At 66.5% G+C, this 56,679-nt stretch carries 51 protein-coding genes, 1 tRNA gene and 1 pseudogene; 19 read left to right on the top strand and 34 right to left on the bottom strand.

The annotated features are described in order from the left end of the window. The 4 genes from QNO00_RS15085 to QNO00_RS15100 form a co-directional block, all read right to left on the bottom strand. The coding region (locus QNO00_RS15085; RefSeq protein ID WP_284025213.1) for a Na+/H+ antiporter subunit E at window positions 1–390 on the bottom strand (390 nt) is incomplete at its 3' end. A gap of 14 nt (window positions 391–404) precedes the next feature. Beyond that, a complete protein-coding gene (locus QNO00_RS15090; protein ID WP_284025099.1) occupies window positions 405–2,015 on the bottom strand; it encodes a Na+/H+ antiporter subunit D in 1,611 nt (536 codons plus the stop codon). Continuing rightward, complete coding sequence (locus QNO00_RS15095) at window positions 2,012–2,500, bottom strand: Na(+)/H(+) antiporter subunit C (protein WP_229966165.1); 489 nt, start codon at window positions 2,498–2,500, stop codon at window positions 2,012–2,014. The genes QNO00_RS15090 and QNO00_RS15095 overlap by 4 nt, the downstream gene beginning before the upstream one ends. Further along, entirely contained in the window at window positions 2,497–5,505 is a 3,009-nt protein-coding gene (locus QNO00_RS15100) for a Na+/H+ antiporter subunit A (RefSeq protein WP_284025100.1), read from the bottom strand. Before QNO00_RS15100 ends, QNO00_RS15095 begins: the two co-directional genes overlap by 4 nt. Before the next feature lie 201 nt (window positions 5,506–5,706). Here QNO00_RS15100 and QNO00_RS15105 point away from each other — a divergent pair, with 201 nt between their 5' ends. After that, window positions 5,707–7,077: an MFS transporter gene (locus QNO00_RS15105; protein ID WP_284025101.1), complete on the top strand. Its 1,371-nt coding sequence runs from the start codon at window positions 5,707–5,709 to the stop codon at window positions 7,075–7,077. A 52-nt stretch (window positions 7,078–7,129) separates the two neighbouring features. On the opposite strand, the gene dcd is transcribed toward QNO00_RS15105, so the two are convergent. Both dcd and QNO00_RS15115 read right to left on the bottom strand, forming a co-directional pair. Continuing rightward, on the bottom strand, window positions 7,130–7,705 hold the full coding sequence (dcd, locus tag QNO00_RS15110; protein WP_229966168.1) for a dCTP deaminase: 576 nt from the start codon (window positions 7,703–7,705) through the stop codon (window positions 7,130–7,132). 55 nt (window positions 7,706–7,760) lie between these two features. After that, a complete protein-coding gene (locus QNO00_RS15115; RefSeq protein ID WP_284025102.1) occupies window positions 7,761–8,615 on the bottom strand; it encodes a tryptophan 2,3-dioxygenase in 855 nt (284 codons plus the stop codon). Window positions 8,616–8,786: 171 nt separating this feature from the next. Here QNO00_RS15115 and QNO00_RS15120 point away from each other — a divergent pair, with 171 nt between their 5' ends. The 10 genes from QNO00_RS15120 to QNO00_RS15165 all read left to right on the top strand — a co-directional run bounded on the left by QNO00_RS15120 (window position 8,787) and on the right by QNO00_RS15165 (window position 17,610). After that, the gene (locus QNO00_RS15120; RefSeq protein WP_284025103.1) at window positions 8,787–9,308 is read left to right on the top strand and encodes an SseB family protein; all 522 of its coding nucleotides are present in this window, start codon (window positions 8,787–8,789) and stop codon (window positions 9,306–9,308) included. A 103-nt stretch (window positions 9,309–9,411) separates the two neighbouring features. Continuing rightward, window positions 9,412–10,455: a M4 family metallopeptidase gene (locus tag QNO00_RS15125; RefSeq protein ID WP_284025104.1), complete on the top strand. Its 1,044-nt coding sequence runs from the start codon at window positions 9,412–9,414 to the stop codon at window positions 10,453–10,455. Continuing rightward, the gene (locus tag QNO00_RS15130) at window positions 10,452–10,748 is read left to right on the top strand and encodes a protealysin inhibitor emfourin (RefSeq protein WP_229966172.1); all 297 of its coding nucleotides are present in this window, start codon (window positions 10,452–10,454) and stop codon (window positions 10,746–10,748) included. Before QNO00_RS15125 ends, QNO00_RS15130 begins: the two co-directional genes overlap by 4 nt. A gap of 66 nt (window positions 10,749–10,814) precedes the next feature. After that, window positions 10,815–10,888, top strand: a tRNA-Gly gene (locus QNO00_RS15135). Window positions 10,889–11,054: 166 nt separating this feature from the next. Further along, window positions 11,055–11,981, top strand: a complete 927-nt coding sequence (locus tag QNO00_RS15140) for an AEC family transporter (protein ID WP_284025105.1) — start codon at window positions 11,055–11,057, stop codon at window positions 11,979–11,981. A gap of 176 nt (window positions 11,982–12,157) precedes the next feature. Further along, a complete protein-coding gene (locus QNO00_RS15145; RefSeq protein WP_229966174.1) occupies window positions 12,158–13,441 on the top strand; it encodes a sugar ABC transporter substrate-binding protein in 1,284 nt (427 codons plus the stop codon). Next, the gene (locus tag QNO00_RS15150; RefSeq protein WP_229966175.1) at window positions 13,438–14,406 is read left to right on the top strand and encodes a carbohydrate ABC transporter permease; all 969 of its coding nucleotides are present in this window, start codon (window positions 13,438–13,440) and stop codon (window positions 14,404–14,406) included. The genes QNO00_RS15145 and QNO00_RS15150 overlap by 4 nt, the downstream gene beginning before the upstream one ends. Beyond that, window positions 14,406–15,248, top strand: a complete 843-nt coding sequence (locus tag QNO00_RS15155) for a carbohydrate ABC transporter permease (RefSeq protein WP_229966176.1) — start codon at window positions 14,406–14,408, stop codon at window positions 15,246–15,248. The genes QNO00_RS15150 and QNO00_RS15155 overlap by 1 nt, the downstream gene beginning before the upstream one ends. A gap of 37 nt (window positions 15,249–15,285) precedes the next feature. After that, on the top strand, window positions 15,286–16,554 hold the full coding sequence (locus QNO00_RS15160) for an ABC transporter ATP-binding protein (RefSeq protein ID WP_229966177.1): 1,269 nt from the start codon (window positions 15,286–15,288) through the stop codon (window positions 16,552–16,554). 75 nt (window positions 16,555–16,629) lie between these two features. Next, the gene (locus QNO00_RS15165; protein WP_284025106.1) at window positions 16,630–17,610 is read left to right on the top strand and encodes a hypothetical protein; all 981 of its coding nucleotides are present in this window, start codon (window positions 16,630–16,632) and stop codon (window positions 17,608–17,610) included. Between the two features lie 32 nt (window positions 17,611–17,642). On the opposite strand, the gene QNO00_RS15170 is transcribed toward QNO00_RS15165, so the two are convergent. The 10 genes from QNO00_RS15170 to QNO00_RS15215 form a co-directional block, all read right to left on the bottom strand. Beyond that, window positions 17,643–19,622, bottom strand: coding sequence for an NHL domain-containing thioredoxin family protein (locus tag QNO00_RS15170; protein WP_284025107.1), 1,980 nt, complete (start codon window positions 19,620–19,622; stop codon window positions 17,643–17,645). Next, window positions 19,622–21,649, bottom strand: a complete 2,028-nt coding sequence (locus QNO00_RS15175) for a bifunctional copper resistance protein CopD/cytochrome c oxidase assembly protein (RefSeq protein ID WP_284025214.1) — start codon at window positions 21,647–21,649, stop codon at window positions 19,622–19,624. Before QNO00_RS15175 ends, QNO00_RS15170 begins: the two co-directional genes overlap by 1 nt. A gap of 219 nt (window positions 21,650–21,868) precedes the next feature. After that, a complete protein-coding gene (locus tag QNO00_RS15180; protein WP_104053170.1) occupies window positions 21,869–22,156 on the bottom strand; it encodes an HU family DNA-binding protein in 288 nt (95 codons plus the stop codon). A gap of 480 nt (window positions 22,157–22,636) precedes the next feature. Further along, window positions 22,637–22,942, bottom strand: a complete 306-nt coding sequence (rpsN, locus tag QNO00_RS15185; protein WP_104053171.1) for a 30S ribosomal protein S14 — start codon at window positions 22,940–22,942, stop codon at window positions 22,637–22,639. 2 nt (window positions 22,943–22,944) lie between these two features. Then, on the bottom strand, window positions 22,945–23,112 hold the full coding sequence (gene rpmG, locus QNO00_RS15190) for a 50S ribosomal protein L33 (RefSeq protein WP_013602737.1): 168 nt from the start codon (window positions 23,110–23,112) through the stop codon (window positions 22,945–22,947). Further along, window positions 23,112–23,348 carry a 50S ribosomal protein L28 gene (rpmB, locus tag QNO00_RS15195; protein WP_284025108.1) on the bottom strand — a complete coding sequence of 79 codons (237 nt, stop codon included), beginning with the start codon at window positions 23,346–23,348 and terminating at the stop codon, window positions 23,112–23,114. The genes rpmG and rpmB overlap by 1 nt, the downstream gene beginning before the upstream one ends. 393 nt (window positions 23,349–23,741) lie before the next feature. Then, window positions 23,742–24,869, bottom strand: a complete 1,128-nt coding sequence (locus QNO00_RS15200) for a glucose-1-phosphate adenylyltransferase family protein (protein WP_284025109.1) — start codon at window positions 24,867–24,869, stop codon at window positions 23,742–23,744. Window positions 24,870–24,957: 88 nt separating this feature from the next. Beyond that, a complete protein-coding gene (locus QNO00_RS15205; protein ID WP_229966181.1) occupies window positions 24,958–25,458 on the bottom strand; it encodes a MarR family winged helix-turn-helix transcriptional regulator in 501 nt (166 codons plus the stop codon). 67 nt (window positions 25,459–25,525) lie between these two features. Then, a complete protein-coding gene (locus QNO00_RS15210) occupies window positions 25,526–27,037 on the bottom strand; it encodes an MFS transporter (protein ID WP_229966182.1) in 1,512 nt (503 codons plus the stop codon). Window positions 27,038–27,304: 267 nt separating this feature from the next. Further along, complete coding sequence (locus QNO00_RS15215; RefSeq protein WP_229966183.1) at window positions 27,305–28,084, bottom strand: SGNH/GDSL hydrolase family protein; 780 nt, start codon at window positions 28,082–28,084, stop codon at window positions 27,305–27,307. Between the two features lie 129 nt (window positions 28,085–28,213). Here QNO00_RS15215 and QNO00_RS15220 point away from each other — a divergent pair, with 129 nt between their 5' ends. Then, window positions 28,214–29,182 (top strand): diacylglycerol/lipid kinase family protein, encoded by a 969-nt coding sequence (locus QNO00_RS15220; protein WP_229966184.1) that lies wholly within the window; start codon window positions 28,214–28,216, stop codon window positions 29,180–29,182. Between the two features lie 30 nt (window positions 29,183–29,212). Here QNO00_RS15220 and QNO00_RS15225 read toward each other — a convergent pair whose 3' ends face one another. The 6 genes and pseudogenes from QNO00_RS15225 to QNO00_RS15250 all read right to left on the bottom strand — a co-directional run bounded on the left by QNO00_RS15225 (window position 29,213) and on the right by QNO00_RS15250 (window position 35,887). Continuing rightward, window positions 29,213–30,166, bottom strand: a complete 954-nt coding sequence (locus tag QNO00_RS15225; RefSeq protein WP_284025110.1) for a M23 family metallopeptidase — start codon at window positions 30,164–30,166, stop codon at window positions 29,213–29,215. A gap of 218 nt (window positions 30,167–30,384) precedes the next feature. Next, on the bottom strand, window positions 30,385–31,458 hold the full coding sequence (locus tag QNO00_RS15230) for a siderophore-interacting protein (protein ID WP_442860506.1): 1,074 nt from the start codon (window positions 31,456–31,458) through the stop codon (window positions 30,385–30,387). A 161-nt stretch (window positions 31,459–31,619) separates the two neighbouring features. Further along, window positions 31,620–32,471 (bottom strand): annotated as a pseudogene (locus QNO00_RS15235) (ABC transporter ATP-binding protein); the annotation flags it as partial. 1 nt (window position 32,472) lies between these two features. Further along, window positions 32,473–33,486 (bottom strand): FecCD family ABC transporter permease, encoded by a 1,014-nt coding sequence (locus QNO00_RS15240; protein ID WP_442860519.1) that lies wholly within the window; start codon window positions 33,484–33,486, stop codon window positions 32,473–32,475. A gap of 80 nt (window positions 33,487–33,566) precedes the next feature. Further along, a complete protein-coding gene (locus QNO00_RS15245) occupies window positions 33,567–34,691 on the bottom strand; it encodes a FecCD family ABC transporter permease (RefSeq protein ID WP_502863429.1) in 1,125 nt (374 codons plus the stop codon). Between the two features lie 122 nt (window positions 34,692–34,813). Then, complete coding sequence (locus QNO00_RS15250) at window positions 34,814–35,887, bottom strand: glutathione S-transferase family protein (RefSeq protein WP_284025111.1); 1,074 nt, start codon at window positions 35,885–35,887, stop codon at window positions 34,814–34,816. A gap of 244 nt (window positions 35,888–36,131) precedes the next feature. Between QNO00_RS15250 and QNO00_RS15255 the strand changes: the two genes are divergently transcribed. Then, window positions 36,132–37,169, top strand: a complete 1,038-nt coding sequence (locus QNO00_RS15255) for an NAD-dependent epimerase/dehydratase family protein (protein WP_229966188.1) — start codon at window positions 36,132–36,134, stop codon at window positions 37,167–37,169. Here QNO00_RS15255 and QNO00_RS15260 read toward each other — a convergent pair. Beyond that, entirely contained in the window at window positions 37,135–38,163 is a 1,029-nt protein-coding gene (locus tag QNO00_RS15260; RefSeq protein ID WP_229966189.1) for an NAD(P)/FAD-dependent oxidoreductase, read from the bottom strand. The two genes, QNO00_RS15255 and QNO00_RS15260, sit on opposite strands and share 35 nt — an antisense overlap. Window positions 38,164–38,227: 64 nt before the next feature. On the opposite strand from QNO00_RS15260, the gene QNO00_RS15265 reads away from it, so the two are divergent. After that, window positions 38,228–39,544 carry an APC family permease gene (locus QNO00_RS15265; RefSeq protein WP_284025112.1) on the top strand — a complete coding sequence of 439 codons (1,317 nt, stop codon included), beginning with the start codon at window positions 38,228–38,230 and terminating at the stop codon, window positions 39,542–39,544. 100 nt (window positions 39,545–39,644) lie between these two features. On the opposite strand, the gene QNO00_RS15270 is transcribed toward QNO00_RS15265, so the two are convergent. From QNO00_RS15270 to QNO00_RS15295, 6 genes are all read right to left on the bottom strand, one after another. Continuing rightward, window positions 39,645–40,727, bottom strand: coding sequence for a YihY/virulence factor BrkB family protein (locus tag QNO00_RS15270; RefSeq protein ID WP_229966191.1), 1,083 nt, complete (start codon window positions 40,725–40,727; stop codon window positions 39,645–39,647). Window positions 40,728–40,830: 103 nt separating this feature from the next. Then, the gene (locus QNO00_RS15275) at window positions 40,831–41,142 is read right to left on the bottom strand and encodes a PRC-barrel domain-containing protein (protein ID WP_229966192.1); all 312 of its coding nucleotides are present in this window, start codon (window positions 41,140–41,142) and stop codon (window positions 40,831–40,833) included. A 152-nt stretch (window positions 41,143–41,294) separates the two neighbouring features. Next, window positions 41,295–42,509 (bottom strand): mechanosensitive ion channel family protein, encoded by a 1,215-nt coding sequence (locus QNO00_RS15280; RefSeq protein ID WP_284025113.1) that lies wholly within the window; start codon window positions 42,507–42,509, stop codon window positions 41,295–41,297. A gap of 153 nt (window positions 42,510–42,662) precedes the next feature. Continuing rightward, window positions 42,663–43,715 carry an ABC transporter substrate-binding protein gene (locus QNO00_RS15285; RefSeq protein WP_229966194.1) on the bottom strand — a complete coding sequence of 351 codons (1,053 nt, stop codon included), beginning with the start codon at window positions 43,713–43,715 and terminating at the stop codon, window positions 42,663–42,665. A gap of 238 nt (window positions 43,716–43,953) precedes the next feature. Next, on the bottom strand, window positions 43,954–44,292 hold the full coding sequence (locus QNO00_RS15290) for a bifunctional 3-phenylpropionate/cinnamic acid dioxygenase ferredoxin subunit (protein WP_284025114.1): 339 nt from the start codon (window positions 44,290–44,292) through the stop codon (window positions 43,954–43,956). Between the two features lie 86 nt (window positions 44,293–44,378). Further along, complete coding sequence (locus QNO00_RS15295; protein ID WP_229966196.1) at window positions 44,379–44,813, bottom strand: MarR family winged helix-turn-helix transcriptional regulator; 435 nt, start codon at window positions 44,811–44,813, stop codon at window positions 44,379–44,381. 265 nt (window positions 44,814–45,078) lie between these two features. Between QNO00_RS15295 and QNO00_RS15300 the strand changes: the two genes are divergently transcribed. The 4 genes from QNO00_RS15300 (at window position 45,079) to QNO00_RS15315 (ending at window position 50,378) form a co-directional block, all read left to right on the top strand. Beyond that, window positions 45,079–47,052, top strand: coding sequence for an acyl-CoA dehydrogenase family protein (locus tag QNO00_RS15300; RefSeq protein ID WP_284025115.1), 1,974 nt, complete (start codon window positions 45,079–45,081; stop codon window positions 47,050–47,052). A gap of 152 nt (window positions 47,053–47,204) precedes the next feature. Then, entirely contained in the window at window positions 47,205–47,984 is a 780-nt protein-coding gene (locus QNO00_RS15305) for an SDR family oxidoreductase (RefSeq protein WP_229966198.1), read from the top strand. Between the two features lie 18 nt (window positions 47,985–48,002). Next, complete coding sequence (locus QNO00_RS15310) at window positions 48,003–49,256, top strand: acyl-CoA dehydrogenase family protein (protein WP_284025116.1); 1,254 nt, start codon at window positions 48,003–48,005, stop codon at window positions 49,254–49,256. 3 nt (window positions 49,257–49,259) lie between these two features. Beyond that, a complete protein-coding gene (locus QNO00_RS15315; RefSeq protein WP_284025117.1) occupies window positions 49,260–50,378 on the top strand; it encodes a phosphotransferase family protein in 1,119 nt (372 codons plus the stop codon). A gap of 30 nt (window positions 50,379–50,408) precedes the next feature. Here the strand turns inward: QNO00_RS15315 and QNO00_RS17420 are convergent, their stop codons facing one another. Both QNO00_RS17420 and QNO00_RS15320 read right to left on the bottom strand, forming a co-directional pair. Continuing rightward, window positions 50,409–50,519 (bottom strand): MFS transporter small subunit, encoded by a 111-nt coding sequence (locus QNO00_RS17420; protein ID WP_442860508.1) that lies wholly within the window; start codon window positions 50,517–50,519, stop codon window positions 50,409–50,411. After that, the gene (locus QNO00_RS15320; RefSeq protein ID WP_229966201.1) at window positions 50,516–51,919 is read right to left on the bottom strand and encodes an OFA family MFS transporter; all 1,404 of its coding nucleotides are present in this window, start codon (window positions 51,917–51,919) and stop codon (window positions 50,516–50,518) included. Before QNO00_RS15320 ends, QNO00_RS17420 begins: the two co-directional genes overlap by 4 nt. A 331-nt stretch (window positions 51,920–52,250) precedes the next feature. On the opposite strand from QNO00_RS15320, the gene QNO00_RS15325 reads away from it, so the two are divergent. Further along, window positions 52,251–54,347, top strand: a complete 2,097-nt coding sequence (locus tag QNO00_RS15325; RefSeq protein WP_284025118.1) for a hypothetical protein — start codon at window positions 52,251–52,253, stop codon at window positions 54,345–54,347. Between the two features lie 74 nt (window positions 54,348–54,421). On the opposite strand, the gene QNO00_RS15330 is transcribed toward QNO00_RS15325, so the two are convergent. From QNO00_RS15330 to QNO00_RS15340, 3 genes are all read right to left on the bottom strand, one after another. Beyond that, a complete protein-coding gene (locus tag QNO00_RS15330; protein WP_229966202.1) occupies window positions 54,422–55,039 on the bottom strand; it encodes a dihydrofolate reductase family protein in 618 nt (205 codons plus the stop codon). A gap of 76 nt (window positions 55,040–55,115) precedes the next feature. After that, a complete protein-coding gene (locus QNO00_RS15335; RefSeq protein WP_284025119.1) occupies window positions 55,116–55,664 on the bottom strand; it encodes an acyl-CoA thioesterase in 549 nt (182 codons plus the stop codon). Window positions 55,665–56,047: 383 nt separating this feature from the next. Then, window positions 56,048–56,638 (bottom strand): Rv1352/Rv1906c domain-containing protein, encoded by a 591-nt coding sequence (locus QNO00_RS15340; RefSeq protein ID WP_284025120.1) that lies wholly within the window; start codon window positions 56,636–56,638, stop codon window positions 56,048–56,050. Window positions 56,639–56,679 lie beyond the last annotated feature (41 nt).

The following is a 56,679-nucleotide window of genomic DNA, read 5'->3' on the forward strand; positions in this document are numbered from 1 at the left end:
CCCCCCCCCCACCACCAGGGAACCCGGAATCAGCGACAGCGCGTGCCCGGTGGCGGTGACCAGAAGGTCCGAGTGGCTGCGCAGCTTCACGCCCACCACTGCATTCTTGATGTGCGGACCCTTGGTGATGGACAGCCAGAGCACCTCGAAGCTGGCGTGGACCAGCTTGTAGAAGAACCGGACCGCGAAGCCCAGGGCGTAGATCGGATTGAACCGGCCGCTGAGCTCCACCGGCGGCAGGTAGAAGATGTTGGCCACGACGAAGGCAATCGCGGCGCCGAAGATCAGGTTGCCGGCACTGAAGTCCTGCCAGAGGGCGCCCCAGAGGAACACCAGCCAGATCAGCAGCGGGATTTCCTTGAGCAGCGGCACGCGCGGCCGGTTGCGCATTTGGGCCCTGCGGGTCACTGGCCTGCCCCCTCTCCCAGAACGGCTTCAATGTACGGTGTGCGGTCCAGCAGATCCTGCGCCGCGTCGTCGCTGAGCGAGAACAGCGGACCGGCCAGGACGGTCAGTGAGACGCCGAGCGCCACCAGGCCCACGGTGGGATACACCATGGTGCGCGGCAGCAGGTCGACGGCGCCGCGGCCGGAGAACTTGCCCGTTGACTTCTCGGTGACCTCGCCGGAGTGGCGCACTGCGGACCCGTCGTCGCCGGTCGCCAGCAGGATCGGGTCCGGATGAACGGCGTCTTCAGGTGTCCGCCAGAACGCACGGTTCCAGACCCGGGCCATCACCAGCAGCGTCAGCAGGCTGGTCAGCACGCTGGCCCCCACCAGGGTGTACGCCAGCGGAGTGCCCAGGTCGACGCCGGCCTCCAGGAGTCCGAGCTTGCCGAGGAAGCCCGAGAACGGCGGAATCCCGCCCAGGTTGATGGCCGGAATGAAGTACAGCACGGCCAGCAGCGGTGAGAGCTTCGCCAAACCGCCGAGCCGGTCCATGTTGGCGGTGCCGCCGCGGCGCTCGATCAGGCCGGTGACCAGGAACAGGGAGGTCTGGATCGTAATGTGGTGGACCACGTAGAACACCGCGGAGCCGATGCCGATCACCGATCCCACGGCCAGGCCGAACACCATGTAGCCGATGTGGCTGACCAATGTGAAGGAGAGCATTCGCTTGATGTCGGTCTGTGCCAGGGCACCCAGGATGCCGACCACCATGGTCAGTCCCGCCACCACCATCAGCAGGGTGTTGATGCGGTCGCCGGGGAAGAGCAGCGTCTCGGTGCGGACCATGGCGTAGACGCCCACCTTGGTCAGCAGCCCGGCGAACACCGCGGTGACCGGCGCCGGAGCCGTCGGATAGGAGTCCGGCAGCCAGAAGGACAGCGGAAAGACTGCGGCCTTGATTCCGAACGCGACCAGCAGCATCAGGTGCAGCATCAGCTGCGTGCCGGGGTCCAGGTCCTGCAGCTTCACCGCCAGGTCCGCCATGTTCACGGTGCCGGTGGCCGCGTAAATCATGGCGATGGTGATCAGGAACAGCAGCGAGGAGACCACGCTGACCACCACGTAGGTGATGCCGGCGCGGATGCGTGCAGTGGTTCCGCCCAGGGTCATCAGCACGTAGCTCGCGGTGAGCAGGATTTCGAAGCCCACGTACAGGTTGAAGAGGTCCCCGGCCAGGAAGGCGTTGGACACTCCGGCAACCAGGATGAGGTAGGTCGGATGGAAGATCGAGATCGGACCGTCTTCGTCACCGTCGGTCATGCCCTGCCCCGCTGCGTAGATCAGCACCGCCAGGCTGACGGCAGAGGAGACGACCAGCATCAGGGCGGAGAACTGGTCCACCACCATAGTGATGCCGACCGGCGGCAGCCAGCCGCCCAGGTTCACGGCCTGGGCTCCCGTCTCCCAGATGGAGAACAGCAGGATGACTTCCAGGAGCAGCGTCACGGACAGGATGGTGACGCTGATGATGCGCTGGGCGCGGGTGTGGCGGATCAGGATGAAGGCAAGGGCCGCGCCGAAGAACGGCAGGACCACGGCCAGCGGAGCCAGACTTACGGTGTTCATTCCTTGGCCTCCGGGCTGGTGCTCTGACCGGAGGCGCGCAGGGATCCGGGCGCCTCTTCAGCCTCTTCGGGCGGGGTGAATTCGGTGGTGTCCTCGGGGACGTCGGCGTCGTCCTCCGCGTCGAAGCTGCTCTGGCTTGCCACGCGGCGGTCCTCGAGGTCGTCCTGGACCTCGTCCTGGCGGCTCAGCACCCAGGACCGGTAGATGATGCCGAGCATGAACGCGGTCACGGAGAAGGAGATCACGATGGACGTCAGGATGAAGGCCTGCGGCAGCGGATCGTTGTAGTCTTCCGCTGCAATGTCGGCGCTGAACAGCGGAGCCAGGCCCTGGAAGCCGCCGGTGGAGAGCAGCAGGATGTTGGTGGCGTTGGTGAGCATGGTCAGTCCCAGCACCACGCGGGTCAGGCTGCGTTCCAGGAGCAGGTAGATCCCGCAGGCATACAGCGCTCCCATAATTACCATGAAGGTGATGTTCACGCTCATCGGGCCACCTCCTCCTCTTCTCGGCTGGGTATTTCGGGTTCGGGCTCGATCGTCTCCTCGTCGTCGGAGGAGCCGCCTTCGCTGCGTTCATCGATTTCGGAGCCCAGGCTGCGCAGGACATCCAGCACCAGCCCGACCACCACCAGGTACACGCCGATATCGAAGATCGTGGAGGTCACGAACTTGACCTCGCCGAAAATGGGCCAGGTGAACTTGATGATGGCGCTCTGCAGGACCTGTCCGCCGAAGACCAGCGGCGCGGCGGCCGACAGTCCGGCCAGGCCCAGCCCGCCGCCGAGCAGCAGGCCGGCGCTGACCGGGCTTGCTTCGGCCAGTTCGAACCGGCCGCCGGCCAGGTAGCGGATGGTCAGGGCGAGTCCGGCCATGAGTCCCCCGGCGAAGCCGCCGCCGGGCATGTTGTGCCCGGCCACCAGGAGATAGATGGAGAACAGGATCACCGAGTGGAACAGCAGGCGGGTAATTACCTCGAAGATGATGGAACGCCGTTCCGGAGCGAGGGTCCGCCCGGCGACGAGCCAGGCGTCGCGGCTGACGCTGGAGAACTTCCGTGCCATCGCGAGGGTGGCCTCCTGGCGGCCGGAGGACGCGAAGTGTTCGCGGCCGCGGTCCACGGATCCGGTGGCGACGCCCTCTGCCCGGCGGCGCTTGTCGCCGCGGCCGCGCACGAAGATCAGCGACGCAACGCCGGTGGCGGCCATGGCCAGCACCGAGATCTCCCCGAAGGTGTCCCAGGCGCGGATGTCGACGAGCGTGACGTTGACGATGTTGGCGCCGCCGCCCACCTCGTAGGCGAGGTCGGGGAAGGCCAGGGAAATGGGCTCCGCCACGCGGGACGCCATTGCCGTCATGGCCAGGACCACCATGGTCCCGCCGAAGGCAATGCCGAGCAGGGCGCGCAGCATGCGGTGTCCGGCCGGTTCGCGCTTCCAGAGCCGGGCCGGCAGGGAACGCAGCGCCAGGACAAAGGCAACCAGGACGATGGTTTCCACCAGCATCTGGGTCAGGGCCAGGTCCGGCGCGCCCTGCAGGGCGAAGATCAGGGCGATTCCGTAGCCGGTGACGCTGACCATGAGCACGGCCAGGAACCGCTTGTTGGCGCGGGCAGCGGCGAGGCCCCCCAGGATGATGCCGACGCCGATCACTGCCTGCAGCGGCGAATCAAACCAGTGGAACTGGTCCGGCAGCGGCGCGTCGCGGACAATGAGCGCGAAAAGCGGAGTCACGACCGCCACCGACAGGATGACGAAGAGGTAGAACATCAGCGAACCGCGCTGGGTGCGTCCGGTGACCCAGACCGCGACGTCGTCGAGCACGCCGATAATCCCGCGGTAGGAGCGTTCGGCGTCCAGCGGGGCGGTGAAGCGTCCCTGCAGCCGTTCCACCCGGATCCGCTGCCAGAACAGCAGCAGCCCGGCTCCGATGGTGATGACGGTCAGCAGCAGTGCGGTGGTGAAGCCGTGCCACAGGGCCAGATGAGTGGGGCTGCCGTCGGCCGGGTACAGGTCCGCGTAGGAGGCGATGGCTGCGTCCAGCGGTGCCGGCCACAGGCCGAAGACCACGGTTACGACGGTCAGGATGCCGGGCGCGGCGAGGAAGGTCCACGGCACCGGCTTGAAGGCGGTGGGCTTGGCGTTGGGCTTGGTGGCGAAACCGCCCCAGACGAAGCGGGCGCTGTAGGCAAAAGTCAGGATGGAGCCGATGACGACGCCGGCCAGCAGCACTGCCGCCCCGGCGGTTCCCTGCTTCTCGGCATAGTGGACGAAGGTCTCGTAGACCGATTCCTTGGCCACGAAGCCGAGCAGGGGCGCCACTCCGGCCATGGACGCGGCGCCGATGAGGGCCACGATGAACAGCTGCGGAGAGGAGCGGTGGATGCCGGAGAGCTTGCGGATGTCCCGGGTCCCCGACTGGTGGTCAACGATGCCCACCACCAGGAACAGGGTCGCTTTGAAGAAGCCGTGGGCCAGCAGCAGGCCGAGCCCGGCCACGGCGGCTTCCCGGTTGCCCAGTCCCACCACCAGGGTCAGGAAGCCGAGCTGGCTGACGGTTCCGTACGCGAGGATCAGCTTCAGGTCGTACTGGCGCAGTGCGCGCCAGCCGCCCAGCAACATGGTCGAGAGGCCCAGGACGAGCACGACGGCGTGCCAATAGGTGGATTCCGAGAATCCGGGAGCGAGCCGGGCCACCAGGTAGATGCCGGCCTTCACCATGGCCGCTGCGTGCAGGTAGGCGCTGACCGGCGTGGGGGCGGCCATCGCGGCAGGGAGCCAGAAGTGGAACGGGAGCAGCGCGGATTTGGACACCGCGCCGATGAGCATCAGCACAATGGCCACGTCCACGACGGCGCCGCGTTCGAGCAGCTGCGGGGCCATGGCGAGGATCTCGGAGATCCGCAGGGTGCCTGCGGCGTTGCCAATCAGCACCATGCCCACCAGCATCGCCAGGCCGCCGAAGGTGGTCACGATCAGCGCCTGCAGCGCCGCCCGGCGTGCGGACAGGCGGTGCGCGGAGTAGCCGATCAGCAGGTAGGACAAGACCGTGGTCAGTTCCCAGAAAACGAACAGCAGGATCAGGTCATCGGCTGTGACCAGGCCGAACATTGCCGCGGCAAAGGCCAGCAGCTGGGAGCCGAAGGCGCCCATCTGCGCGTCGCCCGGGCGGAAATAGCGGGCGCAGTAGAAGAGGACCAGCGAGCCGACGCCCAGGATGAGGATGGAAAGGACCGCGGCCAGGGTGTCCATCCGGAAGGCCAGCTCCACGCGGAGATCGGGAATCCAGGGGATGACGAGCGACGGCGGGGCGTTGGGAGCGCCCGAGGCCAGCGTCTGGTCGGCACCTGTGTACCGGGGAAACGTGACCAGCAGCCAGACAAAGGCTGCGGCGGGGACGGCGGCCAGGACATAGAACGCCGAACGGCCGATCCTGCGGAACATTAAGGGCGCCACCAATGCCACCGTAAACAAAACGGTGAGCACAACTAGCACAAGATCTCCCGAGCTTTTTTGACAGTCTTCCAGCCGCAGCTACAGCTGTAGTTATCAAGATGGTGGTCAGAGGGCGTATATCTATTCTACCCATGGCATACACCTAAGTTGCATTTGGGGTACCCGGCGCTACCCGGCGCGGGACATGCCGGTGCTTCGTTTGTGGCCCGGCGGAACCGCGGGCACCGATAGCATCTGGCTATGGTCTCCAACACACAAGCACCCAGCACCTCCTCCGCCGGCGCGCCGGCGGTGGTCCGGAAACGGCAGATCCTCGCCTGGGCGGCCTGGGACTGGGGATCAGCGGCGTTCAACGCGGTGATGACCACCTTCGTCTTCACCGTGTATCTGACCTCGGAGAGCTTCGGCGGAGAGGCTCACGCTTCCTCGGTCCTCGGCTACGGCGTCGCTCTGGCCGGGCTTGCAGTGGCCGTGCTGGCGCCCGTCGTCGGGCAGCGCTCGGATGCCGGCGGCCGGCGCAAGACCTGGCTGGGCGTGAACACGGCGCTGGTGTGCCTGGTGACCGCGCTGTGCTTCTTCGTCTATCCGCGCCCGGAATTCCTGCTGCTGGGCGTGGCGCTCATCGCCCTGGGCAACGTCTTCAACGAGTTCGCGAGCGTGAATTACAACGCGATGCTGTCGCAGATCTCCACCCCGGCCAATGTGGGCAGGGTCAGCGGCTTCGGCTGGGGCATGGGATACGTTGGCGGGATCGCCGCCCTGGCCGCAGTGCTTGTGGGCTTCATCAACCCCGACGTCGGATGGTTTGGCGTCACGACCGAGGACGGGCTGAACATCCGCGCCGTGGCCGTCTTCGCCGCCGTATGGCTGGCAGTGTTTGCGCTGCCCGTGCTGTTTGCGGTGCCGGAGGTTCCCCGGCGGGAACGGGCTGCCGGAATTGGTTTCTTTGCGTCCTACGGCCTGCTGTTCCGCCGCATCAAGGCCATTTTCAAGACCAGCCCGCACACCGTCTGGTTCCTGCTGGCCAGCGCGGTGTTCCGCGACGGCCTGGCCGCGGTCTTCACCTTCGGCGGCGTGATTGCCTCCGGGACCTTCGGCTGGGAGCTGTCCCAGGTGATCATCTTTGCGATCTTCGGCAACGTCGTGGCCGCGGTGGGCGCCATAGCCGGCGGCTTCCTGGACGACCGCGCCGGACCGAAGAACGTCATTGTCTTCTCCCTGGTCGGCCTGCTCATCTCCGGCGGAGTGATTGGCCTGTTCGGGGCCGAAGATGTGAGCCTGCTGGGACTGCAGTGGTCCGGCGACACCACGTTCTGGATCTTCGGCCTGCTGCTCTGCCTGTTCGTGGGTCCGGCGCAGTCAGCGTCCCGCGCGTTCCTGGCCCGGCTGGCCCCGGAGGGCGAGGAAGCCGAACTGTTTGGGCTCTATGCCACGACCGGCCGGGCCGTGAGCTTCCTGGCACCGGCCCTGTTCGCGGCGTTCATCAGCATCTTCGGCGCCCAGCGGTACGGCATCCTGGGCATCCTGCTGGTGCTGCTCCTGGGCCTGCTGGTCCTGCTGCCGGTCCGCTCCCCCGGCAAGACACCGCGTGCGGTGGTTCCGGAGGTCTAGCGGGCCGACCGGGGGCCGGGACCGCCCGGTGGGCCGGTCGAAGGAACCGGGCCTAGACCGTAGTGCGGTGGAAGTTCAGGTGGCTGAGCGACGCCGTCGGACCGCGCTGTCCCTGGTAGCGGTTGCCGTACTGGCCGGAGCCGTAGGCGAATTCCGCCGGCGAGGTCAGCCGGAAGAAGCACAGCTGGCCGATCTTGGATCCGGGCCAGAGCTTGATCGGCAGCGTCGCCATGTTCGACAGCTCCAAGGTGACATGGCCGGAGAAGCCGGGGTCGATGAAACCCGCGGTGGAGTGCGTGAGCAGGCCGAGCCGGCCCAGCGAGGACTTGCCCTCAAGCCGCGCGGCGATGTCGTCGGGGAGCGTGACGGTCTCGTAGGTGGAGCCGAGCACGAACTCTCCCGGATGCAGGATGAACGGCTCGTCCGGGTCAACCTCCACCAGGCGGGTCAGGTCCGGCTGGTCCAGGGAGGGGTCGATGTGCGCGTACTTGTGGTTGTCGAAGAGCCGGAAGAACCGGTCAATGCGCACGTCCACACTGGACGGCTGGACCATTCCGGGTTCGTAGGGATCGAGAACAATCCGCTTGTCGGCAATTTCGGTTCGGATGTCGCGGTCAGAAATCAGCACCTTCTAAAAATAGCGCATCGGCGCCGGCACTCCCGCCGGAGTCCCGCCGGGCCGGCTACCGGCCGATCTCCGTCCGGACGGCGTACAGCTCGGGGAAGAACGTCAGTTCCAGTGCCCGCTGCAGGAAGGAAGCACCGGAGGAACCACCGGTTCCCCGCTTGAATCCGATGGTGCGCTCCACCGTCTTCAGGTGCCGGAAGCGCCACAGCTGGAAGTTGTCTTCCAGATCCACCAGCTCCTCGCAGGCTTCATAAACGTCCCAGTGCTCCGCGGCGTTCTCGTAAACGTGTTGGTAAACACGCATCAGGGCCTCGTTGGCCACGTGCGCCTGGCTGAAGTCGCGGGTCAGCAGTTCTTCCGGAACGTCGTAGCCGCGGCGGTGCAGGAAGAAGATGAACTCGTCGTAGATGCTGGTCTTGTCCAGCAGCCCGGTGAGCAGCTCAACGGCCGCCGGGTCCGACGCAAAGACGTTCACCATGGCCGCGTTCTTGTTGCCGAGCAGGAATTCCACCGCCCGGTACTGATGGGACTGGAAACCGCTCGAGGCTCCCAGGTCCCCGCGGAATTCCGCGTACTCCGACGGCGTCAGCGTGGCCAGCACCGACCATTGTTCCGTCAGCGAGCGCTGGATGTGCTTGATGCGGGCGATGCCCTTCATTGCCCCGCGCAGATCGTCGCCTGCCAGCTTGGAACGCACCGACCGCAGCTCGTGCAGGACCAGCTTCAGCCACAGCTCGGAGGTCTGGTGCTGGATGATGAAGAGCATTTCGTCGTGGTGCTCCGGGCTGCTGACCGGATGCTGGGCCCCCAGCAGCTGATCAAGGGCCAAGTAGCTTCCGTAACTCATCTTGTCGGTGAAGTCCCGTTCGATGCCCGGTTCCAGGCTGCGGGTATTCCTGCTGACACTCATCGGTGCTCCGTTTTTCGCTGATCGGTCCGGACAGCTCCCACGGTAGCTTCACGGTCCGCGGCCCGCTCCCCCGCCGCGCTCGAAGCCTGCCCCCGCTTGAAACACCCCCCTGCTGCTGTGCCAAACTTGCCGCTGAGCATTCTGGTTTTAACAACTTCTGAGGAGAGACCCATGGCGGAGAACACTGACAACACCGACGGCGCCGGACAGGACACTTCCGTGCCGGGCCAGGCACAGTATTCCGATCCCGAGGGCGCGGCCGCCCTTGAGGAAGCGATTGTTGCCGGGAAGGAGGGGCGGATCAGCAGCCAGGAACTGGTGGCGCGCATCTGCGAGTCGGAGCTGCTCAGCGTCGGCCGGCTTCAGGACGACCAGGATCCCTCCTCCTTCCAGGCCCTCGTCCTGAAGTCTCCGGAAGGTGACTCGGCCGTGGCTGCCACCTTCACCACAGCCGGGCGCGTGCCCGAGCAGATCCGCGAACAGGCCCCGGTCATGGTCAAGGCCGGCGGCGAAGCCACGCTGCGCAGCATCGCGCAGGGTTACGGCCTGGCCATCAACCCCGGCAGCGACATGGGCCTTGAACTGGGTCCGGAGGGCGTGGCGGCCATTGTTGCCGCTTACGACCAGGCGGCAGCCAACCGGGCACCCGGCTCCGCCCCCGACGGAGCAGAAGGAAACCCGCAGGCACAGTAGGACGGTCGGCCTCCCGGCCTTGCCATGTCGGAGGGGGCCTCTAGGCTGAGGCTCCGGGCGCAGTTCCTGCTCCCGGCTCGAGACCGATTCTTGGAGGACTCCCATGATCTGTTCGATCGTTCCCCCTTACCTTCTGGCCCGCATCGCCGAGCAGCAGGACGGCAGCTTCAGCCGGGCCGCGGAGGCGGCGCGGCGGGCGCTGGCCGAGCTGCCTCCCGTGCAGCAGGCCCGCGCGCAGGCCCGGCAGGTTCCGGCGCCGCACCCGGGCACCGCCGTCGTTCCATCGCTGCGGCGGGAGGTGTCCGACGCCGGCGGCACGGAAACCCTGCCCGGCGCCCTGGTCCGGGCGGAGGGCAGCGGGCCCTCCGGTGACGGCTCGGTCGACGAAGCGTACGAGGGACTCGGAGCCACCCACGCCCTCTTCAGCGACGTGTACGGCAGGTCCTCGGTCGACGGCGCCGGCGGGGTGCTGGCCGCCACCGTCCATTACGGCCGCGACTACGACAATGCGTTCTGGGACGGCGAGCGGATGGTCTGCGGGGACGGCGACGGCGAGGTCTTTGAACGATTCACCAAGTCGCTGACGGTGATCGGCCACGAGCTGGCGCACGGCCTCATCCAGTACACCTCCCGCTTCGAATACCAGGACCAGGCCGGGGCGCTGAACGAGTCGGTCTCCGATGTGTTCGGCGTTCTCGTCGAACAAAAGCTCCTCCGCCAGGAAGCGGGGGACGCCGCCTGGCTGGTGGGCGCCGGCTTGTTCACGGCGCAGGTCTCGGGCGCCGCCCTGCGTTCCCTGAAGGCTCCCGGCACGGCCTACGACGACGACGTCCTGGGCCGGGACCCGCAGCCCGCCACCATGGCCGGTTATGTTTCCACGACAGCGGACAACGGCGGCGTTCACATCAACTCGGGGATCCCCAACCATGCCTTCTATTTGGCCGCCGTCGCCATGGGCAGCTATGCCTGGGAACGCGCCGGGCAGATCTGGTACGACACAATCACCGAGCAGACCCTTCCCGTGGACTGCACCTTCTCCCTCTTCGCGGCCGGGACGCTGCTTGCCACCGAGAAGCGCTACGGAACGTCCGGGCCTGAATACGGCGCCGTCGCCGACGCCTGGGAAGCCGTGGGAGTGCGGCCGTGAAGATAGTTGTGGTCCGCACCGGCGGTTTCGCGGGCCTCACCCGGGTCTGGAGCATTCAGGTCAGCGCCGAGGAAGCGGAGCAGGAGTGGCTGCCGCTGTTGCAGAATCCGCCGCCGGGACAGCCCGCCGGCCCGGACCGGTTCGTTTATGACATCCAAGTGGGCCATTTCACGGCCACCCTGCCCGAGAGCTGTGTGCAGGGAAGGTGGCGGGATCTGGTGGAGCGCGCACGCCAAGGCGCCCGGAATGCCGGAGCCGACGGGCTGGATGACGGGCCGGCCGACGCACCCTAACGCCCAAATTCCGTGAGGCCGCGGTTACATGTAAAGTGGTTGCCTGTGCCGGAGTACTCCGGCTCTGCGGGCGTAGCTCAATGGTAGAGCGCTAGCTTCCCAAGCTTGATACGCGGGTTCGATTCCCGTCGCCCGCTCCACCTGACGGCCCCCGGAATCCTCGAGATTCCGGGGGCCGTCGTGTTTCTGCGTGCTCCGCTGCCACCCGTATACTGGGCCGCGATGAGCCGCTTAGTTACCCACTCCATGATGTTTCCGTCCGAGATCCGCCGGGTCTCCGCCACCATCCCCGTTTCGTAGTTCCCGGTGCTGGGGGTACTCACCGGGTTTACGGTTGTCTGGATCATCATCCTGGCCGGTTATGTGATTGGCAGGCTGGGCGTGCTGGGCGGCAACGCCCAAACCGTGCTGAGCCGGCTGACGTTTTTTGTGGCTTCGCCTGCGCTGCTGCTGGTGACGCTGAGCGACGCCGACCTGCACACCGTTTTCTCCCTGCCGCTCCTGGTCGCAGCGGTCAGCGCCCTCCTGACAGCGCTCCTCTTCCTGCTGTGCACCCGCTGGTGGCTGCGCCGGCCGTTCCCGGAGGCCCTCATATCGGCGATGTCCTCGTCGGTGGTCAATGCCGCGAACCTCGGCCTGCCGATCGCCGTGTACGTGCTCGGAGACGCCGCCTACATCGCGCCGGTCCTCATCTTCCAGCTGGCATTTTTCACACCGGTGTTCCTGATGCTCATGGATTCAAGCACCAGCGGCCGGCGGACCTCGGTGCTGTCATTCCTGGCCCAGATTGGCCGCAACCCCATCATCATCGGCACCCTGATCGGGTTGATCCTGGCTGCCACCGGACTTCAACTGCCCGTGATCATCCTGGAACCGGTCACGCTGATCGGCGGAGCAGCGGTACCGGCGATGCTGCTGGCGTTCGGCATCTCCCTGGTCGGTTCCCGGCCGCTGCACCGCGACGGCGGCCGGCGGATCGACGTCGTACTGGCGTCGGCCTTCAAACTGGTGCTGCAACCGGCCCTGGCCTACCTGCTGGCCCGGTTCGTCCTCGGGATGGAGGGGCACCTGCTGTTCGCCGTCGTCGTCACCGCAGCCCTGCCCACCGCACAGAACGTATTTGTTGCTGCAACCCGGTACGAGGAGGGCGTGCTCGTTGCCAAGGACACCGTACTGTTGACCACCATCATCTCCCTGCCGGTCCTCGTGGCGATCGCTGCACTCCTGACCTGAGCAAACCACCTTCCCGCGCCGATGGGACAGTGGCGAAAAACACGGTCAGGGCATAGTGTCTTTCGAAAGGCTGCTTAGGGTGGCAGCCGCCGCGGAGTTTTCGGACTCTGCGCCTACGACGAGGTGGAGGCACAACACCGATGCCAACGGATGCAAGATACTACGGCCCATCCCGTATGAGGAAACATGCAGCTGCGGGGTTTGCCCTCGCCGTTGGAGCAACGTTGCTGAGTGGCTGCAGCTCCAGCGAAGGTGCTCCCACCCTTACCTGGTACATCAACCCGGACGACGGCGGCCAGGCCGAACTGGCATCCCGGTGCAGCGACGCTTCCGGCGGCGCCTACACCATCGAAACATCGTTGCTTCCCAATGACGCCGCCTCCCAGCGTGAACAGCTGGCCCGGCGCCTGGCTGCCGGCGACAAGACCATGGACATCATGAGCCTGGACCCGCCGAACGTCCCCGAGTACGCCGAACCCGGTTATCTGGCCCCGGTTCCGGAGGACGTCGTCGAGCGCACCACCCAGAATGTCGTGGAGGGCGCGCTGGCCGGTGCCACGTGGAAGGACGAAATCGTCGCGGTGCCGTTCTGGGCCAACACGCAGATCCTCTGGTACCGGAAGTCCGTCGCCGCGGCTGCCGGACTCGACATGAGCCAGCCGGTCACCTGGGACCAAATCATGCAGGCGGCGCAGGACCAGGGAAAGTTCCTGGGCGTCCAGGGAGCCCGGGCCGAGTCAATGACGGTGTGGGTGAACGCGCTCATTGAATCGGCAGGCGGACAGATCGTGGAGAACCCCGATGCGCCGGCGGACGAGCTGCAGCTCGGCGTCGATACCGACGCCGGCAAAGCCGCCGCGGAGATCGTGTCCACCATCGGCAAGGACGGATTGGGCGGACCCGGTCTTCCCACCCAGACCGAAAACACCTCAATGATCCAGTTCCAAGGCGACGAGGGCTCCTTCATGGTGAACTATCCCTTCGTCTGGCCGGCCACAAACGCTGCCGTCGAGGCCGGAACCCTGCCCCAATCGCTCATTGATGACATTGGGTGGGCCCTGTACCCGCAGGTCAACGCCGGGGAGGACACAGCGCCCCCGCTGGGCGGCATCAACCTGGGAGTGGGCTCAAAGAGCGAGAATCCGGATTTGGCCTACCAAGCAATCGAGTGCATCGTCAGCCCGGAAAACCAGGCCTACTACTTCGCCACCAACGGCAACCCGCCGTCGAACACCGAGGCGTACAACGATCCGGAAGCCGTCTCGACCTTCCCCATGGCCGGAACCATCCGGGAATCGCTGGAGTTGTCCAAGCCTCGGCCGCAGACGCCGTACTACAACGAGATTTCCACCGGAATCCAGCAGACGTGGACCCCTCCGAGCGATGTCGACCCGGACACCACGCCGGCCACCAGCCAGGAATTCATAGTTGACGTCCTAAGAGGGGAGAAACTGCTGTGAGCACCTCCGTAGAAGCAGCCGTTCCGGGTGCCGCGGCGCGGGCCAAGGCACCGGCCAAGGCCAGGCTCAGCGACCGCGCCCGGGCCGAGCGCCGCCTTGGCTTCCTGCTGGCCGGACCGGCGTTCATCATCATGCTGGCCGTCACCGCCTATCCGATCCTGCTGGCGCTCTGGGAATCCTTGTTCAGTTACCGGCTGACCGCGCCCGCCGACCGGGAATTCATCGGACTCGGCAATTACGGCGTCATCCTGACCGACGGACTGTTCTGGCGCGATCTGGGGGTCACGCTGCTCATCACCGTGGTCACCGTCGTGGTGGAGCTGATCCTCGGTTTCGCCCTGGCCCTGGTCATGAACAGCGCCCTGAAAACCGTCCGCGGCTGGCTGCGCACGGCAATCCTGGTTCCGTACGGCATCATCACCGTGGTGTCGGCTTTCGCCTGGTTCTACGCCTTCGACATCAACTCCGGCTACATCAATCACTGGTTCAGCTGGGTGCCGGGAATCAGCACCGACCTGAACTGGTTCGCCGACACCTGGACAGCACTGTTCGTCATCATGGCGTCGGAGATCTGGAAAACGACGCCGTTCATCTCCCTCCTGCTCCTGGCCGGGTTGGCCCAGGTTCCCGGCGAGCTTACCGAGGCCGCCGAAGTGGACGGTGCCACCTGGTGGCAGCGGATGCAGCGCGTGATCATCCCCAACATGAAAGCCGCCATCATGGTGGCCGTCCTGTTCCGCGCCCTGGATGCCTTCCGAATCTTCGACAACGTCTACATCATGACCGGCGGCGCGTACGGAACCGAGGTGCTGTCGCTGCTGGCCTACCGGACCTCGATCACACGGCTGGAGATTGGCATGGGCTCGGCCGTTTCGGTTCTGCTGTTCGTGTGCGTGATTATCATCTGCTTCATCGCCATCAAACTATTCAAGGTGGACCTCACCGGTGCACGAGGGGGTAACTAATGAAAGCCTCACCCGCCAGGCGCAGAATCGTCTGGACCGTCATCTCGGTCTTCGTCATCGTCTACGCCCTGTTTCCGGTGGCCTCGATTTTCGCCACGTCCTTCAAGATTCCCAGCGATCTGACCTCAGGCACCTTCCTCCCCAACACCTGGTCGTTCACGAACTACGAGCAGATCCTGGTCGGTGACGCGCAGACGCTGTTCCTCTCCGCACTGCGCAACTCGATCGGCATCTCGCTGATCGCCACCTTCATCGCGGTGGTCCTGGCAACGCTGTGCGCCTACGGCATCGCCAGGCTGGATTTCCCGGGGAAGCGGCTGGTGCTGACCACGGCCCTCGGAGTTTCGATTTTCCCGGTGATTTCCATCGTGACCCCGCTGTTCAACCTGTGGCGCAACATCGGCCTGTACGACACCTGGGCAGGCCTCATCATCCCCTACCTGTCGCTGACGCTGCCGATCTCGATCTGGACCCTGGCCGCCTTCTTCCGGCAGATTCCGTGGGAGCTGGAACAGGCCGCACAGGTCGACGGCGCCACAACCTGGCAGGCGTTCCGAAAGGCCATCGTGCCGCTGGCCGCCCCTGGCGTGTTCACCACGGCGATCATTGCCTTCTTCATCGCCTGGAACGACTTCGTCTACGGCATCTCACTCACCTCCACCGACGCGGCCCGGCCGGTGCCGGCAGCCCTGGCGTTCTTCACCGGCGCCTCCCAGTTCGAAGAACCGACGGGCGCCATCTCGGCGGCCGCAATCATTGTCACCATTCCCGTTGTAGTGCTGGTGCTGGCGTTCCAGCGCCAGATCGTCTCGGGTCTAACCCAGGGCGCCGTCAAGGGCTAGTCCCCGCACGTCCGGTCGAAGAAAAGGATTTGTTCTCATGGCATCGATCACCCTCAAGAACCTCGTCAAGAAGTACGGAGACGGTTTTCCGGCCGTCAACGATGTCAGCCTGGACATTGCCGACGGCGAGTTCATCATCCTCGTGGGCCCGTCGGGCTGCGGAAAGTCCACCCTGCTGCGCATGATCGTGGGATTGGAGGACATCACTTCCGGTGACCTCCTGATCAACGGTGAGCGCGTCAACGACAAGGCACCCCGCGACCGGAACCTGGCGATGGTGTTCCAGAACTACGCCCTGTATCCGCACCTGACCGTGTTCGAGAACATTGCGTTCCCGCTGCGCCTGAACAAGGGCAAGTACACCGACGAGCAGGTGCGCAAGCTCGTCACGGACGCCGCTTCCACCCTGGAACTGACCGATCACCTGGACCGCAAGCCGGCCAACCTCTCGGGCGGCCAGCGCCAGCGGGTGGCCATGGGCCGGGCCATCGTGCGGCAGGCCGATGCCTTCCTCTTCGACGAACCGCTCTCCAACCTGGACGCCAAGCTGCGCGGCCAGATGCGTTCGGAGATCGCACAGATGCAGCGCCGGCTCGGCACCACCAGCGTTTACGTCACCCACGACCAGACGGAGGCCATGACCCTCGGCGACCGGGTGGCGGTCCTGAAGAAGGGCATCCTGCAGCAGGTGGCCTCGCCCCGCGAACTCTATGAGCAGCCCATCAACCTCTTCGTGGCCGGCTTCATTGGCTCACCGTCCATGAATTTCCTGCCGGCAACGGTGGAGGGAAACGTCCTGCGGACGGCTGTCGGCGATCTGACGATTCCGCAGGACAAGGCGGACAAGGCAGCGGGGAAGAACATCGTTCTCGTGGGGCTGCGGCCGGAATTCTTCGAGGACGCCAAATTCGTCGATGAGGCCAAACGCCCGCACGGCTCCGTGTTCACCGCGCCGATCAGCCACACCGAATGGCTGGGCAACGAGCAGTACGGCTACATTCCCTTCCATCCGGACCCCGAGGTCAAGGAGCTGCTGGACAACCTGGCCCGCGACATGGACGCCGACGAACTGCGCCCGCAGATCGTGGTCACCCTGGACGCTGCGTCCCGGATCCGTGGCGGACGGGACGCCGAGCTGTGGCTGGACACCCGCAAGGTGCACCTCTTCGATCCGGAGACCGGCGACAACCTCACCCGCGACGCGGCTGCGGGTGCCGAACTCACCGAGGAAGCCAACGCCGCCCGGGCCGAGGAAATCGCCGCAGCACATGAAAACGACACCGTTGGCAGCGGCGTCGAGCCCTAGGACCCGCGCCGCGGAAGCCCGGCCGTCGAACTGCCGGTCCGGGCTTCCAGGGATCCAGCCGGTATCGTTTGAGCAGTGCAGGGAACAACATCGGTCATCAAAGCAGTAGCCACCTGGCTGCTCGCGCTCATGCTCACCGTCGCCGCCGCGGTGGTGGTGATCTATTTCGTCAACACCAAAGCCTACGGACCCGAACACCAGGTCAACAGCTACTTCACCGCCCTGCAGGAGGGCGACGGCGAACGCGCCCTGGGCCTCCTCGCCGCCAGGGTGCCGGACGCGAACGCGGCACTGCTGGACGGCGACGCCCTGAAGGCCTCCACCGCCGACCTTGAGGTGCTGGACATCGCCGAACCGCGGAACGCCGGAGAAGACCGGGTGGACCTTGAGGTTCGGTATTCCCTCGGCGGGGAAGAGGGCACGAGCACGTACCGCCTCGAGCGGACGGACAGGGCGTGGCTGTTCTTCGACCGCTGGTCTTTCGCCCCCGCGGCGCTGCCGACCTTGACGGTGACGGCAGCCAGCCAGCAGAGCGCTTCCGTGAACGGCGTGCAGGTTGCCCTGCCGGAGGACACCACCACCTTCGCGGCGTTTTATCCCGTCCGGGTGGAGGTCTCATACACCTCGAAGTACTTTGCCGCGCCGGCGGAATCCGGGCTCCTCGCCTCGCCGCGGGACACCTTGGACCTGGTGCTGACCACCGAGGCCACCCAAACCCTGAAAGACGAAGTCGATGCGGACGTCCGTGCCTTCCTGGCCGGCTGCACCGCTGCCCAGGACCGCCTCGCTCCCCCGGGCTGCCCGTTCTTCCACTTCACTGACCGCGTGGAGCTGCCGATCGTCTGGAAGATCACCGAGTACCCCGAGGTGAAGATCCGTTCCGTCTCCGGCAACTGGGTGCTCTCCCCGCTCAACGGCAAGGCCCGACTCAGCACCACGCAGACCGACCTGTTCAGCGGCGCCCAGAGTCCGCTCGAAGTGGAGAAGGACTTCAGCTTTGCCGCGAAGCTAGCGATCGGCAGCGACGAAGTTTCCGTCACGCCCCTCATCGACTGACGCCGCTCCCCTCCCCCGCGAGGTAACCGCGGCTAGTCCAGGCCGCGCAGGTCCAGTGTCAGCGCGGTGTCGCCGCCGGCGTCGATCGTCACCGGAATGCCCCAGTCCTGCTGGTACAGGTGGCAGGCAGCGTGGTCCGGGATCTCGCCGCCGGGTTCGCCGTCGCAGGCAGCCGCGCGGGCGGTGATGTGCAGGACGCCGCCGCCGACGGAGTCCGACAGCACCAGCTTCCGGGTCAGGCCGGTGGAGGTGCCCCCGCCGGAGACCAGCAGCTCCTCCGGGGAGGATGAGATCTTCAACTGGGTCGGGTCACCCCAGCGGTCGTCGAGCTTCTGCCCCTTGGGTGCGGCGAACCGCACGGACAGGCCCACCGGGCCCGCGGCCATCGGGCTGGCCGGGCGCTGCGTCTGCCGGGCGCCTTCATCCACCGACTGCGCCTCCTTGGGGATGGGCAGCCGGATCAGTTCGTGCTTGTTGGCCTCCACAACGATCAGCAGCGGCTCACCGGCGGTGGTGGTGTCGACCAGGACGTCGGAGGGCTCGGAGAGTCCGCGGGCCAGGGTGGACACCGTGTTGGTGACCGGATCGTAGCGGCGGACCGCCCCGTTGTACGTATCGGCGACCGCCACGGAGCCGTCCGGCAGCACCGCCACGCCCAGCGGGTGCTGCAGCCGCGCCTCGCCGGCCGCGCCGTCCCGGAAACCGAAGTCGAACAGCCCGGCGCCGACGGCGGTGTCCACCGACACCGCCGTCCCGCCGTCGTCCGCGGTGAAGGAGAGCCGGCGCAGTGCCGAGGTCTCCGAATCGGCTACCCAGATGCTGCCGGCGGCGTCCTCGGCCAGCCCGGAGGACTGCGCAAACCAGGCGCGGTCGCCGGGGCCGTCCAGCAGGCCTTCCAGTCCGGTGCCGGCCAGGATGTCCACCGCACCGGTGAGCGGGTCGAAGGTGAAGATCTGGTGGGTGCCGGCCATGGCCACCACGAGGCGTCCCAGGGTTCGGGACCAGGTGAGGTCCCACGGCGAGGAGAGCGAGACGTTCAGGGGATCGGTGCCGAGGCTGGCTTCCGTCAGGGAGGGCCCGAAGCCGCTGGCGTCCGCTGTGCGGGATTCCGAGGGGTGGTCCTCCCCGGGAACCCGCTTGGTCTGGTTTCCGGCGTCCAGGAGCCGCTGAACACCGTTTCCGGCAACCGTGGTCACGGTTCCGGAGGCCAGGGCCACTCCGCGCAGGCGGTGGTTGACGGTGTCCGCCACGACGACGTCGTACCCCGCCGCTTCGGCGACCGCGGCGGGAAGCACTGCCACGCCCTGCGGTTCGTTGAAGCGGGCGGTGCCGGCGCTGCCGTCCCGCCAGCCCTTGCTGCCCTCGCCGATGACGCGGCGCACAGTGGCGAGGTCGGCCTCGAGCTCCACCAGGCGGTGGTGCCCGGTATCGGCGACCAGGAAGGTGCCCTCGGGCAGCGCAACGGCCTTGCCCGGGAAGCGCAGGTTGCCGGCGGTGGGCTCGGCCGGAACATACGGGCCGTCGCCGCGGTGCAGCGTGCCCTTGGCTTCGTGCTCGGCCACGAGTTCGCTGATCAGCGAGTCCAGGCCGGCGGCATGGCCTTCGCCGGAGAGGTTGGCCACGATGTAGCCCTCGGGGTCCAGGACCACCAGGGTCGGCCAGGCGCGGGCGGCGTAGGCCTGCCAGGTGGTCAGTTCCGGGTCATCCAGGACGGGATGGTGAATTTCGTAGCGCTCCACGGCCGCGGCCAGGGCCACGGGATCCGCCTCATGCTCAAACTTGGGCGAATGCACGCCCACCGTGACCAGCACGTCGGAGTATTTCTCTTCCAGCGGGCGCAGCTCATCCAGGACATGCAGGCAGTTGATGCAGCAGAAGGTCCAGAAATCCAGGAGCACAATCTTGCCGCGCAGGTCTTCGAGGCCCAGCTGGCGGCCGCCGGTGTTGAGCCAGTTGCGGCCCTCCAGTTCGGAGGCCCGCACCCGGTACCCGGCGCGCACGGTTTCAGTCATTAACGATCTCCTTCAGGGCTGCTGGCATCCCGCTTGGCCAGATTGGCGAACATGTTGTTGTAAGCGGCCAGCTCGGCCTCATTATTCCGCTCGGCGGCCCGGTCCTTGCGCCGTGTTTCGCGGGCGTCGGTCCGTGACCACTGCAGCGCCACGCCAATGGCCACCATTACGGTGGGAATTTCGCCGACCCCCCACATGATGGATCCGCCCAGCTGCTGGTCGGCGAGGGCGGAGAGCCCCCACTCCCGGCCCATGTTTCCGAAGTAGGACGCCTGGATCAGCGAGGTGCCGCCCATCACTGCCACCCCGAAGAATGCGTGGAACGCCATGGTGGCGAGCAGGATCACCAGGCGCAGCGGATACGGTGCCCGGTACGGCAGCGGGTCGATGCCGATCATCGTCAGGACGAAGATGTAGCCGGTCAGCAGGAAGTGCACGATCATCAGCTCGTGGCCCACGTGCTGGCGCAGGGCAAAGCCGAACAGTTCCGAGTAGTAGAACACCACGATGGATCCGGCGAAGTTGACCGCGGCGAAGATCGGGTGGGTGACCAGCTTCGAGAACCACGAGTGCACGCCCACCAGGATCCATTCCCGGATGCCGCGGGTGCCGTCGCCGCGCGGCGTCAGGGCCTTCAGCGCCAGCGTCACCGGTGCGCCGAGGACCAGGAACAGGGGAACCACCATGGTCAGGGTCATGTGGCCGAGCATGTGGGTGCTGAAGAGGACCATGCCGTACACCGCAGGTGCGCCCGAGGTGACGTAGGTCAGCAGGGCCAGTCCCGCCAGCCAGCACAGGGTCCGGACCAGTGACCATTTGTCTCCGCGGCGGCGGACCTTGACCACGCCGCGGAGGTAGGTGATGGCGAGGACGGCCACGATGGCCACCCAGAGCCAGTCGAACCGCCATTCCGTGAGGTAGCGCTCGAGGGTCAGCTCCGGCGGCAGGTCGTAGCCCGTCAGGATGCGCGCGGGCGAGGCGTCGGGCGGCAGCTCCTCGGGCCGGGGGGTGGCGGTGCGGCCCAGCGCCACGGCCACGCCGGAGACGGCGCCCATGATCAGCAGTTCGACGGCGATGAGCTGCCAGAGGATGCGGTTGGCGCTCTTCTGCCGGGGACCGCCCTGCTCGCTGGAGCCGGCCGCCGAGCCCGGCACCTTGGCCGGCAGCTGCGGAATGATCCAGCGGCGGTGCAGGAAACCGATGACGCCGAGGAGCAGGGTCGCGGACGCCTTGAAGATCACCAGCGTGCCCCAGTCGGAGTTCAGCTGGGCGAAGGAGGTGATCCGCAGGGAAGCGTTGACGACGCCGGACAGGAACACCAGTGCGAAGGCGAAGCCGGCCAGTGCGGAATAGCGCCGCAGCACCAGGCCCGTGATGGGGCCCAGCTGGCGGGACACCACGGCCAGGACGATGAGTCCGCCGATCCACAGGCAGACGCCCGCCAGGTGCAGGCCGATCGAGTTGACGGCGGCACTGTGGTCGTCGCCGCCGGCGGAGTGGCCCACCAGGGCGATGGGGACAATGGCTCCGGCGGCCAGCACAGTGGTCGCGGCCAGGGTGTTCAGGGAGCGGATTCCGAAGGCCAGGGTGGTCACCACTGCGGCGATAATGCTCACGGCCAGCCAGGCGCGTCCGGCGGAGAAATCGGTGACGAAGGCGCCCAGCCCCTGCGTGTAGCTCGGATCTGAGCTCAGCGGCAGCCCGGACACATCCGAGTAGGTGAAGAGCAGCACGGCGACGGCGGACAGGGTCCAGACCGCTGATGCCGCGCCGGCGAGGGCAAGGGCCCGGGAGAAGGCCGGATGTTCGGGTTCACCGGCCTCGACCCTGCGGCCCCGCTTCAGCTTCAGGGATTTGGGGAGGATGGCCACCGAGAAGACGAGGGACCCGATTACCGCGGCCATGGCTCCGTTGTGGAGGGCCTTTGCAACGGGCAGCGCCCACCGGGTAAGGGCGCCGGGGTCGGAAAGCTGCTGGGCGGCGGCGGCACCGGAGAAGATCAGGGCTCCGGTGAGGGCCGTGAGCATGACGGCGACGGCGGCGATCAGCCAGCCGTTCCGGAGGGCCGGGTCAGCCGGTGATCCGCCGGGGACGGGGCGGGAGTCGCTTCCCGTCCGGCCGGCGTCGGTAGCGGTGTTGGCAGTTTTAGGCACGGTACCTATTCTCTACCCACGGTAGAAATTTGGGCTAATTGCACAAAAAAGACCGGCGCCTTTCGGCGCCGGCCCTTGCCTCGTTCGAGGAGATTACTTCTTGGTGGAGACGGCAGCCTTCAGCTTGGAGCCCGCGGTCAGCTTGACGCTGTGGCCTGCGGGGATCTGAATGGTTTCGCCGGTCTGCGGGTTGCGGCCGGTGCGGGCGGCACGGTCGGTGCGCTCAACGGCAAGCCAGCCCGGGATGGTGATCTTTTCACCGTTGGCAACAGAGGTTGCGAAGATGTCGAAGACAGCGTCAAGAACGCCGTTCACTGCGGTCTGGCTGTTGCCGGACTTCTCTGCGACTGCTGCAACAAGCTCACTGCGGTTCATAGCCAATTTATGTCCTCCTGGACTAGGGGTTAGCTCGAGCGGATCACGGATGCGAAACCGCCACTGTTGGAAAACTTACCAGCCCGACACCGAAAATCAGGCAAAATCCGCTGTTTTTAGCGGTTTTTTCCGCTCTCAGCCCAGAAAACGGTGCCATTTCCGCCTTCGGACCTCTTAGGCTTAATCCCCGCAACGGCGCGGATTCCCGCCCGCGCATCCTCCCCGCCGGATCCCCCGCCGGATCCCCCGCCGCCGCACCCCGGACCGCCGCCGTCGTCGGAGCCGCACTGGTTCCCAACCCGTGGTGCCTCCCGGGGCAAACGGGGTCCCGGGAGGCAACAGGTGCCCCAGAGAGTGGGAACCGGTGTCCGCCGTCCCCGGACCCAGCAGCCAGCGGAGCCGCGTCCCGAACAGGCGGTTGCCGGGCAGCAAAAAGGGCGGCAACCCGAAGGTTGCCGCCCTTTTCACAGCTCAGTTAAGCGATGCTTACCAGCTGGACTTCTTGACGCCCGGCAGTTCGCCTGCGTGGGCCATGTTGCGGAAACGGACGCGCGAGATACCGAACTTCTGGAGGGTACCGCGGGGGCGGCCGTCGATCTGGTCGCGGTTGCGAAGGCGGACCGGCGAGGCGTTGCGCGGAAGCTTCTGCAGGCCGAGGCGTGCAGCTTCGCGGGCTTCGTCGGTGGCGTTCGGATCCACCAGGGTCTTCTTCAGTTCGAGGCGCTTTGCAGCGTAGCGCTCAACAATGACCTTACGCTGCTCATTGCGGGCAATCTTTGACTTCTTTGCCATGTTTAGCGCTCCTCACGGAATTCGACGTGCTGGCGGATCTTCGGGTCGTACTTCTTCAGAACCATGCGGTCCGGGTCGTTACGACGGTTCTTGCGGGTCACATACGTGTACCCGGTGCCGGCGGTCGACTTCAGCTTGATGATCGGACGTACGTCCTTGTCCTTAGCCACTAGAGCTTCACACCCTTCGAGATAAGGTCAGTGACGACGGCGTCGATACCGCGCACGTCGATCGTCTTGATCCCGCGGGCCGAAACCTGCAGCGTCACGTTGCGGCGCAGGGACGGAACCCAGTAGCGCTTCTTCTGAATATTCGGGTCGAACCGGCGCTTGTTGCGGCGGTGCGAGTGCGAAATGCTGTGACCAAAGCCGGGAATGGCTCCGGTTACCTGGCAGTATGCTGCCATGATCTCTCTCCTCCAGTTGTAGTAAATATGACGGTCCTCAAAAAACAGACACAGGGCGTTTGCCTAAGCACCTGCCATAAAGAGCGTCCCGCCACCAGTTTTGACACCGTTATTACTGCGACTTTCCGGAGGTGAACCTGGCGGGGTGAGATCCAGCCGAAGTGCCTCGCCGCGGGGAAGACGGTGAAGTTCAGGAAGCCAAGCAGTATCTGCCGGGACAGCCTTCAATTCTAGGTTTATACGGGTGGCCGCGCAAATGTCCGTCCGACCGCATGGAAGCGGGACCGGTGGACACAGGCGCAACTTAACGCCTCTCTATCCTAGGGGCAACCCGGCTTTCATTCAAACCAGCGGGACACCCTATCCGGTTAACGTGCCTGAGCTCACTGGCGGTCAGGACGACGGCGGCGCGTCGACGGCGCCGTCTGCGCCCACGACCACCACACCGGCGTCCGGATCCAGCTGTGCCCCGTCCAGTTCCGTGCCGCCGCCAATCACCGCGTCTGCATCCACGATGGCGTTCCGGAGCCGGGCTCCGGAGCTGATCCGCACATCGCCGAGGATCACGCAGGAATCAACCTCGGCACCCGCTTCGATGACGGTGCCCGGCCCGATCACGCTGCGGTGCACGGCGCCTTCCACGCGCGAGCCCGGGGCGAGCAGGCTGGCGGAAACGCGGGCCCCCTCCCCGACGTAGCCGGGCAGCAGCCGGGGAGCTGCGCTGAGGATGGGCCACTGCGGGTCATCAAAGGCCAGGCCGCGGCCGTCTATGAGGTCCATGTGGCCCTGGTGGTAGCTGCGCGGAGTTCCCATGTCCCGCCAGTAGCCCTCGAGCCGGTGCTCGGCAACCTTTTCGGTCTGCACCAGGTACGGGATCAACTGGTCGCCGTAGTCGTCGAGCCGGCCTTCCTTTTCCACCAGCTCATCCATGGCAGTGAGCAGGACGTCGGCGTCGTAGAGGAAAATTTCAGCGGCCACTCGGTCCGTCTTCGGCCGCTTCGGCTTGTACTCGAAGCCGGTCACCGCGCCGCCCTCGGCTTCGACCACGCCGTGGTCCGAGGGATTGTTCCGGATCTTCGTGGTCACCACCGTGAGCGCGGCGTTGGCCGCCTGATGCGTGGCCACTACGTCGCGGTAGTCCAGCCGGTACAGGTGGTCGGCGCTGAGCACCATTACCAGGTCGGGATCGTATTCGCGGATGTAGTCGGCCTGCTTGTACAGGGCGTCTGCGTTGCCTTCAGCGAAGCCCTCGCCCTCGCCGCCCTGGTAGGGCGGAAGCACCCGCAGGCCGCCGTTGGTTCGGTCCAGGTCCCAGGGACGCCCGCTGACGAGATGGTCATTGAGGGACTTGGGCTTGTACTGCTCCACGATCCAGACATCCGAGAAACCGCTGTTGTGGAGGTTGGACAGCGGCACGTCGATGAGCCGGTAGGATCCCGCCACCGGCATGGCCGGCTTGGCCCGGTGCTCGGTGAGCGCGCCGAGCCTGCCGCCCGCTCCGCCGGCAAGAATAATTGTCAAAATCCGTGATGCCTGCATGGAAAAGTGCCTCTCGCTTGGGACGAAAGTGGGTTTTCAAGTGTTTCCTACGCTGGCAGGAATCCCCACGTCATGTCTGGTCGTTTTCCAGAATGCTGTTGCCCGGCTCGATCCGGGCCAGAATTTTGCGCCCCACCCGTTCCAGGTCCTCGACGTCGCGGGCATCAAGCCCGTCGAACACCAGGTCCCGCACGGATCGGACGTGATCCGGAGCCAGCCCTTCGAGGGCGGCCAGTCCTTCGTCGGTGAGCGCCGCGGTGGTCACGCGGGCGTCATCCGGAGACGGGGAGCGTTCCATCCAGCCCCGGTTCTCCAGCTTTTTTACCACATGGGACAGCCGGGAGAGGGAGGCGTTGGACCGTGCCGCCAGTTCGCTCATCGGCAGTGCGCGGCCGGGAGCCTCGGAAGCCATCGCCAGCACGTGATAGTCAAAGAGGGTTATCCGCGCCCTGCGAAACAGGTCGGCATCCAGAGTGGGGGTAAGCCGCGTGGCAACGGCATACAGGGCCAGCCAGGCCCGCCGTTCATCGGGACTCAGCCACCGGGGGGCTGGTGCAGCAAGTTCACTCATGCGTCCATTCTCCCATGGTTGGTTGAGCCTTCAATGATCGGCGGGCCGGCTGTCGACTGCTTGCTGCTTACTGCTTGGTGCTGCCGTCTGCTTCAGCCGTCTCCGTGGCGAAGGGCAGGGAGTCGACGTCGAGCCGGGGGTTCTCGTCCTGGGTGGCCACCAGTTCGTGGGCTTCCTCGGCGGTGTCGACGCTGGGCATGGAGCCCGGCATGGGCCGGTTGGCCGATTCCTTCATGATGAACACGGCCACGGCGCCGACGACGGAGGTCGCCATCAGCCAGAAGGCCGGCATCATGTCGTTGTCAGTGAGGTTGATCAGACCCTGCATGATCAACGGCGCGGTGCCGCCGAAGATGGCCACGGCAAAGTTGTACGAAATGCCCATGGCCCCGTAGCGGCTGGCCGTGGTGAACAGGGCCGGAAGCGCGGAGGCCAGGTTGGACACGTACAGCGTGACGGGCAGGGCGAGCAGGATCAGGCCCAGCAGCGTGGACCAGACCGGACCCATGCCGATCAGCAGGAACGCCGGAACGGCCAGGACGATGGTGAAACCGGCGCCCATCAGCAGGACCGGGCGGCGGCCGATGCGGTCCGAGAGCTTTCCGGCCAGCGGGATGCACAGTGCCATCAGCACCAGGACCGGAATGGTCAGCAGCGTGCCGTGCAGGGCGTCATAGCCCATGGAATCCGTCAGGTACGACGGCATGTAGGACGTCAGCGTGTATCCGACGGTGTTTGCTGCGGCCACCAGGACCATGGCGACGAGGATCGGACGCCAGTAGAGGCCGATCATGGCCAGGGTGCCGGGAGGCGTGGCGGACTCGTCGGGGTGGTCTGACGCGGCGTTTTCCTCCTGGGCATCCAGGGTGGCCTGGAACGCCGGTGATTCTTCGATCTTCAAGCGGAAGTAGATCGCGATCATGCCGAGCGGACCGGCGATCAGGAACGGAATGCGCCAGCCCCAGTCCAGCATGGTTTCGGCGCTCAGCGTCAGCTGCATGATGGAGACCACGCCTGCACCAAGGGCGAAGCCCATGTAGCTGCCCAGATCCAGGATGCTGGAGAGGAAGCCGCGGCGCTTGTCCGAGGCGTACTCGGTCACAAAGGTGGTGGCACCGGCATACTCGCCGCCGGTGGAGAACCCCTGGATGAGTTTCATCAGCACCAGGAGGACCGGAGCCCACATGCCGATGGTGTCGTAGCCGGGCAGCAGCCCGATGACGAAGGTCGAGGCGGCCATCAGGATCAGCGTGGTGGCCAGGGTCTTCTGGCGGCCCATGCGGTCGCCGATGCGGCCGAAGACGATGCCGCCCAAGGGGCGGGCAAGGAAGGTTGCAGCGAAGACACCCAGGCTGAAGATCAGCTGAGCGGAGGCGTCGGCCTCTGAGAGGAATACAGCACCCATGGTGACGGCCAGATAGCCGTAGACACCGATGTCAAACCATTCCATGGTGTTGCCGACGACGGTTCCGCCGACGGCCTTTTTCATCATTGATTTGTCGACGACGTTCACGTCATCGACACGAAGGCGCCGGCGCCTCAGGGCGGGGCGGCGCAAAAGCGGTGCATCTTTAGGCATGTTGGCTTATCTTTCCTAGAAGTCAGCTGCGTGTATCGGAAGCAACCGGCCAGACGCCGCAATAGGCGCCGGGCAGAGCATCAAGTTTAGGAAAAACACCCCCGCTTGCCGAATTGCGGGGCAGCCTGGCTCCGTTTCAGGGGCACCGCGCGCGGCTGAATCCGCGCCACCATAAGAACTACAGCGGCGATTGTGAAACATCTCACGGGAACGCCTTTTTGGCCGTATTTTCCGCCGGAAAGCCTCGGTACAGGTGGTTTCCGGGCATCAGATCCCGGCAGGAGCCTCGATGCGCACCGGGACCGGGTACTTCGCGGTGAGCTTGTCGCCGGAGGAGATCCCCCGCAGCCGGCGCCCGACCCACGGCCCCAGGTATTCCCGCGCCCACTGGGCATCCCGCCGCAGCTGCTCGGCCCGGGTCCGGGCAGGCAGGGCCTCCAGCTCCGGCAGGTCGATGGCATCCGTGCGGCGCAGGACTTCCAGGACCCTCTTTGCCATAAGCATGTGTCCGGCAGGCGACATGTGCAGCCGGTCGATGTCCCAGTAGCGCTCGTCCTGGAGTTCCTTCATCCGCCAGTAGTCCACCAGTTCGGCGCCGTGGCGGTCGGCGGACTCCCGCACCAGCTCGTTGTAGAGGGCGGTGCGGCCGCGGGTGGCGCTGAACACGGGAGCCTGGCCGGAGTCGAAGCCGGTGAACACCAGCACGGCGGCACCCGAGGCACACAGCTTGGCGATGCCGGCGTCGTACGCGTCCACCAGCGCATCGATGTCCACCTTCGGGCGCAGGATGTCGTTGCCGCCGGCGTAGATGGTGATCAGGGTAGGTTCCAGCGCGATCGCGGCGTCCACCTGCTCCGCCAGCACCTGGTGCAGTTTCTTGCCCCGGATCGCCAGGTTGGCGTAGCCCCAGGAACCTTCGGCAAGGATCAGCTGTTCGGCCACACGGTCCGCCCAGCCCCGGACGCCGTTGGGCCGGGAATCGTCCCAGTCCCCCACGCCTTCGGTAAAGGAATCGCCCAGAGCCACATAACGAGAAGTAAAAGTCACTCCCACAGGTTACAAGTCCTCCGTTCCGGTTGCCGCACCGGGCGCCGCAGCGCCCGTCGGCGGATTAGACTCGACACAAGCCCACATGCCGCACGCCCGTACCATCCCGCTGCAATCAAAAAGGACCCCATGGCCAGCTCAGCCAGCTCAGCCGCCGGAACGCGCCAGCGCGCCGCCGTCATTGTGAACCCCATCAAGAAAACCGACTATGACATCCGTGCCTTGGTCAACGGGATTTGCCGGGACGAAGGCTGGGAGGAGCCGATGTGGCTGGAAACCGCCGAGGACGATCCCGGCCGCGGCATGGCCCGTGAGGCGCTGGAGGCCGGGGTGGACCTGGTGATCGCTGCCGGCGGTGACGGCACGGTGCGCTGCGTCGCCGCCGAACTGGCCGGCACGGACACCCCGCTCGGCCTGCTTCCGCTGGGAACCGGAAACCTCCTGGCCCGGAACCTGGACATTGCCGTCGATGATCCGGAGGGTGCCGTCACCGCCGCCCTCACGGGCACCGACCGCGCCATCGACGTCGTCCGCGTCATCCTGGACCGGGAACTGAAAGGCGACGTTTTCCTGGTCATGGCCGGCCTCGGCTACGACGCGGCCCTGATGGGCGACACGAACGACACCCTCAAGGACCGCGTGGGCTGGCTGGCCTATGTCGACGCCGGCGTCCGGAATCTTCCCGGCAAGCCGGTCAAGAGCACCATCCGGCTGGACGGCGGCAAGGAAATCTCGGGCCATCCCCGCAGCGTGATGGGCGGGAACTGCGGAAAGATCGTGGGCGGCTTGGAGATTTTCCCCGGCGCCCGCATCGACGACGGGCTGCTGGACATCATGACCATGTCCCCCAAGGGCCGGTTCGGCTGGCTCAGCGTTGTCAAAGGCCTGCTGCGCCGCGGAAAGGGAAGCACCTCCGTGGACTACTACCAGTGCAAGGAAGCCGAAATCTTCACCGAGGTTCCGCAGGAATTCGAGGTCGACGGCGACCATCTGGGCACGGCATCCCACGTCGCGTTCCGGGTGGACCCGGGTTCCCTGCGGGTCCGGATGCCGCACGGGAAGAAGGACCCGGCGATCCTCACGGATCCCCGGGTCTAGGTACTCCGGAGCTCCAGCCCCGGGCAGGGGCTAGAGCCCCAGCAGGGGCGCCGGATCCACGTACTCACCGTTCCGCATCATCTCGAAGTGCAGGTGCGGGCCGGTGGAGTTTCCGGTGCTGCCGACGGTACCGATCATTTCGCCGGCGCCCACCACCTGGCCCACATCGACCAGGATCTCGTTCAGGTGGTTGTAGGTGGTCTCGGTGCCGTCGCCGTGGTCCACCACGATGCGCAGGCCACCGTACTGGTGGTATTCGGCGTAGGTCACGGTGCCCGGGAGGACAGACTTCACCGGGGTCCCCGTGGTGGCGCCGAAGTCCATGCCGTTGTGGAGCTCCGAGGAACCGGCGGGCAGCAGCGGATTCACATTCGTCCGCCAGCCGTACGGACAGGTCACCCGCACGTCGTCCACGGGTACCACGGGCCCGGTTTCCTCAACGACCGGCTCGGGTGCGGGCTCCTCCGCGGGTGCGGGCTCCTCGGCCGGGGGCTCTTCAGCGGGTGCGGCTTCCCCCACGGGTGCCGGTGCCTCGCCGCCGTCGGCAGGAGGTTCGCCGCCGTCGGCAGGAGGTTCGCCTCCGTCGGCCGCGCCCTGGGCTTCCGGATTCCCCTCACCCTCGCCGTCGAGGGTCGGATCCATCTCGGAGACAGCCACGGTGCGCTCCACATCGGCCGGCTGCGCGGCCTGGGCGGTTCCGACGACGACGGAGCCCAGGGCCAGCGCCGCACCGGCACTGATGGCACCGGTCTTGCGGAGCGGGGTGGACAGCCAGTCCCGGTTGGTCAGCCAATCCCGGTTCAGGGCTCCGGCCTTGACCGCCGGGGGGAGCTTCGCGGGCAGGCGCTTTGTGAAGGTGGTCACTGCCGGGGGAAGCTCTTCGGGAAGGTGCTTTTCGACTGTCGACTTCAGTTCCAGCCCCGGGGGCCGGTCATCGGTGGCCCAGTTCAGGAGCCGGGTCTTGAGTTCGGAAAAGTATCGCATGGTCTCTGTTGAGATATTCGTAATTCATCACCTCTGTGCGATTCTCGGCAGAAAGGTATTGAACAATGAACCTCTTGGAGCACGGGGAGGGCAGGCTGCGCCTCAACCCAATATCCACTTTACCGGCGAAGAACTTTCGGCGGCCACAGAATGTGACCAACCCCAACATGCCCTGCGCCCGGCGCCTCAGGACCGGCGCCGGGTCGGCGGTCGGACGGTTAGAGTTCGGCCCGGCCGCTGCGCCAGTAGCCCATGAAGGCCACCTGCTTGCGGTCGATTCCGGCTTCGCTGACCAGGTACCGGCGCAGCCCGCGGACCACTGCCGCCTCGCCGGCGATCCACGCGTAGAACGGCAGGGCACCGGAAGGCGTGAGCGGGTTCGGCGTGGCCTTCACTGCGGCCGCGGTGAGCCGCTGCGGGGTCTCCCAGAGGATGGCTTCGTCCACGTTGACGTCCTCGATCTCCTGCCGCGCGATTTCCTGCCGCGGCGGGACCGGCGCCCCCTCCACCGAGGCCCAGCCGGGAAGCGCGACGGCGTTGCGGACAGCTGCTTCCAGGAGCTCGCCGTGGGGGCGGGCGCCGCGGGACAGCCAGGTGACCTGAACTGAGGAATCGGTCACGACCGGCTGCATGTCGGAGTCGGCGGGCACCTCCAGCAGTGCATGCCCGGTGATGTCAGCGGGCAGGGATTCCAGGATGGCCGTGATGGCGGGGACTGCCGTTTCATCACCGGCCAGCAGGATGTGCCGCGCCATTCCCGGACGCCACTCAATTCCGCCGTAGCTCTCCGCGGTGATGCAATGGGCGGCGTTCGGGCCGATGATGCTCACCTTGTCACCGGGCTGCGCTGCAGCAGCCCAGCTGGAGGCGGGCCCGCCCTTGCCCTGCTCGTCGAAATGCAGGACGAAATCGACGTCGATCTCCGGATCCGCGCCGACGCAGCGTGCCGCACGGACCGTGTAGGTGCGCATGGAACCGCGCACACCGGCGTCCAGCTGCAGCCAGTTGCGGTACCAGCTGGTGTCGCTGCAGTCGAATTCCGGAACGGCGATCGGCTGGCCGGCTGCGTCGACGGAGGGCACAACAACCTTGATCCGCAGGTCGTGGGTCTGCCCCTGAACGCCGAACTCGGCCAGGCAGGGACCGGCAAAGGTGATCCGCTGGAAGTTGCCGCTCAGCCGCTGTACCCGCCTCACCTCAACGTCGAAGCACATCACCGCTCCGGCGCTGGAGGCACGGCGTGCCTTGCGGGGTGCGGCTGTTGCTCCGGTGCGGGTACTGACTTGCGTCATGATGCTGCCTCCAGGCGGGTTTCGGTGTCGGATGCGCTGCGGATGTCGTGCGGATTGGGCAGGTAGCCCACAGGGCCGGCAGCGCGCCCCTTCTCCGATGGAGCTTGCTCGTGCGGTTCCTTCTCCTGTTGTTCCTTCTCCTGCGGTTCCTTCTCCGGCTGTTCCTTCTCCGCTGGAGCCTGGTGATGCCGCCCCAAAGGAACCACCATAGGCGTCCCGGACACAGGATCGGTGATGACGCGGGATTCAAGACCAAATACGTCATGCACGAGGTCTTCCGTGACGACGTCTGCCGGGGCGCCCTGGGCGGCGATCGCTCCGGCTTTCATCGCAATCAAATGGTCAGCATAGCGGGCGGCCAGGTTAAGGTCGTGCAGCACGATTGCCACCGTGGTGCCGGACCGGCGGTTGAGGTCGGTGATCAGGTCCAGCACCTCGATCTGGTGCGTGACGTCCAGGAATGTCGTGGGCTCATCCAGCAGCAGGACCTCCGTCTCCTGGGCCAGGGCCATGGCAATCCAGACGCGCTGGCGCTGGCCGCCGGAGAGCTCGTCGACGTTCCGTTCGGCCAGGTCCAGGGTGCCGGTCGCTTCCAGCGCGGCGGCAACGGCGTCGTCGTCGGCCTGCGTCCACTGGCGGAACCAGCCCTGATGCGGGTACCGGCCGCGGCCCACGAGGTCGGCGACGGTGATGCCGTCCGGCGCGGTGGGGGTCTGGGGCAGCAGCCCCAGGATCCGGGCCACCTCACGCGCGGGGCGGGAGGAGATGTCCCGGCCGCCGAGCAGCACCGTTCCGCGGGTCGGTTTGAGCAGCCGGGCCAGGCCGCGCAGCAGCGTCGACTTGCCGCAGGCATTGGCGCCGACAATCATCGTGATCCGGCCGGCCGGCAGCGTGACGGACAGCCCGTCGACCACGGTGCGCTCCCCGTAGGCGAGCACCACGTCCTGGGCGCTCAGGGCGTTCAGGTCTTGCCCGTCCTGGACATCCCGCTGGTTTTGGAAATGGGAACCCATCTCAGCCTCCTCGGCCTACACGGTTGGAAGTGACCAGCAGCCACAGCAGGAACGGAGCGCCCAGGGCGCCGGTGACCACGCCCACCGGCAGGGACACTCCGGGCACCAGATTGGCACCGGCAAAATCAGCGGCCAGCACGATCACTGATCCCACCAGTGCCGAGGCCGCCAGGGACTGGCGGCCGCCCAGCAGGCGGCGGGCTATGGGCCCGGAGAGGAAGGCGATAAAGGATACCGGGCCGGCGGCGGCGGTGGCGACGGCGGCCAGGGCCACACCGGTGACGAGCAGGCCCAGCCGGGACGCTTCCACCCGCAGGCCCAGTCCGGCGGCGGTGTCATCGCCGAGTTCGAGCCCGCGCAGCTGCCGGGCGAGCACCGCGGTGACCGGCAGCAGGACCAGCAGGGCGACGGCGAGGGCTCCGGCGCGGTCCCAGCTGGCGGAATTCAGGGAGCCGTTCAGCCACACCAGCGCCTGCGAGGCCGTGCGGACATCGGTGCGGGTCATCAGGAACATGACAACTGCCTGCATCACTGCGGCAAACCCGATGCCCACCAGGATGAGCCGGTATCCGGCCGCTCCCCCCTGCCGGGAGAGCAGATAGATGGCCAGGGCCACGATTAGCGCGCCGGCCAGCGCAGCCAGGGAAACCGTGGTTCCCCGCGCCCCGAAGACCACAATCCCGACGACCGCGCTGGCGCTGGCGCCGTAACTGATGCCGATGATGTCCGGGCTGGCCAGCGGGTTGCGCAGCATGGTCTGGAAGACGCTGCCGGCGATCCCCAGCGCGGCACCGACCAGGGTGCCGATGACGGCCCGCGGCAGCTTGCTTTCCATCACGATGTAGGTGGCGCCCGGAATCTGTTCTCCGCCCAGGATCCGGAAAAAATCGGGGATGGTTACGGTGTAGGTGCCCAGCAGGATGCTCACGGCGAAGAGGACGACGACGGCGCCGGCCAGGGCCGCGGTCACCGTGCGGAGGCGGCGGGCGGACCTGCGGCGGGCCGCCCGGATCACTGCGCCGCCGGATTCCGGCGGCACGGAGCCGCTCCCGGAGGCGCTCCCGGAGCGGGCGGATGAGCGGTCCAGCAGCGCGCTCACAGCTGCGCCTGCTTCCGGCGCCGAACCAGCCAGATAAACACCGGTGCGCCGATCACTGCCGTCATGACGCCAACGGGAATTTCTCCCGGCGGCAGGGCCAGTCGCCCGGCAACGTCGGCGACGATCAGCAGGACCGGGGCCAGGACCAGGGAGAACGGGAGGATCCATCGGTAATCGGGGCCGGTCAGGGAGCGCACCATGTGCGGGATGACCAGGCCCACAAAGCCGATCGGACCCGCGGCGGCGGTGGCGGCGCCGCACAGCAGCACCACTCCCAGGGCTGTGATCCCCCGGCTGAGCCCCACCCGCTGGCCCAGCCCGCGGGCCAGGTCATCGCCCAGGGACAGCCCGTTCAGCGCGCGGCCGGCGCCCAGGGTGATGACGGCGCCGACGGCCAGGAACGGCAGCACGGCTGTGATCACGTCCCAGCCGCGGCCCGCGACGCTGCCCACCTGCCAGAACCGGAAGATGTCGAAGGTCTGCTGGCTGGAGACCAGCAGGGCGCTCATCAGCGAACTGAGCCCGGCGGAGAGGGCGGCGCCGGCCAGGGCCAGCTTCACCGGGGTGGCACCTTCGCGGCCCAGGCTGGCCACCGTGTAGACCACGACGGCGGCGAGCGCGGCTCCGGCCAGGGCAAACCAGATATAGCCGGCAAACGCGGTTACACCGAAGCCGTAAATGCCCAGGACAACGAAGAACGCGGCTCCGGCGTTGACGCCCAGGATTCCGGGATCCGCCAGGGGGTTGCGGGCCACGCCCTGCATCGCGGCTCCCGCGAGTCCCAGCGCGCCGCCAGCCAGCAGCCCCAGAACGGTGCGCGGAATGCGGGACACCACCACTGCGTGGTCCCCGTTCCCCGGGTCATAGGCGGTCAGTGCCTGAAAGACGGTCTCCAAGGACAGCGCCCGTGCACCAAAGGCCACCGACGCAAGGCAGGCCAACGCCAGCCCGGCGATCGAGGCGGCAAGCAGGACGCCCCGGCGCGCGGCCGGATGTGCGCCGGTTCGCGGCGCCGGCTGCGGCGCCGGGTGCGGGCCGGACTGCGCTGCCGGACTGACGGTTTGAGCTGCCGGACCGACGGGGTGAGGTGCCGGTGCGGGGCGGCTGATCTTCACGCCCACGGCGGCACCTCCTTCAAGACGGAATAATCTTAAGTAAGGCTAACCTACAGTTCGGGCGCTTATGAAACATTTCCATGCCCTGTTAACCGGCAATTTGGAAAACTACGCGGGGCCGTGAGGATTCATGCGGACGGCTGCTGCCGGCCCTCCGGGCCCGCAGCCACTTCTTCCCCCGCCCGGACCGGGCCCGGAGCAGTTCCGTCGCCGAACGGGCGGCCGCCCAGCCGCTCCCGGCCGTGCCCGGTGAGCCAGCCGGAGAGTTCCGGCCCCTTGGGGACGATTCCGGTGGGGTTAATGTCCTCATGAACGATGTAGTAGTGCGCCTTGATCTGCTCAAAATCGACGGTGTCCCCGAAGCCGGGCGTCTGGAACAGGTCCCGGGCGTACCCCCAGAGGTTGGGCATTTCCGTGAGCTTGTTCCGGTTGCATTTGAAGTGGCCGTGGTAGACCGGATCAAAACGGACCAGCGTCGTGAACAGGCGGACATCAGCCTCGGTGATGGTGTCGCCAACCAGATAGCGCTGCCGGGACAGCCGATCCTCCAGCCAGTCCATCGCCGCCCACAGCCGGTCGTACGCGGCGTTGTAGGCATCCTGCGAGCCGGCGAATCCGCAGCGGTAGACGCCGTTGTTGACCTCGGTGAAGATCCGCTTGTTGACGGCGCGCATTTCCTCCAGGTGTTCCGCCGGCAGCAGGTCCGGTGCGCCGTCGCGGTGGAGGTCCTTCCACTGCGTCGAGAAGTCCTCAGTGATCTGCGGAAAGTCATTGGTCACGACGGCGCCGCTGGGAATGTCCACGATCGCGGGAACGGTGATGCCGCGGCTGTAGCCGGGCGTGCGCCGGAAGAAGGCTTCCTGCAAGCGTTCAATGCCCAGGACGGGGTCCCTGCCGTCGGGATCCAGGTCGAAGGTCCAGCTGCGGGCGTCGTGGGTGGGCCCGGGCGTGCCCAGCGAAATGGCGTCCTCCAGCCCCAGCAGCCGCCGCACGATGATGGCCCGGTTTGCCCAGGGGCAGGCGCGTGCCGCGATAAGCCGGTACCGTCCGGCCTCCACCGGATAACCGTCGGCACCGTCGCGGGTGATGCGCGTTTCAATGTAGTTGGTGTCCCGGGTGTATTCCGCACCCCCGGTGACATACGCCCCGCGCGTGCTGAAGCCGGCGCCGTCGTTCTGCTCTGTTCCAGTTCGCTCGGCCATGGCGCTCCCCGTTCTCATGGAATTCAGTCGTGTGTAAAGCTCTCGCGTCCACACTATCCGCTTATCCGCCGCCCCCGGCTTTTCGATGTGTTCCGGCACACGGCTGGGCCGCCGCGCTGCGCCACCCTGCTCCAGCGCCGCTCCCGCCGGTAGAGTCGAAGGAACGACACGCCTGCTTACCCATGACCACCAACAGCCGGAGAATCCGCGGTACGGAATCTGCGGCGGGGAAGGACCCAGCCAGATGCGAGTAGCTGTTATCGGAGCAACCGGAAACGTCGGCACAGCAGTGCTGCGCCGACTGGCCCAGGCGCGCAGCGAACGTCCGGATGGCCTGGAAATTGTGGGTATCGCCCGGCGTTTGCCGGACCCTTCCGTCGCGCCGTACGACGGCGTCTCTTGGCACAGTATCGACATCGCCACCGGCGAGGGCCGGGAAAAACTGACGGAGGCGCTCCGGGGCGCGGACGCCGTCGTCCACCTGGCCTGGGCCCTGCAGCCAAACCATGACGAAGCCGAGCTGCACCGCATCAATGTGCACGGCACCGAAAATGCCCTGGCCGCAGCCGCGGCGGCGGGAGTGCGCCAATTTGTCTGCGCGTCGTCCGTGGGCGCCTACTCACCCGCGCCGAAGGACCGGCTCACCGACGAGTCCTGGCCGGCGCGCGGCATAGCCAGTTCCCACTACAGCCGGCACAAGGGCGAGCAGGAAGCGCTGCTGGACAAGTTCGAGCGCGAGTATCCGGAGATCCCGGTGGCGCGCCTGCGGCAGGGGCTGGTTTTCTCCTCGAGCGCCGGAACCGAGATCGGCAACTACTTCCTGGGACCGCTGTTTCCCAAGGCCATCCTGAACAAGCTGAGCCTGCCGCTGATTCCGCTGCCGAAGGAGTTCTCCTTCCAGATTGTCCACGCTGATGACATGGCCGATGCCTATTGGCGGGTGCTGGACCAGCGCGCGGAGGGGCCCTTCAACATTGCCGCCGAGCCGGTGATCACCCCGGAGCTGCTGGCGGGCGCACTCGGCGCCCGGCGCCTGCTGACCATTCCGGTGAAGCTGGTGCGGGCCGTCGTGGGCCTCACCTGGGCGGCACGCCTGCAGCGCACCGATCCGGGTTGGATCGACATGGCAGCCGGGTCTCCGATCATGGACACCTCCCGGGCACGCGAGCTGCTGGGCTGGGCTCCGCGCAAGACCTCCGTCGAGTCGCTGAAGCTCATCCTGGACGGAATGTCGGAAGGCGACGGCGTCAGCGGCTCGCCGCTGCTGGCTCCGCGGCGCTGACCGGCGCCGCGGCGGCGGCAGGTTCTCCGGCTGCCCGGCTTTCCGCCGCGCGGACGGCCGCGGCAATGTCTTCCTCCAGCAATTCCGCATTCAGGGCCACGGCGAGGCGGTAGGCGTCGCCGGCGGCGGCCACCACCTGGCTGGAGGGGTCGGTGACGTTGCCGACCGCCCAGACCCTGTCCGCTCCGGTGCGGCCCTCGGCATCAGTTTCGATGCAGCCGTCCGCGTCCCGGCGGCAGCCCGGAGTGCCGGCGAGCCTCGGATCAACGCTGGCACCCGGCTCGCAGAACACCGCCCGGCAGGGCACCAGCCGGCCGTCCGCCAGCACCACAGCTGACAGCGCATCATCCGCGGTCTGCAGCCGGACAGCCGTTCCCGACACCACCTGAACCCCCATGGCAGCCAGCGAACGGGCATCCTCCGCGGAAAGCTCCATTTCTTCCGCCAGGATCAAGGTCACGTCACGGGAGAAACTGCGCACCAGGATGGCCTGCTGAACCGAACTTTGAGCGGTTCCGAGCACTGCCAGGGGCCGGTCCGCAACCTCCCAGCCGTGGCAGTACGGGCACTGGAGCAGGTCCCTGCCCCAGCGCTCCTCCGCGCCGGCGACGTCGGGCAGCACGTCCCGCAGACCCGAGGCGATCACCACGTGCCGGCCGTGCAGCAGCCTGCCGTCGGCCAGTCGCACGGTGCGGCCGTCACCGTTCCCCGGCCGCCCATCTCCCAGATGCGCCACCTCGCCGTCGATGAGTTCGACGTCGTACCGCTCCAGATCGGACCGGCACAAATCCAGGAGTTCCATCGGCGCGATGCCGTCGCGCGAGGGGAAACCGTGGACGTGGCCGGCCGGAGCGTTGCGCGGACGGCCGGCATCAATTACGGCGACCCGGCGGCGGGCCCGGCCAAGCACCGTTGCGGCGCTCAGACCGGCGATCCCGCCGCCGACGATCACCACGTCGCAGCGGGCGGGCAGGGAATGTGGAACAGAAGTCATGGAATATTTTTACCCTATATTTGCCGATCGTCAGCACACTTATGATTGGCCTACACTTTTCGTCATGGACAACAGCCCGCAGGTGGCGCCCGCCTCAAAACTCAAGCAGGGGATCACCGGTCCCATGCTGTACCTTTTCATCCTCGGCGACGTGCTCGGGGCCGGTATTTACGCGCTGGTCGGTGAAGTGTCCGGCGAAGTCGGCGGCGCCATCTGGGTGCCGCTGGCCGTCGCCCTGCTGCTGGCCCTGCTCACGGCGAGCTCCTATGCGGAGCTGGTTACCAAGTATCCCAAGGCCGGCGGGGCGGCCGTGTTTGCGGAGCGCGCCTTCAAACGCCCGATCATCTCCTTCATGGTGGGGTTCTGCATGCTCGCCGCGGGAGTGACCAGCGCCGCCGGCCTGTCCCTCGCTTTTACCGGCGACTACCTTGCTTCGTTCGTGGACGTCCCGCCGGGGCCGGCGGCGATCGTGTTCCTGCTTCTGGTGGCGCTGCTCAATGCCCGGGGCATCTCGGAGTCGGTGCGCAGCAACGTGGTCATGACGGTCATCGAAGTCTCCGGCCTGGTGCTGGTGATTGTGCTGGTGGCGGTCATGGTCGGCCAGGGAAACGGCCACCCGGAACAGATCACCCAGTTCCCCGCCGGGGTTAACCCGGCGACGGCGATCCTGGGTGCTTCAGTTATTGCCTACTACTCTTTCGTGGGCTTCGAGGTGTCAGCCAACGTTGCCGAAGAGGTGCGCGATGTGCAGCGCGTGTATCCGAAGGCACTCTTCGGGGCGATGCTCACGGCCGGAGTGGTGTACCTGCTGATCGGAGTTGCCGCCGCGGCAGCGCTGCCCACCGGGGACCTGGCCAACTCCAGCGGACCGCTGCTGGCCGTGGTCAGTGCCACCGGATTTGGCGTGCCGGACTGGCTGTTCAGCCTGATTGCCCTGGTGGCCGTGGCCAACGGCGCCCTGCTCACCATGATCATGTCCAGCCGGCTGACCTTCGGCATGGCTGAACAGGGGCTGCTGCCCCGCGTCTTTGGCCGGGTCCTGCCCAACCGGAAAACACCGTGGGTCGCGATCATCGCCACCACCGGCGTGGCCATGGTGCTGACTGTCACCGGCGGGCTGGAGTCCCTGGCCGAGACCGTGGTGCTGCTCCTGCTCCTGGTCTTCCTGAGCACCAACCTCTCGGTGATTGTGCTTCGGCGGGACCCCGTGGACCACAAGCATTTCCGGGCACCGCTGGTGCTGCCCTACCTGGCGATTGCATCGTGCGTGCTGCTGCTGGCCCAGCAGTCCGGGTCGGTCTGGCTGCGGGCGGGAATCCTGCTGGCGATCGGCCTGGTCCTGTATGGCGTGCGCCGCGCGGTCAAGGGCAAATTGGGCTAGACATGCAGCAGGGCGGCCCCCGAAGGAGCCGCCCTGCTGCTTGTCGATCACCTGTCGATCACCCGGAGGTCGATCCGCTGACGGTCCTCAGCGGGTGTCCTCAGCGGGTGTCGTGGAGGTCGTCGTCGTAGTCCTTGCCCGCGTGCTGCTGGCGCAGCTTCCGGCCCTGCTCAATGTCTTCTTCCTCCTGCTCCTGGCGCTTCTCCGACTGGCGGGTGTCGCGCGGAGGCAGCTGGACGGACTCCTCGGCCTGAATGCCGGCCTGCAGTTCGCGCCCCCGCTCCACCTCGGCGTCAAACTCGGCACCGAACAGCAGGGACAGGTTGGCCAGCCACAGCCACAGCAGCAGGACGATCACGCCACCAATGGCGCCGTAGGTCGCGTTGTAGTTGCCGAAGTTCGACACGTAGAAGCTGAAGCCGAAGGTCACGATCCCCAGGACGATCAGGGCAATGAAGCCCCCCATGCTCATCCAGCGGAACTTGGGCTGCTTCACGTTGGGGGTGGCGTAGTAGAGGATCGCGATCAGCAGCACGGCGAAGATCGCCATGACGGGCCATTTGGCGATGTTCCAGATGATCAGGGCTTCAGGGCCGAGGCCGATCACGTTGCCCAGGGTCTCGGCGATGGGGCCGCTGACCACCAGCATCATGAGCAGGGCCGCAACGAGGAGGATCAGCATCAGCGTGACCAGCAGCTGGGTCGGCAGCAGCTTCCAGGCCGGACGGCCTTCGTCCACCTCGTAGATGCGGTTCATCGATCGGCCGAAGGCCTTCACGTAGCCCGAGGCTGACCACAGCGCACCGGCAATACCGACAATCAGTGCGAACCCGGCAGCACCGGAGGTCGTCAGCTGGGTGATCGGGTCTTTCAGGACGTCAACGGCGCTGCCCGGGGCGAACTCTTCAAGGAATTCAAGCATCGTGTTGGTGGTGCTTTCAGCCTGCCCGATCAGGCCCAGAATCGAAACCAGGGCCAGCAGCGCCGGGAACATGGCCAGCACCGTGTAGTAGGTGAGGGCAGCGGCCAGATCGGTGCACTGGTCCTTGGAGAACTCACGAATCGTTTTGCGGAGGATGTACTTCCAGCTGGGCTTGCTGACCTGAGCCGGGGTGTCCGGCTTGCTCGCGTGGTCGGGGTCCGGTGCCGTTTGGGCCCGTGCCTCACTGTCCTGCTGCGCCATGACGGCCTCCTGGGTGCGTTGGATTACAGTATTTCATCCTATTCGTAAGGGGGCTTACCTCCAAAGGTACGCGGAGCCGACCAGCCGCAGCCCGCCCGGCAGGTCAGAACTTTTTGTAGTAGTCGGTGAGCAGCGTTTCTTCCTCCGGGCTGAGGGCACCGTCGGGATCAACAATGGGCGAGTCATCGACGGCCTGCCGGGAGTAGTTGACATAAATGTCGTCCTCATCCCGGCGCGCCCCGGCCAGCGGGACGAAATGCTGACGGGTTTCAAAAAGGCCGAGGGCAACCGTAATCCATTCCGGCGCACCGGTGGCCCGGTCCAGGTGCACCTGGCCCACCGGCCCCAGCCGTTCACCGTCCTTGGCCCACACGTTGGAGCCTTGAAGTTCGTGGATTACAAATTCGTCTGCCATCGCCGTACCCCTGTCGCTGAGTGTTCCGTGGTGAGCATTCCGTGTCCGGCAATCCGCGGCGGGCAATCCCCAATGTTCCGCGGGCCTGCTGCCAGCCAGCCAGAAAGGGATCCGCCTGTCAACGGCGGGGGAAGAAAACGACGGCGCCCGGGTTAGTCCTCGGCGGACTTTTCCTCTCTTTCGTCGAAGACCTGCTTGCCCGGACCGGCAAAGGAATGCCTGCGGTCAACGGCTGTCATGGAGCCGGTGAAGAACTGGGAGGTGCTCGTGTCTTCCGGGCTTCCGCCGGCCCCGGACCGCGGGCTGCTGTGCACTTCCGGAGACTTGGCGTGCACTTCCTCCCAGCGCTGGCGAGGCAGGGCGCCGGGGTGCCATTCCTGCAGGTAGGTCACCATCGCTTCCCGGACCAGGCAGCGCAGGTCAAAAAGCGCCCCGCTGTCAGCGGCGCTGACCAGGATGCGCACGCGCACCAGGCTGTTCACCGCATCCGTAATCTGCAGCACGCCGGTGCGTCCGTCCCACAGCTCGGTTCCGGCGAGGACTTCCTTCAGATGGGAGCGCAGATCCCCCACCGGCGCGCGCCAGTCCAGGTCCAGCTCCACAGTGCCCAGGATGTCGGACTGCTTGCGGGTCCAGTTTTCAAACGGGGTGGTCGTGAAGTAGGTCGAGGGCAGGATCAGGCGCCGGTCATCCCACAGGTGCACCACCACGTACGTCATGGTGATCTCCTCGATGGTTCCCCACTGGGTTTCCACGACAACGACGTCGTCCACCCGGATGGCGTCGGTGAAGGCCAGCTGCATGCCGGCAAACACGTTGGTCAGGGTGCTCTGCACGGCGAGACCGGCGACGATGGAGATCAGACCGGCCGAGGCGAGGATACCGGCGCCAAGTGCCCGCACTTCGGGGATGGTCAGCAGGACGCAGGCCACGGCGATGGTGACGATGACGGCCACGCCCACGCGGCGGCCCAGCATGACCTGGGTCTTCAGCCGGCGCATCCGGCGGTTGTCCTTGCTGTCCGTGGTGTACCGGCTGAGGAGCATCACCTCGATGATGAGCAGGACAACCACCGCCAGCCAGGCCAGCGAGGCGATCAGCCCCAGGGTCAGCACGTAGCTGACCGGTGCGAACCAGTCGGTGCCGGCGGCGGTGGCCGCCAGGCCGATCCGGACTCCGATCAGCGACAGCACCAGCCGCAGCGGATTGCGCGACAGGGCACTCACTTCCCGGATCCGCGGCACCCGCTTGAACATCTTGGCAGCGGATTCACGCATTATCCGGGCAAGCAGCAATGCTGCTCCCACGGCGAGCAGGACGGCGAATACAGGTTCGAGGCCGGAGGCAATACTAAGCAGGTCTTGCATCCTTTGATCGTGTCAGCTGCCCGGGGGGTCCTGTCCAATCGGGGTTTTGTCCAATCGGGGTTTTGTCCAATCGGCCCAACACACGAACCGGGAAACCCCACGGGCAAACGAAAGAACACCCCGGGTTACCCGGGGTGTTCTTAGGTGCGGAGACTACTTGGCGGCGTCGGCCGCTGCGGCTGCCTCGGCGATCATCGGCACCACGTTGTCCAGGGCATAGGGAATGCTGAGCACGTTGATGGCGGAGACGGAGAAGACACGTTCGGCATCGGAGTCAGCGACCAGGCCGCCGTTCTTGACCGCGGGGATCTGGCCGAGCAGCGGGTCAGCGGCCAGGGAATCAGCGGCTGCGTCGTCGGCTACCCAGGTGACGAAGACGTCGGAGTCCAGCTGGTTGGCGTCTTCATCGGCCCACGGGAAGTAGAACTCGCCGGCCGGTGCATTTTCGTCCACGACCGGGGCTTGGACCATGCCCAGTTCAGTGAGGAACTTGGGCCGGTTGTCCAGCGAGGTGTAGATGGACGAGGCACCCTTGGCCAGGTTGCCGTAAATGAAGGTCTTGCCTTCCAGCTCGGGATGCTCGGCAGCGGCATCCTTGATGGACTGCTCGGTGTCGGCGACCAGCTGGTCCGCTTCGTCAGCCAGGCCCAGGGCTGCGCCGGTCATCGTGGCGGTTTCCTGCCAGGAAGTGCCCCATTCAGCTTCGGGGTAGGCCACAACGGGGGCAATCTTGGAAAGCTTGTCGTAGTCCTCCTGCGCCAAGCCGGAGTACGCGGCCAGGATGACGTCGGGGTTGGTTGCCGCGATGTCGTCAAATGCGATGCCGTCAGTCTCGGAGTACTGGACCGGAGCGTTCTCGGACCCCAGCGGGGCACCCAGCTCTTCCAGCGCTTCGTCGATCCACGGCGTGGTTCCCTGCTCGTTTCCGCCGTAATCGATGGCCGGCATGCCCACCGGAACGACGCCGAGGGCAAGTGCGGTCTCCGCGTTGGCCCAGGCGACGGTGGCAACGCGCTCGGGAGCCTCCTCGATGGTTGTTTCACCGAAGACATGCTCGATGGTGACCGGGAACGAATCTGCAGCCGCAGGGGCGGAAGTGCCGCTGCCCGCCCCATCCCCTCCGGCGGAACCGGTGGAGCAGGCGGAAAGGGACAAAACGGCAACGGCGGCAACGGCCGCAGCGCGGCGCATCCGGGACAGGGCCATGGGGGCTCCTCGACTAAGGGAAAGTAGTTGTATTCAGACTGACCAGCGCCCGGCATGAACCGGACAAAAGTAAGGCTAACCTATCCTCAGGGTAATTACGCAACGTATGTCTTGCGTAATCAGTGCACCTGCCTGCTGCCGGGGCAGCTCGGGCCAGGCCGACCAGTCCGGGCCAGTCCGGGCCAGTCCCGGCCAGTCCCGGCCAGTCCGGGCCAGTCCGGGCCAGTCCGGCGGGACACTACTCCGGTGCTTCGCCGGGGTGGAGGTAGACCTCGCCGTCGCGGACCTCGACCCGATGCGTCTTGGCATTCACCAGCGCCGGAAGGCAGAGCGCCTCCCCGGTCCGCAGGCAGAATCTGGCCGAGTGTATTGGGCACTCCACCTCGGTGTCCTCGATCCACCCCTCCGACAGGGATGCTTCCTCGTGGGTGCAGGTGTCGTTCAGGGCATAGAAGCTCCCGTTGTCACTGTGGAAGACCGCGATATCGTCAGCGGTGCCCGCCACTTCGGCATCGACCTTCACCGCTGTTCCTTCGTCGATTTCATCCACGGCGGCGATCCGAATGCCTTCACTCATCTTCTACCCTCTTCCGGCCCGGGGCCGTGACGTTCCTACTCGATCACTCATCACGTTACCCCTGCCGGACCTGCGGCTCCATGCGCCTAGAGCGACGCGGAGGCTCCCGTCCGGTCCACTTCCAGCTCCCGGATCAGACTGATGAGTTCCCGGCGAAGTTCGGGGTGGATATCGGCGCTGAACCCCGCCCGCTCGATGTCGTCAGCCCGCATCAGCATCCGGCGCCCATAGTCGGAGATGTCCACCACGCGCTTGGCGGCACCCTGCACGTGGGGCAGCTCGCGCACGAGCCCCTGGCGCGACATCGTCGCCAGCGAGGTTCCGAGCGTCTGTGCCGTAACTCTCAGCCGCCGCGCCAGCTCCGCGCGTTTCATCGGTCCGTCCGCGACCAGCACCCGCAGCACGGTGACCCGCTCCTGCGTCAGACCCACATCGCGCAGCCGGTTATCGACCTCGCGACGCACCAGCCGGGCTGCCGTGGACAACAATCGGACGGCTTCCCAGTCCCCCTCGTTCTGCATCTGCCTGCTTCCCTGTATACGTGTCCCGTAGACGTTTTCCAGTTGGCGTCATTACTTCCAGCGAGCGCCGGAAGTAATCAGTGTGCTTACTATTCCAACGCTACCGAGGGGGCACTTGTCAAGAATTGTGCCCTCGCTCAAAAACATGGAAGGCCAGGTTCCCGGGCAACCGGACACCTCTTTCAGCCCGCGCCCTCCGGGCGTACGCTGAGGCGGCACAGCCAACGGAGGCTGCCTGGTGCAGCCCGGACCGAGGGGAACTGCCATGAGCACAAGGAACCTGCAGGATGCCCGGAGCAGCAACGACGACGGCGTTCGGAATATCAAGGAACGGGTGGTCACCGCCCAGGATGCCCGCGCACTGGCCGAGGACTCCCGCATCGCCGAGGACCGGCGGCCAAGCTTCGCCAAGGGCATTTACATGGGCAGCTACAACCTGGACCTGATTCGGCCCCAAGCCGCTGATCCCGAGGCAGCAATCCGGGAACGCGATTTCCTGGACCGGCTGGCCGCTTTCTGCGCCACCCTGGACGGCCAGCTGATTGAACGCACCGGAGTGATTCCGGACGAGTACCTGCGGGGCCTGACCGAACTGGGAGTTTTCGGAATGAAGATTCCCCGGCAGTATTCCGGCCTGGGCCTGTCCCTGCTCGCCTACGGCCGCGGCCTGATGCTCCTCGGATCGGTGCACCCCAGTTTGGGCGCGCTGGTGTCCGCCCACCTCTCGATCGGCGTGCCCGAACCCGTCAAGGTCTTCGGCACCGAGGAGCAGAAGGAGGAATACCTCCCCCGCTGCGCAACCGGCGCCATCTCAGCGTTCCTGCTGACCGAACCCGACGTCGGATCCGACCCGGCGCGGATGCGCGCCACCGCCGTGCCGTCGGAGGACGGCAGCGAGTATGTGCTGGACGGGGTAAAGCTCTGGACCACCAACGGAGTGATCGCCGAACTGGTGGTCATCATGGCGGCGGTGCCGGCCCACGGAACGGAAAAAGGCGGCATCAGCGCCTTCGTTGTGGAAATGGACACTCCCGGAATCACTGTGGAGAACCGCAACAATTTCATGGGCCTGCGCGGCATCGAGAATGGCGTCACCAGGCTCCGCGGGGTGCGCGTGCCAGCGGCCAACCGGCTGGGCAGGGAAGGGCAGGGCCTGAAAATCGCCCTCACCACCCTGAACACCGGGCGCCTGTCCATCCCCGCCCTGTGCGCCTCCTCCGCCAAATGGTCAGTGAAAATCGCCCGCGGCTGGACGGGCACCCGCGAGCAGTGGGGACAACCCATCGGCCGGCACGAGGCGGTGGCCAAAAAGGTGGCGTTCATCGCCGCCACCGCCTTCGCCGTGGAAAGCGTGTTTGAACTGTCTGCCTCCATGGCCGACGCCGGCACCAAGGACATCCGGATCGAAGCGGCACTCGCCAAGCTCTGGGCCTCCGAGATGGCCTACCGGGTCGCTGACGAACTCGTTCAGATCCGCGGCGGCAGGGGTTTTGAAACAGCGGCGTCCCTGGCTGCACGGGGGGAACGGGCGGTGGCCGCCGAACAGCAGCTGCGGGACCTGCGGATCAACCGGGTCTTTGAAGGCAGCACGGAGATCATGCATCTGCTGATCGCCCGTGATGCCGTTGATGCCCATCTCAAGGCCGCCGGCGACCTGGCGGTGGCGGACTCCCCGCTGGGAAACAAGGCCAGGGCAGCAGTGAAGGCCAGCGGTTTTTACGGCCGCTGGCTGCCCACACTGGCGGCCGGACGCGGTTCCGTGCCCACCGCGTACGCGGAGTTTGGCCCCCTTTCCGGGCATCTGCGGTACGCCGACCGCGCCTCCCGGCGGCTCGCCCGGTCCACCTTTTACGGCATGGCACGGTGGCAGGCCGGGCTGGAGCACCATCAGGTGTTCCTCGGCCGGATTGTGGACATCGGCGCTGAGCTGTTCGCCATGTCGGCAGTGTGCATGCGGGCCGAGACGATGCGCGGGAAGAATCCGGCGGAGGGTACCGAAGCGTATGAGCTGGCCGGGGCCTTTTGCGCCCAGTCCCGCGCGCGGATTGACGCGCTCTTTGACGACCTGTGGCGCAACTCAGATGCCGAGGACCGCCGGCTCGCCAAGGGGGTGCTGTCCGGGCGGTACACCTGGCTGGAGGAGGGTGTGCTGGACCAGTCCGAGGGAACCGGCCCCTGGATCGCGGAAGGGGCAAACGGCCCGGAGGCCCGGGGAAACCTGCACCGCCGGTACCGGTGACGGCTGCCCTCCCGCCGCCTGGCAGGCGGTGACGTGGCCCTTGACACACTATTCGCGCTACAGCAGACTTAGCCTGACCGCGCATCATACCAAGCGGTTGCTTGGGAGTGGTGCCCTTTCGGCGGCCCGGTCCCGGCAATCAGAGGAGTCCCATGCAGGAGTACAGCGAGTCCCGGCGACTGGAGGGGAAAACGGCCATCGTCACCGGTGCCAGCCGGGGCATTGGCCTTGCCGTGGCCCGGCGGCTGGCCGCCGAGGGTGCCCGGGTCTGCATCACGGCCAGGAAACCCGGGCCCCTCGAGGAGGCAGCGGCGTCGTTCCCGGAGGGATCGGTCCTGGCGATTGCCGGCAAGTCGGACGACGCGGAACACCGCGCCGAGGTGCTGGACACCGTGGCGGGGGCATTCGGCCGGCTGGACATCCTGGTGAACAACGCCGGCATCAATCCTGTGTACGGTCCGCTGATGGAGCTGGAGCCGGAGGCCGCCCGCAAAATCATCGAGGTGAACCTCTACGGCACGCTCGGCTGGGTACAGGCCGCCTTTCACCATCCGAAGCTGGACTTCGCCGAACGGGGCGGATCGGTCATCAACCTGTCCTCGGTCAGCGCACAGACCCCCTCCCCCGGCATCAGCTTCTACGGAGTCAGCAAGGCCGCCATTGAGCAGCTCACCAGATCGCTGGCGGTTGAGCTGGGGCCGGCCATCCGCGTCAATGCCCTGGCTCCCGCCGTCGTCAAAACGGCCTTTGCCCGCGCGCTGTACGAGGGCAGGGAAGAACAGGTAGCCGCTGCTTATCCCCTCGGCCGGCTGGGCACGCCTGAGGACGTGGCTGCCGCCGCGGCCTTCCTGGCGTCGGACGACGCCGCCTGGATCACCGGCCAGATCCTGAACCTCGACGGCGGCCTGCTGGCCGCCGGCGGCAATGCCTAAGCTGCTAAGGACATCCCCATGAGCACCCTGCCCTCCGAGGTCGAAGACCTGCGCATCCGCACCCGGGACTTCATCCGGTCCACCGTCATTCCGGCCGAGCCCTTGCCGGGTGAGCGCCTCGGCGAGGACTCCCTCGACCGGCTGCGTGCCGCGGCCAAGAGCGCCGGTGTCTTCGCGCCGCATGCTCCGAAGGAATACGGCGGCCAGGGCCTGGCGCTGCGGTTTTGGTCGCCCATCTTCCAGGAGGCGGGGTATTCCCTGATCGGCCCGACCGTGCTCAACTGCCAGGCCCCGGACGAGGGCAACATGCACATGCTCGAGCTGATCGGCACGGAGGACCAGAAGAAGCAGTATCTCCGCCCCCTGGTCTCCGGTGCGGCCCGGTCCTGCTTCGGCATGACCGAACCGCACCCCGGCGCGGGATCGGATCCGGCCGCCCTGCAGACCTCGGCCGCCAAGGTGCACGGCGGCTGGATCATCAACGGCCACAAACGCTTCACCAGCGGCGCCAACAACGCCGCCTTCTGCATCGCCATGGTCCGCACCCCGGCCCTCGACGCGTCGGCGCCGGAGGGTGGTGCCCCGGCCGGAGCCACCATGCTCCTCGTGGACATGGACACCCCCGGGGTGCGGATCGGCGAACAGATTTCCACCATGGACCGCGCCATCGGCGGCGGCCATCCGCACCTGCACTTCGAGGACGTGTTCGTGCCGGACTCGGCGGTGCTGGGCACTCCCGGCAAGGGATTCCGCTATGCCCAGGCACGCCTCGGCCCGGCCCGGCTCACCCACTGCATGCGCTGGCTCGGGCTGGCCCGGCGGGCCATGGACATTGCCCTGGACCGGACCAACACCCGGGAAATGTTCGGCTCCGCCCTGCACGAGTTGGGCATAGCGCAGGACATGCTGGCCCTGAACGTGATGGATCTGGAAACCTCCGATGCCATCATCACCAAGACCGCCACGCTGCTGGAATCCAACGCCAAGGCCGGCTCCGCGCTGTCCTCGGTGGCCAAGGCGCACACGTCCGAGGCGGTATACCGGGTGATTGACCGTTCCCTGCAGCTGTGCGGCGGCGACGGCGTCTCCGACCGCCTGCCACTGGCGTCCTACCTCAACGAGGTGCGCGCCTTCCGCATCTACGACGGTTCAAACGAAACGCACAAGTGGGCCATCGCCCGCCGGGCGTCCGCAGAACGACGGCGGGCGGTGGAGGACGGCGCGCCCTTCCAGGCCGACGTCGCCCAGACCTACAGCTCCGCGGAGGCATAGAAGATGGCAGGCGCGAGCCTCCTGCACTCAGTGCCGGACGGCACCGAGGTGGTGGCAACCCAGGCCGATGCCGAGGCGCTCGCCTCCCCGCCCCTGCTCATCCTGGACGCCGTCACTGCTTTCCTGGATGCGCACAACCTGGGTTCCGGCCCGCTGTCCTGGGCTCAGATCGGCGACGGGCAGTCCAACATCACCTACCGCATCCAGCGCGGCAGCGAGGTATTCGTGCTCCGGCGCGGGCCCCGTCCGCCGCTGCCGCCGTCGACGCATGACATGGTGCGTGAAGCGCGGATCCAGCAGCTCCTGCACACCCAGGGGGTTCCGGTTCCGGACATCCTGGCAGTGTGTGAGGACGAGTCGGTGCTGGGCGTGCCGTTCTACGTCATGACCTACTTGGAGGGCCTCGTCATCACCGATACCGTCCCGGCGCCCCTGAACTCGGCAGCACAGCGGCTGGCCACCAGCAACGCCGTCGTCGACACCCTGGTCCAGCTGCACCGGGTGGATGTGACCGCCGGCGGACTCGCGTCCTTCGGCCGCCCGGACGGCTATCTGCGCCGGCAGGTGGAACGGTTTTCCGCGCTCTGGGACATCAATACGACGCGGTCCCTGCCGGACGTCGCGCGCCTGGGCAGCTGGCTGGCCGACAACCTTCCCGAGAGCCAGCACGCCGCAGTCCTTCACGGCGACTACCGGCAGGGAAACCTGATGTTCCATGGCAGCGCCCCCGCTCGGGTGACCGCCGTCCTGGACTGGGAGATGGCCGCCGTCGGCGATCCGCTGGCCGACCTCGGCTATCTGACGGCAACCTACGCTGAGCCCGGCAGCCCTCCCAGCCCACTGGAGCTGTCCGCCGTCACCCGCGACCCGGGCTACCTGCGGCGGAGCGAGCTGATCGCGCGCTACCAGGCGCAGACCGGGCTCTCCCTTGAGGCGCTGCCGTGGTATCAGGCGCTGGCCCTGTGGAAGGCCTCCATCTTTTGCGAAGCCATCTACACCCGGTGGCTCAAGGGCGAACGGCCCAACGACACGCGTTTTGCCCCGTCCCTGGAGGCAGGCGTGCCGCAGCTGCTGGAGCAGGCCCGCGCCTTCGCAGGCCTGCTCCCAACAAGCACGGGGTAGGGAAGCGCCGGAGCCCAGCGGTGCTTTCTGTCAGCCGAACAGCGCAGCAGCCCGGGAGAGGGTCTGGAAAACGCCGTACCCCAAGGGAACACCCACCAGGAGCCAGCTCAGGGCCACCCGAAGGTCGAGAGATTTTTTCACTGGTGCTCATCCTTCAGCTTGGTTGCAGGTGCGTTCTCCGGTGCCGCACCCTGCGGTTCATGGTGCCGGGAATCGACCGGACGCACCATCAGATTGGCGATGAAGCCGATGATCAGCAGGCCCACCATTGTCAGCAGTGCCGGCTGGTACGCGCCGGCATCCAGTTCGCCAGGCGTTCCCTGGGCGTCCAGGAAGGAGTTCACGATCAACGGGCCGGCGATGCCTGCGGCTGACCACGCCGTCAGCAGCCTTCCGTGGATCGCGCCTACCTGATACGTGCCGAAAAGGTCCCGGAGATAGGCCGGCACCGTGGCAAACCCGCCACCGTAGAAGGACAGGATCACAAAGGCCAGGAGGACGTACAAGATGGTGGAGGTGCTGCCGAACAGCGAGAGCATCAAATAGAGCACGGCGCCCGCCCCCAGATACACCATGTAGATGCGCTTGCGGCCGATCACATCCGAGGTGGCGGACCAGACAAAGCGTCCACCCATGTTGCCGATCGAGAGCAGGCCCACAAAGCCTCCCGCCACCGCAGCGCTGACCAGGGAGACGCCGTCGGGCTGGCGGAAGAAGTCCTGGATCATCGGCGAGGCCTGTTCCAGGATGCCGATCCCGGCCGTGACATTGCAGAAAAGAACGATCCAGACCAGCCAGAACTGCCGGGTTTTGATCGCATTCGCGGCGGAGACGTGGGCGGTGGTGACCAAGGACTTGGCAGCTACTGTGGCCGGATCGAACCCCTCGGGGCGCCATCCTTCCGCGGGCACCCGGATGGTCCATGCACCGTAGAGCATATACACGAGATACACGGCAGCGAGGGTAATGAAGAGCTTTCCAACAGCCTCGCCCCCGTCACCGTCCGCGGTGCCGAACTCCGGGTCATAGAAGGTGAGCAGGGCCGAGGACAGCGGGCTGGCGATCAGCGCGCCGCCGCCAAAACCCATGATCGCCATCCCGGTGGCCAGTCCGGGCCGGTCGGGGAACCATTTGATCAGGGTCGAGACCGGAGAAATGTAGCCGATGCCCAGCCCGATGCCGCCGATGACCCCGTAACCGAGGTAGAGGAGCCACAGCTGGTCGGTGAAGATTCCGGCCGCGCCCACGAGGAACCCGCCGGACCAGAAAACGGCGGACACAAACATCGCCTTTCGCGGGCCGTTCCGATCCACCCAGGTGCCCATGATCGCGGCGGACAGGCCCAGCATCACGATGGCCACGGAAAAAATGACGCCGATCTGCGTGAGGCTGGCGTCGAAGTGCTCCACCAGCGCGTTTTTGTACACGCTCGTGGCATACGCCTGCCCGATGCAGAGGTGGACCGCCAGTGCGGCTGGTGGGATCAGCCAGCGGTTGAACCCAGGCGGGGCGATGATGTTTTCACGGTCAAGCCAGCTCATCCGAAGCTCCCTTGTCGATGGTGAAGCACCTGCAAACTGCCGTCGCCGCCAGCATTCACCACGACGCTGCCGCAACCGGCCTGACACGCCGATGGCTTTATCTGATTTTTATGGGGACTGCAACTTACCCTCGGGTAACTTCTTCCCGAAAATCCTTGCTTTGTTACCGGTCAGTAAGTTAGATGTAACAGACATCACACTTTTGTCGGGGGAATTCGTCATCAGAGCAGAGGCGCTTTCGGTCCGGCAGCACTGAGAGCGGGAGCCCACCGGCACCCCTCGCGGCCCACCCGGTCATGGGACCGGTTCTGACCCACATAAAGGAATTTCAATGACGAGTTCTCCGTCCGGGCGGGCAACTTCCCGCCCGCATGCACTTCTGACAGCACTGCTGGCCCTGTTCCTGATCCTCCTCCTGGCCTTCTTCGTGCTGTTCACCAGCCGGGTTGCCACCGGAGCCGCCCAGCTCAGCGAAGGCGCCGAGCGGGCATCCACCGGTGCCGGCGACCTGAAAGAGGGAGCCGCCAAGGCCCATGACGGCGCGGACAAGGTTGCCGCCGGCAGCGAGAAGGTCGACGCCGGGGCGAACACCCTGGCCAAGGGCATCACCTCGGCCAAGACCGGCGCCGCCACACTCAAGGACGGCGCGACGAGCCTGGACGAGGGTGCGGTTAAACTCCTCATCGGCGCTGAAGCCGCAAACGCCGGCGCCAACAAGCTCGCCACCGGCACCACCAGTGCCAACACCGGCGCGCAGCAGCTGGCCACCGGCGCCACCAGCGCCTTCGCCGGAGCCGACAAGCTTGCCGCCGGCGCCACCAGTGCCAACACCGGCGCGCAGCAGCTGGCCACCGGAGCTACCAGCGCAGCCGAAGGCTCCAAGAGCCTTGCCGCCGGCGCCACCAGCGCCAACACCGGCGCGCAGCAGCTGGCCACCGGCGCCACCAGCGCCTCCACCGGAGCCGACAAGCTTGCCGCCGGCGCCACCAGCGCCAACACCGGCGCGCAGCAGCTGGCCACCGGCGCCACCAGCGCAGCCGAAGGCTCCAAGAGCCTTGCCGTCGGCGCCACCACCGTGCGGGAGGGATCGGACGCGCTTGCTGCCGGCGCCTCCGATCTGCACTCCAAGATGGAACCTCTGGTTGGAGGCTCAGCCGAGCTGGCCGCCGGTGCCAAAGACGCCGTCGATGGCATCGCCAAGCTTGCTCCTGCCGCAGCAGCGGTCAACGGCGGCGTCCTGCAGATCAACGGCGGGATCAACACCGTCCAGGAGGGCCAGACCTATACGGTTGCCCAGCAGATCAGGGCCGATCTGAGCCCCTACAGCCCGCAGGGAGTCTCCCAGGGCGCGGCCGAGCTTCGAGCGGGGGCTGCCCAGCTTGAGCCGTTGATTGGCAAGGAGCAGGCGGACGGCATGCGCCTGGCCGCGGACAAACTTGAAGGATTGGAACGCCTGGTGGCCGGCATCGACCTCGGGCTGCAGGGCAATGGAACCACAGCCAACCCCGGCCTGTTGTACGGAACCGATGCCGTCTCGGCAGGATTGGAAGTTCTCAACAGCAAGGCTCCTGCCCTGGCAACCGGTGCTGCAACCGCAGCTGAGGGTGTGAAAGCGCTCCACGTCGGCGCCGGGGATCTTTCCACAGGCGCTGCGGCACTCAACACCGGCCTGGTTCAACTCGAAGCCGGCGCCGGTGCCCTCGCCGAAGGCAACCTTCAGCTCGCTGCCGGGGCCGGCAGCCTGACCACCGGGCTGGCCACCCTGGAAACCGGCGCCCACACCCTCGCCGAAGGCAACGGCAAGCTCGCCACCGGAGCCGGCAGCCTGACCACCGGTCTCTCCACCCTGGAAACCGGCGCCCACACCCTCGCCGAAGGCAACGGCAAGCTCGCCACCGGAGCCGGCAGCCTGACCACCGGTCTCTCCACCCTGGAAACGGGCGCCCACACCCTCGCCGAAGGCAACGGCAAGCTCGCCACCGGAGCCGGCAGCCTGACCACCGGACTGGCCACCCTGGAAACCGGCGCCTACACCCTCGCCGAGGGCAACGCCAAGATCTACGACGGCACAGTGACTCTCGCCGACGGCACCGGCAAGCTGGTTACCGGCAGCGGCAGCCTTTCCGACGGCGTCGTGAAGCTCGACGACGGCGGCAAGACGCTGACCACAGGAACGGGTGATCTGAAGGAAGGCGCCGCAGATCTGGCCGAAGGCAACAAGAAACTGGCCGAAGGCAGTGAAACGCTCGACGGCGGCAACGGGGAAATCTCCGTAGGCGCGGAGACCATGAGGGCCAGCGCCTCCGCCATGACCCCCGGCGAGATTGCCACGTCCCCGAAGGTCCTGGCCGTGCTCATCCCACTGCTTCTGCTGATGGTGCCGCTGGTCATGCTGGCCGGCGGGCGCTCGCGCCGGTCCCAGCCCTAGCGAACAGTCCAGCACGTTCCACCGAAAGGGCGGAGCCGCATCTCGCGGCTCCGCCCTTTGGTTTGGTGCTGGTCTTAGGCCCCGGTCCGGGCCTCGAAATCACCGCTGCCGAAGGGTATGGGCCTGAGCCGAAGATGCAGGGCGCCGCTGTTCAGGGTTTCCGATTCGAGGAGATGGAAGCCCGAAGGCGTGGCTCCGGTTTCAAAGAGCCGCTTGCCCGATCCGACCACGACGGGAAACACCAGCAGCCGATACTCATCGACCAGGCCTGCGTCGTGCAGCGTCCGGGCCAGCTGGTGGCTGCCGTGGACCTGGATTTCGCCTCGGTGCGCGCGCAGCGCCGCGACGGCCGCCAGCGGGTTCCCCTGAAGCACCCGCGTGTTGTTCCAGGTCGGGTTGGTCAGGGTGGAGGAGACCAGATATTTGGGCAGGTGGTTGAGGGCGTAGGCCACTGCATCCTCCGGGTCGGTCACCCCTTCCCAGTACGGCTGCATCATCTCGTAGGTGCTCCGGCCGAGGAGCAGCGAGTCACCCCGGGCGAACCAGCCGGTGACCGTCCGACCCACGCCCACATCCATGTGCGGCACCAGCCATCCGCCGCGTTCAAAGCCGCCGGACCGGTCCTCGTCCGCGGCGCCCGGGCCCTGCATCACGCCATCCAGGCTCAGGAAAATGTTGAGGGAGAGAGTCATGCGCGCCAATGTACGCCGCCGGTCGGACGAGCGGTATGCGTGCGCCCGGTTCTGGCCCGGGCACCGCGGGAAGGACTCAGTTCCAGGTGTGGGGCGCCGGCCGGCGGGTGCTCGGGAGCGCACCGTCTTCGCGCCACTGCCGGATCCACTCCGGCACTTCCAGATCGGCCGGCGGCAGCACGCCGGCGGCCTTGAAGATGTCCTCGTTGCTGACCGGCCCCTGCGTGGACACGAAGCGCGCGGCGATGTAGGCACGCGCGTAGATTTCGCCGTCGGCCACCATCCGCTGCTCCAGGTAAGTGGCACGGTCGTCGAATCCGATGACCTTGGTTTCGATCGTGTAGCGCTGGCCCAGTTCCAGGGATTTGCGGAAGCTGATGGTCTCGTTTCCCACCACCGGGCTCCATCCCTTGCGGCGCATTGCGCCCCAGAAGCCGCTTCGAACCATGAGGTCGAAGCGGCCCAGGTCCATCAGCGACAGGTACATGCCGTTGTTCAGGTGCATCGCGATGTCGATGTCAGTGGGCAGCACCCGCATCGGCAGCGATGACGTATCAAAAAAGCCCAATGCAGAGCGCCGGCGGGAGCGGAAGAGGACCAGAAGCGTGCGAAGGAGTAGATGCATGCACGCCATATTACTGGTCGGTAACTTAGGTCGGTAACATGACATCCCGCGGATCCTGGTCGGGCGGGTTGATCACCCCTTCGGCCGGTATCGAGTCCGCAGGCGACATCGGCCGGATCAGGGAAACCGCTGCACGCCGGAAAGAAGCGCCTGTCGCCCCTCTCCAGGGGCGTGAGGTCCAGTGAATTGGTCCGGCCGTCGTTGACCGGGCTTCCAAAAAAGGCGGCGCTTCCCTTTCGGGAGGCGCCGCCGTCGCCCTCAGTTTCAGGTGCGGTTTCGCGAGCAGATGTTGTTCGGCGTTCGGCCCGGCCTTGATTCCGCCGGGAACGCGACCATGGTCTGACCCTTCGCCCGGAGGTCTCCGGTCAAACGAACAGGAGTGGTTACTGCTTTTCCCATGTCCCGCAGCGCGCCGACTTAAAGTCTTGGCCTTCAGCCAGCGTGACGACGGGATGCCCTCCTCCTGGAATGTCGTTCTCAAGGATGTCTGCAGCGTTGGATCCGCTGCGGTAGACACCCCAGTAGCAGCTGGACCCGACAGGCTGTGAAGCACGGTAAGTTCCCGGCGCAATATCTTGTCCCACTACCCAGGTGCCGTCGCCGACGGTGTTGGCAGCTTTAGTCTTTTCTGCCCCGGTGACCGCATCTTCGCGAGCCTTGACCGTAGCTTCGGCAGCCTTCACTTTCTCTTCGGAAGTCGCCACTGCAGTTTCGCGTTTCTCGACGTCGACTTCCCGCGCCCTAATACCGTCCGCCATGACGTCGTAGTCTTCTTGAAGCACCTCGTAGTCGGCTTCAATCTCTGTCAGTTCGGTCTCAAGGGACTTCTTCGAAGCTTCCAATGCGACATATTCATCGCTGCCGGTCGGATCAACCAGCGCCGCTCCCGCCAAACCACCGCCTCCAAGCAACACGACACAGGTCAACGCCAACACCCAGCCCTTGCCCTTTCGCTTGCTCGGGCGGTCGGACACGGTCCGAGGAGCCCTCGGCCCGGAAGACTTAGGGGGCCCCG

Origin of the sequence: Arthrobacter sp. zg-Y1219 (genome assembly GCF_030125545.1) — a bacterium.
Lineage (GTDB): Bacteria > Actinomycetota > Actinomycetes > Actinomycetales > Micrococcaceae > Arthrobacter_B.

Excerpts from the sequence above, each read along its gene's own strand:
- QNO00_RS15320 (WP_229966201.1), bottom strand. The coding sequence starts at position 51,919 with ATGAGCTGGCTTGACCGTGAAAACATCATCGCCCCGCCTGGGTTCAAC.
- QNO00_RS15250 (WP_284025111.1), bottom strand. The coding sequence starts at position 35,887 with ATGGCCGAGCGAACTGGAACAGAGCAGAACGACGGCGCCGGCTTCAGC.
- QNO00_RS15115 (WP_284025102.1), bottom strand. The coding sequence starts at position 8,615 with ATGAGTGTCAGCAGGAATACCCGCAGCCTGGAACCGGGCATCGAACGG.
- QNO00_RS15225 (WP_284025110.1), bottom strand. The coding sequence starts at position 30,166 with ATGCGATACTTTTCCGAACTCAAGACCCGGCTCCTGAACTGGGCCACC.
- QNO00_RS15295 (WP_229966196.1), bottom strand. The coding sequence starts at position 44,813 with ATGCAGAACGAGGGGGACTGGGAAGCCGTCCGATTGTTGTCCACGGCA.
- QNO00_RS15210 (WP_229966182.1), bottom strand. The coding sequence starts at position 27,037 with ATGCCTAAAGATGCACCGCTTTTGCGCCGCCCCGCCCTGAGGCGCCGG.
- QNO00_RS15145 (WP_229966174.1), top strand. The coding sequence starts at position 12,158 with ATGAGGAAACATGCAGCTGCGGGGTTTGCCCTCGCCGTTGGAGCAACG.
- QNO00_RS15275 (WP_229966192.1), bottom strand. The coding sequence starts at position 41,142 with ATGGCAGACGAATTTGTAATCCACGAACTTCAAGGCTCCAACGTGTGG.
- QNO00_RS15270 (WP_229966191.1), bottom strand. The coding sequence starts at position 40,727 with ATGGCGCAGCAGGACAGTGAGGCACGGGCCCAAACGGCACCGGACCCC.
- QNO00_RS15280 (WP_284025113.1), bottom strand. The coding sequence starts at position 42,509 with ATGCAAGACCTGCTTAGTATTGCCTCCGGCCTCGAACCTGTATTCGCC.
- rpsN (WP_104053171.1), bottom strand. The coding sequence starts at position 22,942 with ATGGCAAAGAAGTCAAAGATTGCCCGCAATGAGCAGCGTAAGGTCATT.
- QNO00_RS15305 (WP_229966198.1), top strand. The coding sequence starts at position 47,205 with ATGCAGGAGTACAGCGAGTCCCGGCGACTGGAGGGGAAAACGGCCATC.
- QNO00_RS15310 (WP_284025116.1), top strand. The coding sequence starts at position 48,003 with ATGAGCACCCTGCCCTCCGAGGTCGAAGACCTGCGCATCCGCACCCGG.
- QNO00_RS15105 (WP_284025101.1), top strand. The coding sequence starts at position 5,707 with ATGGTCTCCAACACACAAGCACCCAGCACCTCCTCCGCCGGCGCGCCG.
- QNO00_RS15170 (WP_284025107.1), bottom strand. The coding sequence starts at position 19,622 with ATGACTGAAACCGTGCGCGCCGGGTACCGGGTGCGGGCCTCCGAACTG.
- rpmB (WP_284025108.1), bottom strand. The coding sequence starts at position 23,348 with ATGGCAGCATACTGCCAGGTAACCGGAGCCATTCCCGGCTTTGGTCAC.
- QNO00_RS15125 (WP_284025104.1), top strand. The coding sequence starts at position 9,412 with ATGATCTGTTCGATCGTTCCCCCTTACCTTCTGGCCCGCATCGCCGAG.
- QNO00_RS15300 (WP_284025115.1), top strand. The coding sequence starts at position 45,079 with ATGAGCACAAGGAACCTGCAGGATGCCCGGAGCAGCAACGACGACGGC.
- QNO00_RS15095 (WP_229966165.1), bottom strand. The coding sequence starts at position 2,500 with ATGAGCGTGAACATCACCTTCATGGTAATTATGGGAGCGCTGTATGCC.
- QNO00_RS15155 (WP_229966176.1), top strand. The coding sequence starts at position 14,406 with ATGAAAGCCTCACCCGCCAGGCGCAGAATCGTCTGGACCGTCATCTCG.
- QNO00_RS15090 (WP_284025099.1), bottom strand. The coding sequence starts at position 2,015 with ATGAACACCGTAAGTCTGGCTCCGCTGGCCGTGGTCCTGCCGTTCTTC.
- QNO00_RS15285 (WP_229966194.1), bottom strand. The coding sequence starts at position 43,715 with ATGGCCCTGTCCCGGATGCGCCGCGCTGCGGCCGTTGCCGCCGTTGCC.
- QNO00_RS15120 (WP_284025103.1), top strand. The coding sequence starts at position 8,787 with ATGGCGGAGAACACTGACAACACCGACGGCGCCGGACAGGACACTTCC.
- QNO00_RS15255 (WP_229966188.1), top strand. The coding sequence starts at position 36,132 with ATGCGAGTAGCTGTTATCGGAGCAACCGGAAACGTCGGCACAGCAGTG.
- QNO00_RS15325 (WP_284025118.1), top strand. The coding sequence starts at position 52,251 with ATGACGAGTTCTCCGTCCGGGCGGGCAACTTCCCGCCCGCATGCACTT.
- QNO00_RS15260 (WP_229966189.1), bottom strand. The coding sequence starts at position 38,163 with ATGACTTCTGTTCCACATTCCCTGCCCGCCCGCTGCGACGTGGTGATC.
- QNO00_RS15160 (WP_229966177.1), top strand. The coding sequence starts at position 15,286 with ATGGCATCGATCACCCTCAAGAACCTCGTCAAGAAGTACGGAGACGGT.
- QNO00_RS15205 (WP_229966181.1), bottom strand. The coding sequence starts at position 25,458 with ATGAGTGAACTTGCTGCACCAGCCCCCCGGTGGCTGAGTCCCGATGAA.
- QNO00_RS15330 (WP_229966202.1), bottom strand. The coding sequence starts at position 55,039 with ATGACTCTCTCCCTCAACATTTTCCTGAGCCTGGATGGCGTGATGCAG.
- QNO00_RS15290 (WP_284025114.1), bottom strand. The coding sequence starts at position 44,292 with ATGAGTGAAGGCATTCGGATCGCCGCCGTGGATGAAATCGACGAAGGA.
- QNO00_RS15315 (WP_284025117.1), top strand. The coding sequence starts at position 49,260 with ATGGCAGGCGCGAGCCTCCTGCACTCAGTGCCGGACGGCACCGAGGTG.
- QNO00_RS15265 (WP_284025112.1), top strand. The coding sequence starts at position 38,228 with ATGGACAACAGCCCGCAGGTGGCGCCCGCCTCAAAACTCAAGCAGGGG.
- QNO00_RS15175 (WP_284025214.1), bottom strand. The coding sequence starts at position 21,649 with ATGCTCACGGCCCTCACCGGAGCCCTGATCTTCTCCGGTGCCGCCGCC.
- QNO00_RS15335 (WP_284025119.1), bottom strand. The coding sequence starts at position 55,664 with ATGCATCTACTCCTTCGCACGCTTCTGGTCCTCTTCCGCTCCCGCCGG.
- QNO00_RS15220 (WP_229966184.1), top strand. The coding sequence starts at position 28,214 with ATGGCCAGCTCAGCCAGCTCAGCCGCCGGAACGCGCCAGCGCGCCGCC.
- QNO00_RS15230 (WP_442860506.1), bottom strand. The coding sequence starts at position 31,458 with ATGACGCAAGTCAGTACCCGCACCGGAGCAACAGCCGCACCCCGCAAG.